General features: G+C 62.9%; 50 protein-coding genes, 1 tRNA gene and 1 pseudogene (1 of these 52 only partly in view). 23 read left to right on the top strand and 29 right to left on the bottom strand.

Features of this window, described 5'->3' with window-relative positions; all coding sequences use genetic code 11:
• The 6 genes from CQW31_RS24885 to CQW31_RS24860 form a co-directional block, all read right to left on the bottom strand.
• On the bottom strand, positions 1–1,046 hold the 5' portion of the coding sequence (locus CQW31_RS24885; RefSeq protein ID WP_054885026.1) for a SulP family inorganic anion transporter. It extends 655 nt beyond the left edge of the window; only the first 1,046 of its 1,701 coding nucleotides appear in the window; it begins with the start codon at positions 1,044–1,046; its stop codon lies beyond the left edge, outside the window.
• A 199-nt stretch (positions 1,047–1,245) separates the two neighbouring features.
• Positions 1,246–1,319, bottom strand: a tRNA-Gly gene (locus tag CQW31_RS24880).
• Positions 1,320–1,424: 105 nt separating this feature from the next.
• Positions 1,425–2,315, bottom strand: coding sequence for an alpha/beta fold hydrolase (locus CQW31_RS24875; protein WP_054885025.1), 891 nt, complete (start codon positions 2,313–2,315; stop codon positions 1,425–1,427).
• A 324-nt stretch (positions 2,316–2,639) separates the two neighbouring features.
• The gene (locus tag CQW31_RS24870) at positions 2,640–3,341 is read right to left on the bottom strand and encodes a pseudouridine synthase (RefSeq protein WP_099815638.1); all 702 of its coding nucleotides are present in this window, start codon (positions 3,339–3,341) and stop codon (positions 2,640–2,642) included.
• Between the two features lie 127 nt (positions 3,342–3,468).
• Positions 3,469–3,699, bottom strand: coding sequence for a cysteine-rich CWC family protein (locus CQW31_RS24865; protein ID WP_099815637.1), 231 nt, complete (start codon positions 3,697–3,699; stop codon positions 3,469–3,471).
• Positions 3,692–5,182, bottom strand: coding sequence for a sensor domain-containing diguanylate cyclase (locus CQW31_RS24860; protein ID WP_099815636.1), 1,491 nt, complete (start codon positions 5,180–5,182; stop codon positions 3,692–3,694). Before CQW31_RS24860 ends, CQW31_RS24865 begins: the two co-directional genes overlap by 8 nt.
• Positions 5,183–5,395: 213 nt before the next feature.
• Between CQW31_RS24860 and CQW31_RS24855 the strand changes: the two genes are divergently transcribed.
• Positions 5,396–5,836, top strand: a complete 441-nt coding sequence (locus tag CQW31_RS24855; protein WP_054885021.1) for a hypothetical protein — start codon at positions 5,396–5,398, stop codon at positions 5,834–5,836.
• Between the two features lie 5 nt (positions 5,837–5,841).
• Here the strand turns inward: CQW31_RS24855 and CQW31_RS24850 are convergent, their stop codons facing one another.
• The gene (locus tag CQW31_RS24850; protein ID WP_099815635.1) at positions 5,842–6,951 is read right to left on the bottom strand and encodes an enoyl-CoA hydratase/isomerase family protein; all 1,110 of its coding nucleotides are present in this window, start codon (positions 6,949–6,951) and stop codon (positions 5,842–5,844) included.
• A 126-nt stretch (positions 6,952–7,077) separates the two neighbouring features.
• Here CQW31_RS24850 and ung point away from each other — a divergent pair, with 126 nt between their 5' ends.
• Positions 7,078–7,770 carry a uracil-DNA glycosylase gene (gene ung / locus CQW31_RS24845; RefSeq protein ID WP_054885019.1) on the top strand — a complete coding sequence of 231 codons (693 nt, stop codon included), beginning with the start codon at positions 7,078–7,080 and terminating at the stop codon, positions 7,768–7,770.
• Positions 7,771–7,881: 111 nt separating this feature from the next.
• Here the strand turns inward: ung and CQW31_RS24840 are convergent, their stop codons facing one another.
• From CQW31_RS24840 to CQW31_RS24820, 5 genes are all read right to left on the bottom strand, one after another.
• On the bottom strand, positions 7,882–8,913 hold the full coding sequence (locus CQW31_RS24840) for an AbrB family transcriptional regulator (RefSeq protein ID WP_054885018.1): 1,032 nt from the start codon (positions 8,911–8,913) through the stop codon (positions 7,882–7,884).
• Positions 8,906–10,420, bottom strand: coding sequence for a tripartite tricarboxylate transporter permease (locus tag CQW31_RS24835; protein WP_099815634.1), 1,515 nt, complete (start codon positions 10,418–10,420; stop codon positions 8,906–8,908). Before CQW31_RS24835 ends, CQW31_RS24840 begins: the two co-directional genes overlap by 8 nt.
• A 3-nt stretch (positions 10,421–10,423) precedes the next feature.
• Entirely contained in the window at positions 10,424–10,882 is a 459-nt protein-coding gene (locus tag CQW31_RS24830) for a tripartite tricarboxylate transporter TctB family protein (protein WP_054885016.1), read from the bottom strand.
• A gap of 178 nt (positions 10,883–11,060) precedes the next feature.
• Positions 11,061–12,041 (bottom strand): tripartite tricarboxylate transporter substrate binding protein, encoded by a 981-nt coding sequence (locus CQW31_RS24825; RefSeq protein ID WP_054885015.1) that lies wholly within the window; start codon positions 12,039–12,041, stop codon positions 11,061–11,063.
• Positions 12,042–12,084: 43 nt separating this feature from the next.
• Positions 12,085–13,374, bottom strand: coding sequence for an OprD family porin (locus CQW31_RS24820; RefSeq protein WP_054885014.1), 1,290 nt, complete (start codon positions 13,372–13,374; stop codon positions 12,085–12,087).
• A 201-nt stretch (positions 13,375–13,575) separates the two neighbouring features.
• Here CQW31_RS24820 and CQW31_RS24815 point away from each other — a divergent pair, with 201 nt between their 5' ends.
• Positions 13,576–14,247 carry a response regulator gene (locus CQW31_RS24815; RefSeq protein WP_054885013.1) on the top strand — a complete coding sequence of 224 codons (672 nt, stop codon included), beginning with the start codon at positions 13,576–13,578 and terminating at the stop codon, positions 14,245–14,247.
• A complete protein-coding gene (locus CQW31_RS24810; RefSeq protein ID WP_099815633.1) occupies positions 14,240–15,619 on the top strand; it encodes a sensor histidine kinase in 1,380 nt (459 codons plus the stop codon). The genes CQW31_RS24815 and CQW31_RS24810 overlap by 8 nt, the downstream gene beginning before the upstream one ends.
• A gap of 64 nt (positions 15,620–15,683) precedes the next feature.
• Here CQW31_RS24810 and CQW31_RS24805 read toward each other — a convergent pair whose 3' ends face one another.
• Complete coding sequence (locus tag CQW31_RS24805) at positions 15,684–16,490, bottom strand: HDOD domain-containing protein (protein ID WP_099815632.1); 807 nt, start codon at positions 16,488–16,490, stop codon at positions 15,684–15,686.
• A gap of 31 nt (positions 16,491–16,521) precedes the next feature.
• Positions 16,522–17,463 carry a folate-binding protein YgfZ gene (locus CQW31_RS24800; RefSeq protein ID WP_054885010.1) on the bottom strand — a complete coding sequence of 314 codons (942 nt, stop codon included), beginning with the start codon at positions 17,461–17,463 and terminating at the stop codon, positions 16,522–16,524.
• Positions 17,464–17,596: 133 nt separating this feature from the next.
• Here CQW31_RS24800 and CQW31_RS24795 point away from each other — a divergent pair, with 133 nt between their 5' ends.
• Both CQW31_RS24795 and CQW31_RS24790 read left to right on the top strand, forming a co-directional pair.
• Positions 17,597–17,851 (top strand): succinate dehydrogenase assembly factor 2, encoded by a 255-nt coding sequence (locus CQW31_RS24795; protein WP_008094993.1) that lies wholly within the window; start codon positions 17,597–17,599, stop codon positions 17,849–17,851.
• Positions 17,835–18,296, top strand: a pseudogene (locus CQW31_RS24790) (protein YgfX). Before CQW31_RS24795 ends, CQW31_RS24790 begins: the two are co-directional and overlap by 17 nt.
• On the opposite strand, the gene nadB reads toward CQW31_RS24790, so the two are convergent.
• On the bottom strand, positions 18,283–19,887 hold the full coding sequence (nadB, locus tag CQW31_RS24785) for an L-aspartate oxidase (protein ID WP_099815631.1): 1,605 nt from the start codon (positions 19,885–19,887) through the stop codon (positions 18,283–18,285). The pseudogene CQW31_RS24790 and the gene nadB overlap by 14 nt on opposite strands.
• Before the next feature lie 434 nt (positions 19,888–20,321).
• Here nadB and rpoE point away from each other — a divergent pair, with 434 nt between their 5' ends.
• The 10 genes from rpoE to pdxJ all read left to right on the top strand — a co-directional run bounded on the left by rpoE (position 20,322) and on the right by pdxJ (position 30,346).
• The gene (rpoE, locus tag CQW31_RS24780) at positions 20,322–20,903 is read left to right on the top strand and encodes an RNA polymerase sigma factor RpoE (protein ID WP_003252049.1); all 582 of its coding nucleotides are present in this window, start codon (positions 20,322–20,324) and stop codon (positions 20,901–20,903) included.
• A gap of 31 nt (positions 20,904–20,934) precedes the next feature.
• Positions 20,935–21,525 carry a sigma-E factor negative regulatory protein gene (locus CQW31_RS24775; protein WP_054885007.1) on the top strand — a complete coding sequence of 197 codons (591 nt, stop codon included), beginning with the start codon at positions 20,935–20,937 and terminating at the stop codon, positions 21,523–21,525.
• A 12-nt stretch (positions 21,526–21,537) separates the two neighbouring features.
• On the top strand, positions 21,538–22,503 hold the full coding sequence (locus tag CQW31_RS24770; protein WP_099815630.1) for a MucB/RseB C-terminal domain-containing protein: 966 nt from the start codon (positions 21,538–21,540) through the stop codon (positions 22,501–22,503).
• Positions 22,504–22,690: 187 nt separating this feature from the next.
• Positions 22,691–24,127 (top strand): DegQ family serine endoprotease, encoded by a 1,437-nt coding sequence (locus CQW31_RS24765; RefSeq protein WP_099815629.1) that lies wholly within the window; start codon positions 22,691–22,693, stop codon positions 24,125–24,127.
• 182 nt (positions 24,128–24,309) lie between these two features.
• Entirely contained in the window at positions 24,310–26,109 is a 1,800-nt protein-coding gene (lepA, locus tag CQW31_RS24760) for a translation elongation factor 4 (protein ID WP_054885004.1), read from the top strand.
• Positions 26,110–26,114: 5 nt separating this feature from the next.
• Positions 26,115–26,969 carry a signal peptidase I gene (lepB, locus tag CQW31_RS24755; RefSeq protein ID WP_054885003.1) on the top strand — a complete coding sequence of 285 codons (855 nt, stop codon included), beginning with the start codon at positions 26,115–26,117 and terminating at the stop codon, positions 26,967–26,969.
• A 161-nt stretch (positions 26,970–27,130) separates the two neighbouring features.
• Positions 27,131–27,820: a ribonuclease III gene (gene rnc / locus CQW31_RS24750; protein WP_027917873.1), complete on the top strand. Its 690-nt coding sequence runs from the start codon at positions 27,131–27,133 to the stop codon at positions 27,818–27,820.
• Positions 27,813–28,715, top strand: a complete 903-nt coding sequence (era, locus tag CQW31_RS24745; RefSeq protein WP_099815628.1) for a GTPase Era — start codon at positions 27,813–27,815, stop codon at positions 28,713–28,715. Before rnc ends, era begins: the two co-directional genes overlap by 8 nt.
• Positions 28,716–28,878: 163 nt before the next feature.
• Positions 28,879–29,562 carry a DNA repair protein RecO gene (gene recO / locus CQW31_RS24740; RefSeq protein ID WP_099815627.1) on the top strand — a complete coding sequence of 228 codons (684 nt, stop codon included), beginning with the start codon at positions 28,879–28,881 and terminating at the stop codon, positions 29,560–29,562.
• Positions 29,563–29,623: 61 nt separating this feature from the next.
• Positions 29,624–30,346, top strand: a complete 723-nt coding sequence (gene pdxJ, locus CQW31_RS24735) for a pyridoxine 5'-phosphate synthase (RefSeq protein WP_189660492.1) — start codon at positions 29,624–29,626, stop codon at positions 30,344–30,346.
• Positions 30,347–30,469: 123 nt separating this feature from the next.
• On the opposite strand, the gene CQW31_RS24725 is transcribed toward pdxJ, so the two are convergent.
• Together CQW31_RS24725 and CQW31_RS24720 are read right to left on the bottom strand one after the other, a co-directional pair.
• The gene (locus CQW31_RS24725; RefSeq protein ID WP_099815626.1) at positions 30,470–31,852 is read right to left on the bottom strand and encodes a heavy metal sensor histidine kinase; all 1,383 of its coding nucleotides are present in this window, start codon (positions 31,850–31,852) and stop codon (positions 30,470–30,472) included.
• A complete protein-coding gene (locus CQW31_RS24720) occupies positions 31,849–32,523 on the bottom strand; it encodes a heavy metal response regulator transcription factor (RefSeq protein ID WP_054884998.1) in 675 nt (224 codons plus the stop codon). Before CQW31_RS24720 ends, CQW31_RS24725 begins: the two co-directional genes overlap by 4 nt.
• Before the next feature lie 243 nt (positions 32,524–32,766).
• Between CQW31_RS24720 and CQW31_RS24715 the strand changes: the two genes are divergently transcribed.
• Positions 32,767–32,970: a hypothetical protein gene (locus CQW31_RS24715; RefSeq protein ID WP_099815644.1), complete on the top strand. Its 204-nt coding sequence runs from the start codon at positions 32,767–32,769 to the stop codon at positions 32,968–32,970.
• Positions 32,971–33,040: 70 nt separating this feature from the next.
• Here CQW31_RS24715 and cmoB read toward each other — a convergent pair whose 3' ends face one another.
• The 7 genes from cmoB to CQW31_RS24680 form a co-directional block, all read right to left on the bottom strand.
• Positions 33,041–33,997, bottom strand: a complete 957-nt coding sequence (gene cmoB / locus CQW31_RS24710) for a tRNA 5-methoxyuridine(34)/uridine 5-oxyacetic acid(34) synthase CmoB (protein WP_099815625.1) — start codon at positions 33,995–33,997, stop codon at positions 33,041–33,043.
• Positions 33,994–34,737: a carboxy-S-adenosyl-L-methionine synthase CmoA gene (cmoA, locus tag CQW31_RS24705; RefSeq protein WP_099815624.1), complete on the bottom strand. Its 744-nt coding sequence runs from the start codon at positions 34,735–34,737 to the stop codon at positions 33,994–33,996. Before cmoA ends, cmoB begins: the two co-directional genes overlap by 4 nt.
• A gap of 89 nt (positions 34,738–34,826) precedes the next feature.
• Complete coding sequence (locus CQW31_RS24700) at positions 34,827–35,219, bottom strand: protease inhibitor I42 family protein (RefSeq protein WP_099815623.1); 393 nt, start codon at positions 35,217–35,219, stop codon at positions 34,827–34,829.
• Between the two features lie 171 nt (positions 35,220–35,390).
• Complete coding sequence (gene lon, locus CQW31_RS24695) at positions 35,391–37,811, bottom strand: endopeptidase La (RefSeq protein ID WP_099815622.1); 2,421 nt, start codon at positions 37,809–37,811, stop codon at positions 35,391–35,393.
• Between the two features lie 238 nt (positions 37,812–38,049).
• Positions 38,050–40,461 carry a glucose/quinate/shikimate family membrane-bound PQQ-dependent dehydrogenase gene (locus CQW31_RS24690; protein ID WP_099815621.1) on the bottom strand — a complete coding sequence of 804 codons (2,412 nt, stop codon included), beginning with the start codon at positions 40,459–40,461 and terminating at the stop codon, positions 38,050–38,052.
• Positions 40,462–40,488: 27 nt separating this feature from the next.
• The gene (locus tag CQW31_RS24685; protein WP_099815620.1) at positions 40,489–41,835 is read right to left on the bottom strand and encodes a carbohydrate porin; all 1,347 of its coding nucleotides are present in this window, start codon (positions 41,833–41,835) and stop codon (positions 40,489–40,491) included.
• Between the two features lie 298 nt (positions 41,836–42,133).
• Positions 42,134–44,179, bottom strand: coding sequence for a TonB-dependent receptor (locus CQW31_RS24680; RefSeq protein ID WP_099815619.1), 2,046 nt, complete (start codon positions 44,177–44,179; stop codon positions 42,134–42,136).
• 164 nt (positions 44,180–44,343) lie between these two features.
• Here CQW31_RS24680 and CQW31_RS24675 point away from each other — a divergent pair, with 164 nt between their 5' ends.
• Positions 44,344–44,565, top strand: coding sequence for a VF530 family DNA-binding protein (locus CQW31_RS24675; RefSeq protein WP_023378991.1), 222 nt, complete (start codon positions 44,344–44,346; stop codon positions 44,563–44,565).
• A 1-nt stretch (position 44,566) separates the two neighbouring features.
• Positions 44,567–45,202 (top strand): Pr6Pr family membrane protein, encoded by a 636-nt coding sequence (locus tag CQW31_RS24670; protein WP_099815618.1) that lies wholly within the window; start codon positions 44,567–44,569, stop codon positions 45,200–45,202.
• Positions 45,203–45,323: 121 nt separating this feature from the next.
• Here the strand turns inward: CQW31_RS24670 and CQW31_RS24665 are convergent, their stop codons facing one another.
• The 3 genes from CQW31_RS24665 to CQW31_RS24655 all read right to left on the bottom strand — a co-directional run bounded on the left by CQW31_RS24665 (position 45,324) and on the right by CQW31_RS24655 (position 49,844).
• Positions 45,324–46,082, bottom strand: coding sequence for a siderophore-interacting protein (locus CQW31_RS24665; RefSeq protein WP_099815617.1), 759 nt, complete (start codon positions 46,080–46,082; stop codon positions 45,324–45,326).
• Positions 46,075–46,620 (bottom strand): PadR family transcriptional regulator, encoded by a 546-nt coding sequence (locus CQW31_RS24660; protein WP_054884988.1) that lies wholly within the window; start codon positions 46,618–46,620, stop codon positions 46,075–46,077. Before CQW31_RS24660 ends, CQW31_RS24665 begins: the two co-directional genes overlap by 8 nt.
• Positions 46,621–46,706: 86 nt before the next feature.
• Positions 46,707–49,844 (bottom strand): biosynthetic peptidoglycan transglycosylase, encoded by a 3,138-nt coding sequence (locus CQW31_RS24655; protein WP_054884987.1) that lies wholly within the window; start codon positions 49,842–49,844, stop codon positions 46,707–46,709.
• A gap of 390 nt (positions 49,845–50,234) precedes the next feature.
• On the opposite strand from CQW31_RS24655, the gene CQW31_RS24650 reads away from it, so the two are divergent.
• A complete protein-coding gene (locus CQW31_RS24650) occupies positions 50,235–51,653 on the top strand; it encodes an amino acid permease (protein WP_054884986.1) in 1,419 nt (472 codons plus the stop codon).
• Between the two features lie 16 nt (positions 51,654–51,669).
• On the opposite strand, the gene CQW31_RS31015 is transcribed toward CQW31_RS24650, so the two are convergent.
• A complete protein-coding gene (locus tag CQW31_RS31015; RefSeq protein WP_143524254.1) occupies positions 51,670–51,903 on the bottom strand; it encodes a hypothetical protein in 234 nt (77 codons plus the stop codon).
• 94 nt (positions 51,904–51,997) lie between these two features.
• On the opposite strand from CQW31_RS31015, the gene CQW31_RS24645 reads away from it, so the two are divergent.
• From CQW31_RS24645 to CQW31_RS24635, 3 genes are read left to right on the top strand one after another with little or no spacing between them, the layout of a single operon-like run.
• A complete protein-coding gene (locus CQW31_RS24645) occupies positions 51,998–52,339 on the top strand; it encodes a GtrA family protein (RefSeq protein ID WP_256587435.1) in 342 nt (113 codons plus the stop codon).
• A complete protein-coding gene (locus tag CQW31_RS24640; RefSeq protein WP_099815615.1) occupies positions 52,324–53,286 on the top strand; it encodes a glycosyltransferase family 2 protein in 963 nt (320 codons plus the stop codon). Before CQW31_RS24645 ends, CQW31_RS24640 begins: the two co-directional genes overlap by 16 nt.
• Positions 53,286–54,794 (top strand): glycosyltransferase family 39 protein, encoded by a 1,509-nt coding sequence (locus CQW31_RS24635; RefSeq protein ID WP_099815614.1) that lies wholly within the window; start codon positions 53,286–53,288, stop codon positions 54,792–54,794. Before CQW31_RS24640 ends, CQW31_RS24635 begins: the two co-directional genes overlap by 1 nt.
• 6 nt (positions 54,795–54,800) lie before the next feature.
• On the opposite strand, the gene CQW31_RS24630 is transcribed toward CQW31_RS24635, so the two are convergent.
• Entirely contained in the window at positions 54,801–56,411 is a 1,611-nt protein-coding gene (locus CQW31_RS24630; protein ID WP_099815613.1) for an FMN-binding glutamate synthase family protein, read from the bottom strand.
• Between the last annotated feature and the right edge of the window lie 310 nt (positions 56,412–56,721).

The raw sequence follows: 56,721 nt of genomic DNA, 5'->3' as shown, positions 1-56,721 counted from the left end.
ATCCACGCCATGGGTGCGGTGAAGAACAGCAGGATCAAGGCGATGACCAGTGCAGCGATGATGCCGACCAGCTGGCTCTTGCCGCCGACCATGTCATTGACTGCCGTGCGCGAGTCGGCGCCGCTGATGGCAAACCCTTGGGAGATGCCGGCGGCCAGGTTGCTCACGCCAAGGGCGACGAACTCGTGGTTGGCGTTGATCGCATAGCCGTGGCGTGCGGCGAAGCTGCGCGCGGTGAGCATCGCGCTGCAGAAGCTTACGGTGGCGATGCCCAGGGCATCGCGCAGCAGGCTCTTGGTTTCACCGAGGTTGCTGTGCGGCCAGGCAAGCGTGGGGATGCCGGACGGCACGGGCCCGAGAATGGCGACGCCAAAACGGTCGAGGCCGAGCAGGCCGACCAGCAATGTAAAGATCGCCACGGTCACCAGGGCCGCTGGCAGGCGCGGGTAGCGGCGCGGCAGCCAGACCAGCAGCGCCAGCCCGGCCAGGCCGATGGCCAGGGTCATCCAGTGGATCTCGTTCAGGCGCTGGAAGAAATTCACCACGCTGAGGATGAAGCCGTCACCCTCGATCTTGAACCCCACGACCTTCGACAGTTGCCCGGCAATCAGGCTCAGGCCGATGCCGTTGAGGTAACCGATCAGAATCGGCCGCGAGAAGAAGCTGGCGATGAACCCGGCGCGCGCCAGGCCGGCGACAATCAGCATCACCCCAACCAGCACGGTGACGATCACCGACAGTTCGGCAATGCGATGCGGGTCGCCCATGGCCAGTGGCGCCACGGCGCCCGCGATCATGGCGCAGGTGGCGGCGTCCGGGCCGACCATCAACTGCCGCGAGCTGCCGATCAGGGCATAGACCATCATTGGCAGCACGCAGGCATACAGGCCGTATTGCGGCGGCAGGCCGACGATCTGCGCGTAGGCGATGGCGATGGGGATCTGGATCGCGGCCACCGACAGCCCGGCCTGGAGGTCGGGCTGGAACCATTCACGACGGTAGTGCAGGAGGTTGGCAAGGCCGGGTAGCCAGCGGGACAGAAACATGCGTCGTCCTTTCGAAATGTTTCACGGTTCCATGAAGCATATGCGCCCCACGCCGTTTCGCTTGCATGCGAATTGAAGCGGAAGGTATCGAACGCGGCCATGGGCCATATCAATGAAAGGGCAGAAACGAAAAAAGGAGCCTTGGGCTCCTTTTGACAGCGATGACGTTGCTGAACGCCATGCGGGGAAATGCACGATGTGGAGCGGGTAGAGGGAATCGAACCCTCAACTAAAGCTTGGGAAGCTTTCGTTTTGCCACTAAACTATACCCGCGTCTGCGCTGGACTTTTTACCAGAACCCTCTCCGAATTAGAAGCCCACGTTATAAAAAAGCTTGTCGGCGCCCCGTGACCTGCGGGTGTCGGGGCGCCGATGCGCTCAGATGGCCAATGCATGCTGCCCCTGCTGGATGTATGCGTGACTGCGTTGACGGGCCTCGCGCATGGTCGGCTTGAGGAACCCGAGCATGGCGTTACGGGTGTCATCACAGGCTGCCTTGTGTTCCATGTCGAGGAAGTGGCCAGCATCGCGGATCACGCTGAACTGGCTGTTGCCTATATGCTTGCCGAATTCCCGTGCATCTTCGACCGTGGTGTATTCGTCGCGCTCACCGTTGATGAAAAGCACCGGGATGTCGATGTTGCGCGCGCCGTTCAACGCCCGTTGCAAGTCACGCTGCAGCACTTCGTTGATGTGGAAGTGCATCTGCGCGTACTCATGGCTGTCCAGGCCGCTGACATGCCGGTAATTGAAGCGCTTGAACAGTGATGGCAGGTACTTGCCGATGGTGTCGTTGACCAGGTTGCCGACCTGGTAGCGATCACAGGCGGCCAGATACTGGCAACCACGCTCAAGGTAGTCGCGCATCGGCTCGTTGATGATCGGCGAGAACGAGCTGACCACCGCCTTCTTCACCCGCCGCGGCTGGTGCGCCAGCGCCAGCAGCGTGCAGGCCCCGCCCCAGGAGAAGGACATGACGTGATCGCACTGGAAGCGATCGATCAGTTCGAGAAGGATCTGCGCCTCGTCCTCCTTGCTGATCAGCCGTTCCTGGCGGTTGTGTGGCTTGGACTTGCCGGCATAGGGCTGGTCGTACAGCACAACATTGAAATGCGGGTGCAGGTTGCGCACCGTCTGGGCAAACGAGGCGGTGGTGGCCAGCGACCCATTGATCAGGATGATCGTCTTTTCGGCCGCATCCGCGCGATAGAACTCCGTGTAAACCCGATACTGACCTTGGATATCAAGTACAGCGATTTCTGGCCTCATGTCATCGACTCCTGGCGCAAAAAGGGTAATCGCGTCACCTAGGGTGCACGTTCTTTATGACAGGTAGGCATTCGCCTGAATAAATCGGGGGGCCCTGTGTCGATCCTTGGCACATTTGTCGACGATATTGTTGTGGCGGGCAATTTGCCGTGCCCCAAGGCATCTGGGCTTCGGGTGGCCGGCAAAAGGTGTCATGAACGGCAGGCGTGACTGAGTGGTCACTCGCGGACTGACAAGCTAGGAGTCAAGCAGTGGCACAGCGATCCCGCAAGTGCCGTTTGCGCAAATTTGTGACTCGGGCCGCTCAGCGGTCGTATGGCGGTATTACGGCATTCGGACCGAAGCGATTTCGTCCGCTGTCAGAGCCCTGAATTGGCCAGGTTGCAGGCCCGGATCGAGCTGGATCGTGCCCATGCTTTCGCGATGCAGGCCAACCACTTTGTTGTCGAAATGGCCGAACATGCGCTTGATCTGGTGGTAGCGTCCTTCGACGATGGCCAGCCGTGCCTGACGCGGGCCAAGGATGTCGAGTCGGGCGGGCAGGGTGGTCAGGTCTTCGAAGGCGAAATAGAACCCTTCGCTGAACTTGGCAACATAGTGCGCGCCGATCTCGTCTTCGGTTACCACCAGGTAGTGCTTGGGCAGCTTGGTGGCCGGTTGGGTCAAGCGCCGCGACCACTGGCCGTCGTTGGTCAGGATCATCAGGCCGGTGGTGTTGAAGTCCAGGCGCCCGGCGATGTGCAGGTCCTCGCGCAATTCGCCGGGCAGCAGGTCGAGCACGGTGCGGTGCTGCGGGTCTTGCGTGGCGCTGACGCAGCCCGCGGGCTTGTGCAGCATCAGGTAACGTGCGGGGCGGCCGGCCTGCAGCAGTTGCCCGTCCACCTCCACGCGGCTGAATGCCCGGACCTCTGCCTTGGGGTCGCTGACCACTTCATGGTCCAGGCGCACCCGGCGCTGCACCAGCAGCAGGCGCACTTGCTGACGGTTGTAGCAGGGCAGGTTGGCGAGGAAGCGGTCGAGGCGCATGTAAGTATCTGACTCAAGGAGAACGTTGTGGGAGCGGCTTCAGCCGCGAACATCGGCAAAGCCGGTGCCAGGCAGCGTGTCGCCTGCTTCGCGGCTAAAGCCGCTGCCACAGGGATCGCGGCAACTCTTAATATCGAGCAAAACAGTCGGGCCCACTTGCAGTTTCAAGCTGGTCTTGCACGGCGGCGCAGCGTGGGCACAGGCAGGCCTTGTCGCGCAGTTCGGCAGGCAGGGCCTGGAGTACGGCGGGGTCGATGGTCACGCCATAGCACCAACAGGCCTGGGTGGCGCTGCGAGGGTCGGCCAGGCTGCACTGGTTGAGGGCACCGCAGGCGGGGCAGTGCTGGTTGTCATTCATGTCCGGTTCCGGGTGTTTCACTGCAGACGCGGTTGCGGCCGGCCTGCTTGGCACGATAAAGCGCACGGTCGGCGCGGGTCAGCAGGGCGTGCAGCGTATCACCGGGCTGCAAGGCGCTCAGGCCGATACTGGTGGTGAGGGGCAAAGGTTGGCCTTCGTAACTGAACGTGAATTGCTCGGTACGACGGCGGATCTTCTCTGCCACGTCGATGGCCTGCCGGCCCTCGGCCTCGCGCAGCAGCACGATGAATTCCTCACCGCCCCAGCGGCAGAGTATATCCGACTGCCGAAGGCTGCCCTGCAGCACGTTGGCAAACTGGCGCAGCACTTCGTCGCCGGCCAGGTGGCCATGGGTATCGTTGAGCACCTTGAAGTGATCGAGATCGATCAGCAAGGCGGCCAGCGGCGCGCAATCGCGCTGGGCCTCCTGCAGGGCCTGGGCGGCCAGCAGGTCGAAGCTGCGCCGGTTGGGCAGCCCGGTCAGGCTGTCGAGGGCCGCCAGCGCCTCGGTACTGGCTTGGTGGCGCCTGAGCATGCCATTGAGCAGCAACAGAACGACCAGGGTGATCATCGCGCAGATCACCAGGTTCAGGTACAGCGAGTGGCGAATAGGGTCCAGGGCTCCGGTCTCGCGCTTGTCGACCAGCAGGTACCAGCCCAGTTCAGGCAATTGCCGCACATTGAGGAAGTGGCTGTGGCCTTTGCTGTCCTTGTACTCGTGGCTGCCTTCGGTGGGGGTCGCACGCTGCGCCAGCAAATCGTTCAGGTCGGCATTGTCGGTCAAGGGCTGCCCGATCTTCAGGCCATGAAGGCCTCCCTCCGAGCCGGTCAGGATGACCTTGCCCGTGGCGTCGGTGAACAACACCGAGCGCTGGTAACGGCGCTGGTACTTGTCGATCAGCTTGACCACCGCGTTGACACTCAGGCCCACCCCGGTGGCGCCAATGAAGCGCTGCTGGTAGTCCAGCACCCGATAGTTGATGAACACCGTCAGGTTGTCCTGGTTGGCCATGTCCAGGTCGACGTTGATCTCGTACGGCGCGTTCAGCTCGCGCAAGCGGAAGTACCACGCGTCGCGCCAGGTGTCCGGTACCACCTGCTTGAGTATGCCCTTGGCCTGGTAATAGGTCAGGGTGCGGTCGGAGACGAAGAAGGAGGTGAAGGTGTCCTGCTTGCCCATGACCTCGCCAAGAAAGCGAGTGATGCGCTGGGTGTCCTGCTCACCCGCCAGTACCCAGTCGCGCAGAAAGGTATCCTGGGCCATCATCGAGGCGATCAGCACCGGGCGGATCAAGTCTTTCTGGATTTCCGAATAGACGGTATCGGAGGTGAGCGGCAGCTCGGTATTGATGATGCCGTCGCGGATTGTGCTGCGCGAGGCGAAATAGCTGATCAGCGATGTGGCGAGAAAGCCGCAGGTCAGCAACGACAGCAAGGCGAGGATCAGCGAGCGCTGTGAAAACAGGGCGGAGCGTGCGGGCATGATCTTCCCATATTGTGTGCCGGGGGGCTCATTCTATTGGGATGACAGGTAAATGACTGCATGTTTTTAAGGGTTATTTACACCTGTATCAATTTGTTGCTGAAATGGCACTGCACCTGAGTGCCGTTGTCTGATTCATTGTCGATGAACGCATTTGCGTCGACGCTCGCCAGCGCCGCTGTTCGAGCACCGCCAGCGGTCCAGGAGGCCGCCATGTCCTATCGAATTCTGTTGATCGCCCTGCTGGGTCTGATGACGTCCGCCTGTGCGCCCTACTATGAGGGCGGTGGCTATTCCCGTTCCGAATACTATTCGACCGATCGTTATGTCGCGCCGGGGTATTACCGCTATGACCGTTACTATGTGACGCCGCAGCCGCGCTATTACTACCAGCCGGCGCCCCGTTACTACCGGCCCGCACCGGCTCCCTATTACCGGCCGGGCCCGACGCCGGGGATGAACCAGTGGCATGGCAATCCACGCTACGACTACGGCAATCGCCAGCGCTACGACTATGGCCGTGATCGCGACCGCCATGACTATCGCGATGGCAGCCAGCGCTACCAACATGATCGCTGGCATTCGAACAACCGCGGGGATGACGACCGTCAGTCGGATCGTGGGCGCGGAAGGGACCATGACTGGCGCCGCTGACCGCCTCATGCCCCGAGGTCGGCCAACGGATGCCGACCTTCCCACACCTTGGCGAAATGCGCCTCGACCACCGCCGCTGGCACCTGCGCCACATCGGGCCAGTGCCAGCGTGGCTGGTTGTCCTTGTCCAGCAGGCGCGCGCGCACGCCTTCACTGAATTCCGGGTGTCGGCAGCAGTTGAGGCTCATGCTGTACTCCATCTGGAACACCTGGGCCAGTGACAGGTGCCGGGCACGCCGGATCTGTTCCCAGACCAGGTGCGCCGTCAGCGGGCAGCCTTCATGCAGCCGTTGGCCGGCCTCGGCCAGCAATGGATCAGGGTGATGCTTGAGGCTTGCCAAGGCGCGCCAGGCGGCAGCCGGGTCGGCCACATCCAGCAGCTCGTCGATCACCTGGCGCCTCGGCAGCCATTGCGCCGCTGGCAGTTCGGCCCAGGCACGATGCTGTTCGGCCTTGAGCAGGCTGTTCAACTGCAGGTCGGTCTGCTCCTGCCAGTTCAATTGCAGCAGCTCCTCGAGCAATGCCTCCTGCTGTTCCTCGCCGAAGAACCGATCAGCCAGGCCCAGGTCGAGTGCATCTCGGGCGTTGATCGGTGCGCCGGTCAGCCCGAGGAACAAGCCGAGCTTGCCGGGCAGGCGGGCGAGAAACCAGCTGGCTCCCACATCCGGGTAAAGGCCGATGCTGATTTCCGGCATGGCCAGGCGGCTGCTTGGGGTGACGATGCGTACATTGGCGCCCTGCAGCAGCCCCATGCCGCCGCCCAGCACATGCCCGTGGCCCCAGCACAGCAGCGGTTTCGGGTAGGTATGCAGGCGGTAATCCAGGTGGTATTCAGCGGCAAAGAAGGTCGCAGCCAGCGCAGGAACGCTGCCGGGGCGGGCCAGGCAGGCCTGGGCCAGCGCCCGCACATCGCCGCCGGCGCAAAAAGCCTTGGCACCATTGCCACGCAACAGCACACAGACGACCCCAGGGTCGCTGGCCCAACTGTGCAGCTGTTCGCCAAGCACTTCGATCATCGGCAGGTTGAGGGCATTGAGCGCCTTGGGGGCATCGAGTGTGGCGATGCCGATTCGGGCGCCATCGGCGCCGGTGAGTACCTCGCAATGAATGGCCATGGACTACCTCGCACAAGTCATCCCCCAAGTATGGCCCGCGTGGCCGATCATGCCGGTCGTCGGTCGGATCGATTGACAAGGGCAAATGGCTTACCTAGTGTCGCGCCATTGTTTACGGATGGCCCCATGACTGAAGACGATCGAATCAAACTCGAACCCAGCTGGAAGGCTGCACTGCGCGCCGAGTTCGACCAGCCCTACATGCAACAGCTGCGGGAGTTCCTGCGCCAGGAGTACGCTGCCGGCAAGGAAATCTATCCGCCGGGGCCGCTGATCTTCAATGCGCTCAACTCCACGCCGCTGGATCAGGTCAAGGTGGTGATCCTCGGCCAGGACCCGTATCACGGCCCGGGCCAGGCCCATGGTCTGTGCTTCTCGGTGCAGCCGGGCGTGCCGGCGCCACCCTCGCTGGTCAACATCTATAAAGAGCTGCAACGTGACCTGAACATCCCGATTGCCAGCCATGGCTACCTGCAGAGCTGGGCCGAGCAGGGCGTGCTGCTGCTCAACACGACCATGACCGTAGAGCGCGCCAATGCAGCCTCGCATGCGAAGAAGGGCTGGGAGTTGTTTACCGACCGGATCATCCAGGTGGTCAGCGAGCAGTGCCCGAACGTGGTGTTCCTTTTGTGGGGCGCGCATGCCCAGAGCAAGCAGAAGCTGATCGATGGCACCAGGCACCTGGTGCTCAAGTCGGTGCACCCGTCGCCGCTGTCGGCCTATCGCGGGTTCCTCGGCTGCGGACACTTCAGCCGCACCAACAGCTTCCTCGAACAGCGTGGCATGGCGCCCATCAACTGGGCGTTGCCGCCACTCTGAAACCGCGTCGCCTTCTTCGCGGGCAAGCCCGCTCCCACAGGGATAGCGCGGACCTCAAGGACTGTGCAGTCCCTGTGGAAGCGGGCTTGCCCCGCGAAGCAGGCGACGCGATTACTGAGTGTTGGTGTTCCAAAGTCTGAACAACGGCTCGGCCAGAAACAGCACCAGGATCAACCGCACCACCTGCAGCGCCGTCACCAGCGGCACCGACAGCTGCAGGGTCTCGGCCGTCAGGCTCATCTCGGCGATGCCGCCCGGCATCATCCCCAGGGTCAGCGAACGCAGGTCCAGTTCGGTCAGCACGCTCAATCCCCACGCTGCGCTGCCGGCAATCGCCATGCACAGCGCCGTGGCCAGCAGTGTGCGGGCGAGGAAGGAGGGGGCGCGGCGGAAGAACGCACGGTTGAAATGGCAGGCCAGGCCGCTGCCGATCAGCCACTGGCCGATCTGGCTGGCACCGTTGGGCAAGCCGATCTGCAGGTTGCCTGCCAGGCTTACCGACGCGGCGACCAGCAACGGCCCGAACAGCCAAGGGTTGGGCTGGCGCAGGCGCTGCCAGGCGAAGCCCAGCGCCACGCCCAGTGGCACGATCAGCGCCAGCCAGCCCCAACTGACACTGCCAGCGTGATTCAGCGGCACACCGTCACCCAGCAGGTACTTGAACAGCGCCGGCACGCACAGCACCACGGCCAGCACGCGCAGGCTCTGCGCCGCCGCGACCTGGCTGAGCACCGCGCCATTGCGAGCGCCAAGATTGACCATCTCCCCCGAGCCACCGGGCATGCTGGCAAAGAACGCCGTGGCGCGGTCTTCACCGGTGCGCCGCAGCAGCCAAACGCTGATCACGCTGGAAAGCGTGGTAAACAGTGCGCCGAAGAAGATCAGCGCGAAGTGGCTGGCGACCTGCTCGATCACCGCCGGGGTGAAGTGCAGGCCGATCCCGATACCGATGATGCATTGCCCACACTTGCGGCCATTGGGGATTTCCGACAGCTGCCAGGGCGTCAGGCAGCGCACCAGGATGATCGCCAGCAACGCACCGACCATCCACGGCAAAGGCCAGCCGACCTTGCTGGCGGCAAAACCGCCAGCAAGGCCGACCAGCCCGGTTGCGACAAACAGCGGCAGTGAGCGATCAGGCATCCGCCATGGCCTGGCGCTGCAGGCTGCGCTTGCGCCAGATGCGCAGCAGCGGCAGGGTCAGCATGCAGATCGTCAGCACCCACACCGACAGGCTGATCGGGCTCGACCAGAGGATGCCCAGCTCACCGTTGGAAATCGACAGCGCCCGGCGCAGGTTCTGCTCCATGAGCCCGCCGAGGATGAAGCCGAGCAGGATCGGCGACAGCGGGAAGTCCAGCTTGCGCAGGATGTAGCCCATGATGCCGATGCCGACCATCAGGAACAGGTCGAAGGTGGTGGCATGCACGGCGTACACGCCGATCGCGGTGATGATCGCGATCACCGGCACCAGCGCCCAGTTCGGCACGGCAAGGATGCGGGTGAAGATGCGGATCATCGGGATGTTCAGGATCACCAGCATGATGTTGGCGATGAACAGCGAGGCGATCAGGCCCCAGACGATGTCTGGCTGCTGTTCGAACAGCAGCGGGCCCGGGGTGATGTTGTACAGGGTCAGCGCGCCGATCATCACCGCCGTCGTGCCCGAACCTGGAACGCCGAGGGTCAGCATCGGCACCAGGGCGCCGCAGCAGGATGCACCGATGGCGGTTTCCGGGGCTGCCAGGCCGCGGGCGTCGCCTTTGCCGAACTTGCCCTTTTCTCCGGCGATGCGTTTCTCGGTCATGTAGGCCACGGCGCTGGCCAGGGTCGCGCCGGCACCCGGCAGCACACCCATGATGAAGCCCAGCAGACCGCAACGGATGTTGACCACGAACACCGAGGCCGCTTCCTTGAAGTTGAACAGCATGCGCCCGGTGGCTTTCACCGCCTGGTGGCCATGGTGGGTCTTCTCCAGCAGCAAGAGGATCTCGCTGATGGAGAACAGGCCCAGCACCAGCACCACGAACTGGATACCGTCGGCCAGGTGTACGCTGTCACCCGTGAAGCGGTACACGCCGCTGTTGGCATCGATGCCGACCGCTGACAGGAACAGGCCGATCAGGGCGGCTATGAAGGTCTTCAGTGGCTTGTCACCGGCCATGCCGCCGAGGGCGACGATGGCGAACACCATCAGCACGAAGTATTCCGCAGGGCCGAAGGCAATCGCCCATTTCGCCAGCAGCGGGGCGAACAGCACCATGCCGCAGGTGGCGATCAGCGCACCGATGAACGAACTCCATGCCGACAGCGACAAGGCCACGCCAGCCAGGCCCTGGCGCGCCATCGGGTAACCATCGAGGGTGGTCATCACGGTCGAGGCTTCGCCTGGAATGTTCAGCAGGATCGAGCTGATCCGGCCGCCGTATTCGCAACCCAGGTACACCGCGGCCAGCAGGATCAGCGCCGACTCCGGCGGCAGGCCCAGGGCAAAGGCGATCGGGATCAGCAGGGCCACGCCATTGATCGGGCCCAGGCCCGGCAGCAGGCCGACCACGGTGCCAATCAGCGTGCCCGACAGGGCGGTGACCAGGTTGTAAGGGGACAGGGCGACGCCGAAGCCCTGGCCCAGGTAGCTCAAGGTATCCATGTGTCAGTTCTCCAGTACGCTCAGCAGGCCGAGGGGCAGGGGTACGTCCATGACGCGGTCGAACAGCCAGTAGAGGAACACGCTCATGCCCACCACCACGAGGGTGCTGTTCAACCAGCGGCCGCCATACAGGCGCGCCATGGGGATGCCGACCAGGATGGCGCTGAGGATGAAGCCCAGGGCTTCAAAGGTGGCGGCGAAGATGATCAGCAGGCCGACGCAGGCGGTGATCTTGATCAGGGTTTCGCGGTCGAGCGCCGGCTCGTCGTCCTTGCGCACGATAGGCGTGGGGCGGATGGCCAGGTACAGCAAGCCCAGGCTCATCAGGCCGAGCATCAGCAACGGGTAGGCGCGTGGCCCCACCGGTTCGTAGGAAAACGCGGCCTGGTAAGGCCAGGCCATCACGGCCAGGGCGGCGCACACCGCCAGCAGGGCCAGGGCGAAGATGCGTTGCAGGATCATGAAGGAATCCTCGTTGTTATCGACGAGACGCGGAGCCTTTGTGGCAGCGGCCTTGTGTCGCGAAAGGGCCGCGTAGCGGCCCCAGGATTTCAGCGGCGCTGCGCATATTGCCGGGGCTGCTGCGCAGCCCTTTCGCGACACAAGGCCGCTCCCACAAAGAGCGGACCGCGCATGGGGCTTACTGGATCAGGCCGAATTCCTTGGCCAGTGCCTTGTACTCAGTCACCTGCTTCTTCACATAGCCGTCCAGCTCCGCACCGGTCATGGCGAACGGGAACAGCTCGCGCTGGTCACGCAGCTTGGCGAAGTCTTCCGATGCCAGCATCTTGTCGAACGAGTCTTTCCACCAGGCGTAGTCTTCGTCGCTCACCTTCGGCCCCAGGTAGAAACCGCGCACCACCGGCCAGACGATGTCGTAGCCCTGTTCCTTGGCGGTGGGGATATCTTTCATCTCCGGCTCGTCCAGGCGATGTTCCGAGAACACCGCGAGGATGCGCATGTTGCCGCTCTGGATGTGCGGCATGGAGTCGGAGATGTCGGTAGAGCCGACCTGGATATGCCCACCCAGCAGCGCGGTGGCGATTTCGCCGCCGCCTTCCAGGGCCACGTAGCGCAGGTCGCGCGGGTTGATGCCAGCGGCCTTGGCGATGAGTGCGGTCTGCATCCAGTCCTGGCTGCCGACGGTGCCGCCGGAGCCGATCACCACCTTGCTCGGGTCCTTCTTCAGTGCCGCGACCAGGTCGTCGAGGGTCTTGTAGGGCGAATCACTCTTCACCGCGATGGCGCCATAGCTGGTGCCGACTGCGGCCAACCACTTCACCGCGTTCTCGTCGAAGCGGCCGAACTTGCCTTGGGCCAGGTTCAGCAGCGAACCACTGGACCAGGCCACCAGAGTGCCAGCGTCGGCCGGGCGCTGGGCAACCACGGCGTTGTAGGCGACTGCACCGACACCGCCAGGCATGTAGGTCACGCGCATCGGCTTGCTGAGGATCTTCTCCTCCACCAGGGCGCTCTGCACCAGTTTGCAGGTCAGGTCGAAGCCACCGCCGGGCGAGGCCGGGGCGATGCATTCAGGGCGTTTCGGTTCGGCGGCGAGGGCATTGCCGGCCAACAGCAGGCAGCCGGTGGCGAGGACGAGGCGGCGCAGTGAAAAGGTCATCGAATGTCTCCGTGAGCGTTTTTGTTTTGGGTTACCGCATGGGTTACCAGAGCGCTACGCTGTAGCTCACCAGCAGCCGCACTTCGTCCGCATCGCGAGCGAAGTTGGAGCGGAAGGTGGCGTTGCGCAGGCGCACGGCGACGTTCTTCAACGGGCCGCTTTGTACCACGTACTTCAGTTCGGTGTTGCGTTCCCACTCCTTGCCCTCGCCACCGGCGGCACGGCTGACGTTGTCGCCGTTGATGTAGCGGGTCATGAAGGTCAGGCCGGGGACGCCGAGGGCGGCGAAGTTGTAGTCGTAGCGCGCTTGCCACGAGCGCTCGTCGGCACCGGCAAAGTCGTTGATCTGGACGAAGTTGACCAGGTATGGATCGGCGCCATCGACGTAGGGGAAGGCGCTGTCGCCGGAAAGCTGCTGCCAGGCCGCGCTGACCTTGTGCCCGCCCAGGCTGTAGCTGAGCATGGTGTTGAAGGTGGTGTTGTCGATGCGCCCGGCCTTGGCCGCGCCGGCATCGTCGCTGATCGCCAGGCGCACGTCGGCGCCGAAGGTGCCCGGGCCCCACGGCTGGGTGGCAAGCATGCCGATGAAGTGCTGGCGATAGATGTCGTCGAGCTGGGCGAAGTGGTAGCTGCCGGTGATGCGATCGGTGAACTTGTAGTCCAGGCCGGCCAGGTCGAGGTTGTCGGCGCTGAACGTGCCACCGAAGCGGCCGTTCTTGTTGTTGAGGGCCAGGTCTTCCCAGTTGGTGTCGTTGCGGTCCTTGGCCTTGTCCAGGCGCCCGCCGGTGAAGGTCAGGCCCTTGATCTCCTGGGAGGTCAGCAGGCCGCCCTCGAAGGTCTGCGGCAGGATGCGCCCGTCGTTGGGCTGCAGGGTCGGCAGTTCCGGGATCAGGGTGCCGATCTTCAGTTCGGTCTTCGACACTTTGACCTTGCCGGTCAGGCCGAGCTTGGAATACTCGTCGGCAGCCTTGCCGTCATCGTGGGTCGGCAGCAGGCCGGTGCCGGTGCGGTCGGGGCTGGAGTCGAGCTTGATGCCCATCATGCCCAGCGCATCCAGGCCAAAGCCCACGGTGCCATCGGTATAGCCGGACTCGAAGTTGAGCATGAAGCCCTGGGCCCACTCGTCGCGCTTGGATTGCTGCGCGCTGGTGCCATCGCGGAAGTCGCGGTTGAAGTACATGTTGCGGGTTTCGAAGGTCGCCGTGCTGTCTTCGAAGAAGGCGGCCTGGCTCAGCGGGGCGACACCGGCAAGTGCAAGGGCGCAGGCGATGGCAGAAGGACGTGCGGACAGGTAACGGCTAGGCGCGAACGCCTGAGGCTGCGATGACAGCATCGGGATGACTCCGTTTTTTTGTTCTTATTCGTTGCACCTTGCTGGTGCTTTTTTTCGGCGCGTGGGGCGACCGTGGTGCGATGCTAGGTAATGAACCTTTCGCTAACCTTTCAGCGTGAAAGGTTTGTTCCGAGGGGCTTCACAGGCTTGCCGACAGCGGTACACTCCGCGCCACCGCCCCACCCGAGCAGGGAGAATCCGATGCGTGTGCTGTTGGTCGAAGACCATCTGCAACTGGCCGAAAGCGTGGCCCAGGCCCTGAAGAGCCAAGGCCTGACCGTGGATGTATTGCACGATGGCGTAGCTGCCGACCTGGCCTTGGCCAGCGAGGAATATGCCGTTGCCGTGCTCGACGTGGGCCTGCCGCGGATGGACGGTTTCGAGGTGCTGGCGCGCCTGCGCGGTCGTGGCAAGACCTTGCCGGTGCTGATGCTCACCGCGCGCAGCGATGTGAAGGACCGTGTGCATGGCCTGAACCTTGGCGCCGATGATTACCTGGCCAAGCCTTTTGAACTGACCGAACTTGAAGCCCGGGTAAAGGCGCTGCTCAGGCGCAGTGTGCTGGGCGGCGAACGCCAGCAGCGCTGCGGGCCGCTGGTCTATGACCTGGACACCCGGCGCTTCAGCCTCGGCGAGGACAACCTGACCCTGACCTCGCGCGAACAGAGCGTGCTGGAGGCTCTGATCGCCCGCCCGGGCCGGGTGATGAGCAAGGAACAGCTGGCCGCCCAGGTATTCGGCCTGGATGAAGAAGCAAGCCCTGATGCCATCGAAATCTACATCCATCGCCTGCGCAAGAAACTCGATGGCCACTCGGTCGCCATCGTCACCTTCCGTGGCCTGGGTTACCTGCTCGAGCACCGCGATGCGTGACAACGGCAGCTTGCGCGGGCGGCTGCTGGGCAACCTGGCACTGCTGCTGGTGGTACTGATGCTGGCCAGCGGCCTTAGCGCCTACTGGAACGGTCGCGAAGCAGCCGATACCGCGTATGACCGCACCTTGCTGGCTTCGGCGCGGACCATCGCTGCCGGGCTGTCCCAGCGGGACGGCAGCCTGAGCGCCGATGTGCCCTATGTGGCGCTGGACACCTTCGCCTACGACAGCGCCGGGCGTATCTACTATCAGGTTCTGGACATCAATCAGAAGCTGATTTCCGGTTATGAGCACTTGCCGCCACCGCCGCCCGGCACGCCGCGCACTGACGACTATCCGGCGCTGGCGCGCTTCTACGACGCCACCTATCTTGGCCAGGATGTGCGAGTGGTCAGCCTGCTGAAGGCGGTGAGCGAGCCGAACATGAACGGCATGGCGGAAATCCGCGTGGCCGAGACCGAAGAGGCGCGGGTGCGCATGGCCCGTGGGTTGATGGCCGATACCCTGCTGCGTCTGGGTATGCTGGCGCTGGGCGCGCTGGTCATGGTGGGGTTCGCGGTCAGCGCGGCACTTCGCCCGCTGGAGCGCCTGCGTACGGCGGTAGAGGAGCGTCAGCCGGATGACCTACGGGCGTTGCCGGTGGTCCAGGTGCAACGTGAACTCGGCCCACTGGTGCGCGCCTTGAATCACTTCACCGAACGATTGCGCGGGCAGTTCGAACGCCAGGCGCAATTCATTGCCGAGGCTGCCCACGAACTGCGCACACCGCTGGCGGCACTGAAGGCGCGAGTCGAGCTGGGGTTGCGTTCGCAGCAGCCCGAAGAATGGCGGCAGACCCTGGAGTCGGCTGCACAAGGCACTGATCGCCTGACTCATCTGGCCAATCAGTTACTGTCGCTGGCGCGGGTCGAGAACGGTGCCCGGGCGATTGCCGAAGGCGGTGCCCAGCGCCTGGATCTGAGCCAGCTGGCCCGTGAACTGGGCATGGCCATGGCGCCACTGGCCTACAACCGGGGCGTCGCCTTGGCCCTGGAGGCCGAGGCGCCGGTGTGGTTGAAGGGCGAGCCGACGCTGCTCAACGAGCTGCTCAGCAACCTGGTGGACAATGCGCTGGCGCATACCCCGACGGGCGGCAATGTGATCCTGCGGGTGCTGGCGCCGGCAGTGCTGGAGGTCGAGGATGATGGGCCGGGGATTCCCGAAGCAGAGCGTGAGCGGGTGTTCGAGCGTTTCTATCGCAGGGGCGTGCAGGGCAGTGGGCTGGGGTTGGCCATCGTCGGTGAAATCTGCAGGGCGCACCTGGCGCAGATCAGCCTGCATGATGGCGAGAAGGGCGGGTTGAAAGTGCGGGTGAGTTTTATTGCCGACTGATGGGTTGCCTGTGCCGGCCCCTTCGCGGGCATGCCCGCGAGGAGGCCGGCGCAGGCAAAACAAGTCAGCGCAACATGCTCCGCGCTTCCAGCAACTCGGCAACCTCCAGTTCGGTGCCAAACGGCAGCCCAAGATGGCGATAAGCAGGCAACGCCGCCAACGGCCGGCTGCGCGCGCGCTGGCTCAGGCACTTGGCGATCTGCACCACATCGATGTAGTCAACCTTGTCGGTGCGCCGGTCCAGGTCCTGGACCTGGCTCGGCAGGTTGACCAGCTGCTCGGGAAACTCCCACGAAGAGAGGATCTTGTCGCCCAGTACTGGCTGGATCTGCTCGATCACATAATTCAGGCAGACCGGGTCGGAAAGCAGCTCGTTGTGTTCTTCGGCGTAGATCAGCACTGGTAGTGCACCGATCTGGTTGACCAGCCCACCGAGTGTTGCCTGGTCGGGTTTCAGTTGGGTGAAACGGCGGCAAATTTCGTAGCTGATGCCGGCAACTTCAAGGCTGTTCGACCAGATATCGCGCAGCTTCTGTTCAACTGCCGGCGAGCGGGCATGGAAGATCTGTTCGATCACCAGGCCGATGGCCAGGTTGCAGCTGTAGTTGATGCCCATGCGGGTGATGGCCGTGTGCAAGTCGGTGACTTCGACCGCGGCACGCAACAGCGGGCTGTTGACCACCTTGATCAGGCGCGCCGACAGGGCGGCATCACGGCCGATCACCTTGCTCAGGGCTGCAACGCTGATCTCGCTGTCTTCGGCGGCCTCGCGAATGCTCAGGGCTACCTCGGGCAGGGTTGGCAGGACCAGGTCATCGTTATCGATGGCAGCCAGCAACTGCGCTTGAACCATCTCGGCCAGCTTGTTCATGAACGTCTCAACGGCAAGGGTGGTGCACTGTTCAGCGCTGGATTTCCTGATCGCGGTCCAGCTCGTACGGCAGGCTCAACACCTGCAGGCTGGGGCCTTCGAGGCTGCCCAGGTGCAGGTTGTCGTCCTCTACCGACTCGGCGCTGAGCACCGCTAGCAGCTCGCAACCCTGCCCTGTGCTGGCGGCCAGCACGACCTCGCCAACTGACGAGCCATGGGTCGGCGAGAAGATTTCCGTTCCCGGAGCGGGAATAGCCTGCTGCTCGAGTGCCAGCCGGTACTGGCGGCGCTTGAGCTTGCCCAGGTACTGCATGCGCGCGACGATTTCCTGGCCGGTGTAGCAGCCTTTCTTGAAACTCACGCCATCAACGGCCTGCAGGTTGATCATCTGCGGGATGAACAGCTCACGGGTCGGGCCCGTGACCTGGCCGATACCGGCGCGCACTTGCCCGAGCAGCCAGTCGTTGAGGCTGCCTTGCGGCAATGCGGCTGCCAGTTGTTGGCGAACGCTGTCGGCCTGGGCTACCGGTACCCAAAGTTCGGCACGGTCGGCGGAGACTGCAATAGCGATCAGGCCATCATGGCGAACGGTGCTGCCCGGCGCTGGCGGGAGGTCCAGGCCCAGTGCCTGCAGCGCGGCGCTGCCACCTTGCAGGCCGAAGCGTGCCCAGGCTGCGCTCTCATCAGTGAGCGTGGCCTTGGAAAAGACGGCGTACTTCTTCAGGTCTGCCAGTTGAGGCTCCAGCAACTCGCTGGCCATGGCCAGCAGGTAACCGTTGCCCTCGGGCAGGATGCGGAAGCTGGACTGCATGCGCCCCTTGACCATGCAGCGCGCGCCAAGGCTGGCGTGCTCCAGGCTGAGGTAGTTGATGTTGCAGGTCAGCTGGCCCTGCAGGAACTTGCCGGCGTCGGAGCCGCGGACGGCGAGGATGCCCTCGTGGGACAGGGGGCTGAAGAAAGCGGAATCGGCCATGGGTCATCGCGGTGGCTAAAGACTGGGGGCCATCATAGAACGCCAGTAACAAAATAGGTAGGTGACTAGACCAACGCCCTGTGCCGCTTCGTTCACTGCGCGGTATACTGCGCGACCATTCGAGGAGGGCCCCATGGTCGAACAAACTGAACTCAACCGGCTTTTCTGGCACAGCCGCCGCGGCATGCTGGAACTGGACGTACTGCTGGTGCCATTCACCCAGGAGGTCTACCCGACCCTGAGCGAAGCCGACCGCGAACTTTATGTCCGCCTGTTGAGCTGTGAAGATCAGGACATGTTCGGCTGGTTCATGGAGCGCACCGAGTCGGAAGACCCGGAGCTGCAGCGCATGGTCCGCATCATTCTGGATCGTGTCCAGCCCAAGTGAGTGTTTCCAGTGCCGTTGGCAGGGCTCACGCCTGCTGCTGGCGGCCTACCTGGGTTGCCAGGGGCTGGCGCTACTGGTCTTGTGGCTGAGCGCGCTGCCCTGGTGGCTCGGCTTTTGTATGCTTGCTGCTTGTATCGCCCACGCTCGCTAGGTGATTCCCCTGCGCATCCTGCTGACTGATCCCCGTGCCGTTACCGGTTTGCGCCGCGATGCGACGGGCTGGCAGGTCTTCAGCCGGGCGCTGGGCTGGCAGCCGGTGGCCTTGGCTCGGGACAGCGTGGCGCTGCCGGGGCTGGTGGTGTTGCGGTTCGTCAGGGCAGGGCACTGGCTTGGCGAGAGCCAGTGCGTGCCACGGGATGCCTTGGATGCTGACCAGCACCGACGTTTGCGAGTGAGGCTGAAGTTCAGCCGGCGCAGGTTCGCTGCCTTGTTCAGGCCGGGCTGAGGATGGTGTCCTTGGCCTCGGGCAGCATCCCCGGATAATCCAGGGTGTAATGCAGCCCGCGGCTTTCCTTGCGCTGCATTGCCGAGCGAATCATCAGCTCGGCTACCTGAGCCAGGTTGCGCAGTTCGATCAGGTCGCGGCTGACCTTGTAGTTGCTGTAGAACTCGTCGATCTCGTCGAGCAGCAGGCGAACCCGGTGCTCGGCGCGCTGCAGGCGTTTGCTGGTGCGCACGATACCCACGTAGTCCCACATGAAGCGCCGCAGCTCGTCCCAGTTGTGCGCGATGATCACGTCTTCGTCGGAGTCGGTGACCTGGCTGGCATCCCAGCAGGGCAGGGCTCTGGGCATGTCGATCTGATCCAGATGCGCCTCGATGTCCGCCGCTGCGGCACGGCCATAGACAAAGCACTCCAGCAACGAGTTGCTGGCCATGCGGTTGGCACCATGCAGGCCGGTGAAGCTGGTTTCGCCGATGGCGTACAGGCCAGGGACATCGGTGTGGCCACGATCATCGACCATGACTCCGCCACAGGTGTAATGGGCCGCAGGAACCACCGGGATCGGCTGACGGGTGATGTCGATGCCGAAGCCCAGGCAGCGCTCATATACGGTGGGGAAGTGGCCCTTGATGAAATCGGCCGGCTTGTGGGTGATGTCCAGGTAGACACAGTCGACGCCCAGCCGCTTCATTTCGTGGTCGATGGCGCGGGCGACGATATCGCGCGGTGCCAGTTCTTCACGCGGGTCGAAGCGCGGCATGAAACGCTCGCCATTGGGCAGGCGCAACAGCGCACCTTCGCCACGCAAGGCTTCGGTGATCAGAAAGCTCTTGGCCTGGGGGTGGTACAGGCAGGTCGGGTGGAACTGGTTGAACTCCAGGTTCGCCACCCGACAGCCGGCGCGCCAGGCCATGGCAATGCCATCGCCGCAGGCGCCGTCAGGGTTGCTGGTATAAAGGTAGACCTTGGCTGCGCCCCCCGTGGCAAGCACGGTGAAGCGCGCTCCGAAGGTGTCGACCTCTCCGTTGCTGCGGTTCAGTACGTAAGCCCCCAGGCATCGGTCACCCGCCAGCCCCAGGCGGCGCTCGGTGATCAGGTCGACCGCCACGCGTTGCTCCAGCAGCTCGATGTTCGGGCGCTTGCGGGCTTGCTCCAGCAGCGTGGTGAAAATCGCCGCGCCGGTGGCGTCGGCAGCATGGATGATGCGTCGGTGGCTGTGGCCGCCTTCACGGGTCAAGTGGAATTCGAAACCGCCATCATCGACGCTGTAGTGTTCGTCTCGGGTAAACGGTACACCTTGCTCGATCAGCCACTCGATGGCTTCGCGGCTGTGCTCGACGGTAAAGCGCACAGCCTCTTCGTGGCACAGACCACCACCGGCATTGAGTGTATCTTCGACATGCGACTGCACGGTGTCGGTGTCATCGAGTACGGCGGCGACCCCACCCTGGGCCCAGAAGGTCGAGCCGTTGGCCAGGTCGCCCTTGCTCAGCACGGCAATGCGCAGATGGCCGGGGAGGTTCAGTGCCAGGCTGAGACCGGCTGCGCCGCTGCCGATCACCAGGACATCATGTTGGAATTGTTGGCTCATGTCGGGACACTAGTAATCTTTGGAAAGGGCGCGGCACAATAGTCACGTGCAGATGGCAATGTGAAACTATCGTGAATGCTGGCCGGGGTGCCTTTATAGCAGCCTGCGGTAGCCAATTTCCATGCCACTACGGACGTTGCGTCAATCTTTGTGGGAACTTTCCGATACGGCCGGAAATCCTATGAAGGCTGCCCGCACGCCATAATTTGCCGCGGCGACGCGGGCGGCAGCTCTATACGGGCTGACACCTGCGTATTCGAATCCTGATTATCGACGCAGCGGGCCGTGACCGTGCCGCGTCTTCCGTGCGAGCCGACCAAGGGCCGCAGGAAACTTGCTTGGAGGGGAGAACTTTTGCGCAAAGCCCGAGTCTATGGTTGCAAGCCTGAACAAAGGCTGTGGCAACGCTCCTTCGAGTTCACTGAGGAGTGTTCATGCTAACCCAGGAAGAGGATCAGCAGCTTGTCGAGCGCGTGCAGCGCGGAGACAGGCGAGCGTTCGATCTGTTGGTGCTGAAGTATCAGCACAAGATTCTAGGGTTGATCGTGCGGTTCGTTCACGACACCCACGAGGCCCAGGATGTGGCGCAGGAAGCCTTTATCAAGGCCTACCGTGCGCTTGGCAATTTTCGCGGTGACAGTGCGTTTTATACCTGGCTGTACCGCATCGCCATCAACACGGCGAAGAACTACCTGGTGTCCCGTGGAAGACGGCCACCAGACAGCGATGTGAGCTCCGAGGATGCGGAGTTTTACGACGGCGATCATGGTCTCAAGGATCTCGAGTCCCCAGAGCGCTCGTTGTTGCGGGATGAAATCGAAGGCACTGTCCATCGCACCATCCAGCAACTGCCCGAAGATTTGCGCACGGCATTGACCCTGCGTGAATTCGACGGGTTGAGTTACGAAGACATTGCCAGCGTCATGCAATGTCCGGTGGGTACCGTGCGCTCTCGAATCTTCCGCGCTCGGGAGGCCATAGACAAAGCCCTGCAGCCGTTGTTGCAGGAAACCTGAGACAGCGGCGACAGCCAAGAGAGGAACCGCCATGAGTCGTGAAGCTTTGCAGGAATCGCTGTCCGCGGTTATGGATAACGAAGCGGACGAACTGGAATTACGCCGGGTGTTGAATGCCGTCGACGATTCCGAAACCCGTGCCACCTGGTCGCGTTACCAGGTAGCCCGCGCAGCGATGCACAAGGAGCTGTTGCTGCCAAACCTGGATATCGCCTCGGCGGTCTCCGCCGCGCTGGCTGACGAAGCCGTGCCGGCCAAGGTCAAGCAGGGCCCATGGCGTAGCATTGGCCGCCTGGCCGTCGCTGCGTCGGTCACCGTAGCGGTGCTGGCGGGTGTGCGCATGTACAACCAGGACGAGATCACCGGCGCCGAGCTGGCTGCCCAGCAGCCTGCGCAGCAAGGCCTGAGCATGCCACAAAGTCAGGGCCCGGCTGTTTTGGCAGGCTATAGTGAAAGCAGTGAGCAACCGACCGGGCCGATGGCCAACGGCGTGCTGCAGAACCAGGCCGGCTGGGATCAGCGTCTGCCAGGCTATCTGCGCCAGCATGCGCAGGAATCCGCGCTCAAGGGCACTGAAACCGCATTGCCGTACGCCCGCGCCGCCAGCCTGGAAAACCGCTAAGTAAGGAGGATCATGCGCGCGCTACCTCTCCTGTCGCTGCTGTTAGGCAGCTGCATGACGGTGCCAGCGTTGGCGGCCAACTCCTCGCCCGAGGCGAGCGAATGGTTGAACAAGCTGGCACAGGCCGAGCAAAACCAGAGCTACCAAGGCTCTTTCGTCTACGAACGTAACGGCAGCTTCTCTTCCCACGATATCTGGCATCGCGTTCAGGACGGCAAGGTCAGCGAGCGGCTTCTTCAGCTCGATGGCTCCGCCCAGGAAATCGTGCGCGTGGACGGTAAGGTGCAGTGCGTCAGTGGTGCCTTGGCAAGCGGGGTGGGCAACCCTCCCGATTCTGCACAGCGCTCGCTCGATCCTCTGAAACTGATGAGCTGGTATGACCTCACGGTGGCGGGCAAGTCTCGGGTTGCAGACCGTGACGCGGTGATTGTCACGCTGACACCGCGTGACCAGCACCGCTACGCATTCGAACTCCATCTGGACCGCCGTACCGGCTTGCCGCTGCGCTCATTGATGCTCAATGACAAAGGGCAACTGCTCGAGCGCTTCCAGATGACCCGCCTGGACACCGACGACTTGCCTACCGACCAGGAGCTGCAAGCCAGCGCCGCGTGCAAGCCTGTCGAGCATGTGGCCAACAACACCCGCGAGGCGGTTGGCGGTTGGCGCTCCGACTGGCTGCCGCCGGGCTTCGAACTGATCAACAGCACGGTACGCCGCGACCCGGAGCGGAACAGTTCGATCAGCAGCCTGATGTATGACGATGGCCTGGCCCGTTTCTCGGTGTTCCTCGAACCCGTGAAGGATGACGCCGGTGCCGATGTACGCACCCAGCTTGGCCCGACCTCGGCCGTTTCCCGGCGACTGAACACGCCCAAAGGCAAAGTTCAGGTCACCGTGGTGGGCGAAATACCGCTGGGTACGGCAGAACGTATCGCGCTGTCGATGCGGCCTCAGGATGCCCAGGCGCGCCAGTGACGGCGCGCTTTTGCGGGCCGGATCAAGGGCAATGCAAAGGCGAACGGACACGCGGCTGAAATGAAATTAAAGCATTGTCATTTGCAATCCTTCGGCAAATTTTTTATAGGTCAGGCTTCCAGGAGTCTGGCCTTTGCTGCTTTGTGCAGGGCTATTTCCAACTACCGCTCGTTGTGACGGGAGCCGTATGTCAATACCACGTTTGAAATCCTACCTAACGATGTTCGCCGCCGTGCTGATGCTCGGCCAGGTGCTCAGTGCCCAGGCCGATGAAGCCCTGCCGGACTTCACCACCCTGGTCGAGCAGGCCTCGCCGGCCGTGGTCAACATCAGCACCAAGCAGAAACTGCCGGACCGTGTCGCCTCCGGGCAGATGCCGGACCTCGAAGGCCTGCCGCCGATGTTCCGCGAGTTCTTCGAACGCAACATGCCACAGCAGCCGCGTTCGCCGCGCGGTGACCGCCAGCGCGAGGCCATGTCGCTGGGCTCGGGCTTCATCATCTCCAGCGATGGTTATGTACTGACCAACAACCATGTGGTCGCCGATGCCGACGAGATCATCGTCCGCCTGTCTGACCGCAGCGAGCTGCAAGCCAAGCTGATCGGCACCGATCCGCGCACCGACGTGGCCCTGCTGAAGGTCGAGGGCAAGAACCTGCCGACCGTCAAGCTCGGTGACTCCGAGAAGCTCAAGGTCGGTGAGTGGGTGCTGGCCATTGGTTCGCCGTTCGGCTTCGACCACTCGGTGACCAAAGGCATCGTCAGCGCCAAGGGCCGTACCCTGCCCAACGACACCTATGTACCGTTCATCCAGACCGACGTGGCCATCAACCCGGGTAACTCCGGTGGCCCGCTGTTCAACATGAAGGGCGAGGTGGTCGGTATCAACTCGCAGATCTTCACCCGTTCCGGTGGCTTCATGGGCTTGTCCTTTGCCATCCCGATCGACGTGGCCCTCGATGTGTCCAATCAGCTGAAGAAAGACGGCAAGGTCAGCCGTGGCTGGCTGGGCGTGGTGATCCAGGAGGTCAACAAGGACCTGGCTGAATCGTTCGGCCTCGACAAGCCGGCGGGCGCCCTGGTGGCGCAGGTGCTGGAAAACGGCCCGGCTGCCAAGGGCGGCCTGCAGGTGGGTGACGTGATCCTGAGCATGAACGGCCAGCCGATCGTCATGTCGGCCGATTTGCCGCACCTGGTCGGCAGCCTGAAGGATGGCGAGAAGGCCAAGCTCGAAATCATCCGCAACGGCAAGCGCCAGACCCTGGACGTCGCCGTCGGCCCGATGCCGGATGACGATGCTGACATCGGCGCCGGTACCGGCCCCGAAGGCGGCGCCGAGCGCAACAGCAACCGCCTGGGCGTGTCCGTGTCTGACCTCACCGCCGAACAGAAGAAGACCCTTCAGCTCAAGGGTGGCGTGGTCATCAAGGAAGTTCAGGACGGCCCGGCGGCGATGATCGGTCTGCGTCCGGGCGATGTCATCAGCCACCTGAACAACCAGGCGGTGGTGTCGGCCAAGCAGTTCACTGAAATTGCCAAGGACCTGCCGAAGAACCGTTCGGTGTCGATGCGCGTGCTGCGTCAGGGCCGTGCCAGCTTTATCACCTTCAAACTCGCTGAATAAGCGGGCTCGGGGGTAGCAGAGGGCAGCTTCGGCTGCCCTTTTTCATGAAAGTTCACAATTGCAGGCACGAATGCTGTGTACAGTCCGATAGAGGAATCTCCCATATCCCAGCAGCTTAAGGTACAATTCCCGGCTATTTTTCGGCGGGCGTCCGGCTCGCAGCCTTTTCCGAGTGTTGACCCGTGAGTGATTTGAGTCATATCCGCAATTTCTCCATCATCGCCCACATCGACCATGGCAAGTCGACGCTGGCCGACCGTTTCATTCAAATGTGCGGTGGCCTGTCGGCGCGCGAAATGGAGGCCCAGGTACTGGATTCCATGGACCTGGAGCGCGAGCGCGGTATCACCATCAAGGCCCACAGCGTCACGCTCAACTACAAGGCGCAGGACGGCAAGGTCTACCAGCTGAACTTCATCGATACCCCAGGCCACGTCGACTTCACCTATGAAGTTTCGCGTTCGCTGGCAGCCTGTGAAGGTGCGCTGCTGGTGGTCGACGCCGGCCAGGGCGTCGAAGCCCAGTCGGTGGCCAACTGCTACACCGCCATCGAGCAAGGCCTGGAAGTCATGCCGGTGCTGAACAAGATGGACCTGCCCCAGGCCGATCCGGACCGCGTCAAGGACGAGATCGAGAAGATCATCGGCATCGACGCCACCGACGCCGTAGCCTGCAGCGCCAAGAGCGGCATGGGCGTGGACGAGGTGCTGGAGCGTCTGGTACAGACCATCCCTGCGCCGGAAGGTGATATTGAAGCGCCACTCCAGGCGCTGATCATCGACTCCTGGTTCGACAACTACCTGGGCGTGGTCTCGCTGGTGCGTGTGCGCCACGGCCGCGTCAAGAAAGGTGACAAGATCCTGGTCAAGTCCACCGGCAAGGTGCACCTGGTCGACAGCGTCGGTGTGTTCACCCCGAAGCACACCCAGACCGCCGACCTGAAGGCCGGTGAAGTAGGCTTCATCATTGCCAGCATCAAGGACATTCACGGCGCGCCGGTCGGTGACACCCTGACCCTGTCCTCGACCCCTGAGGTCGAAGTGCTGCCAGGCTTCAAGAAGATCCAGCCGCAGGTGTATGCCGGTCTGTTCCCGGTCAGCTCCGACGATTTCGAGGACTTCCGCGACGCCCTGCAGAAGCTGACCCTCAACGACTCGTCGCTGCAGTACATGCCGGAAAGCTCCGACGCCCTGGGCTTCGGCTTCCGTTGCGGCTTCCTCGGCATGCTGCACATGGAGATCATCCAGGAGCGCCTGGAGCGCGAATACGACCTGGACCTGATCACCACCGCGCCAAGCGTGATCTACGAGCTCGAACTCAAGACCGGCGAAACCATCGTCGTCGACAACCCGTCGAAGCTGCCGGATGTCTCGTCCGTGGCCGATTTCCGCGAGCCGATCGTCACCGCGACCATCCTGGTGCCGCAGGAGCATCTGGGCAACGTCATCACCCTGTGCATCGAGAAGCGTGGCGTGCAGCGCGACATGCAGTTCCTCGGCAGCCAGGTGCAAGTGCGGTACGACATGCCGATGAACGAAGTGGTACTTGACTTCTTCGATCGCCTGAAGTCGACCAGCCGCGGCTATGCTTCGCTGGACTATCATTTCGATCGCTACCAGTCGGCCAACCTGGTCAAGCTGGATGTGTTGATCAACGGCGACAAGGTCGATGCACTGGCATTGATCGTGCACCGCGACAACGCGGCCTACAAGGGCCGTGCGTTGACCGAGAAGATGAAGGAGCTGATCCCTCGGCAGATGTTCGACGTAGCGATCCAGGCTGCCATTGGCGGCCAGATCATCGCGCGGACGACCGTCAAGGCGCTCCGAAAGAACGTACTGGCCAAGTGCTACGGTGGTGACGTCAGCCGTAAGAAGAAACTGCTGGAGAAGCAGAAGGCCGGTAAGAAACGCATGAAACAGGTGGGCAACGTGGAGATTCCACAGGAAGCCTTCCTCGCCGTGCTCAGGTTGGATAGCTAGGTCCTATGTCGCTAAATTTCCCGCTGTTGCTAGTCATCGCCGTCTTTGTCTGCGGTCTGCTGGGCTTGATCGATCTGCTGTTCCTGGCTCCGCGCCGGCGGGCAGCGATCGCCAACTACCAGGGCAGCGTCACCCAACCAGAAATGGCGGTGGTCGAGCGCCTGAGCAAAGAGCCGCTGCTGGTCGAATACGGCAAGTCGTTCTTCCCGGTGCTGTTCATCGTGCTGGTGCTGCGCTCGTTCCTGGTCGAACCGTTCCAGATCCCTTCAGGGTCGATGAAGCCGACCCTGGAAGTGGGCGATTTCATCCTGGTGAACAAGTTCTCCTATGGCATCCGCCTGCCGGTGATCGACAAGAAGGTCATCGAGGTGGGTGACCCGCAACGCGGCGATGTGATGGTGTTCCGCTACCCAAGCGACCCGAACGTCAACTACATCAAGCGTGTGGTCGGCCTGCCGGGCGACAAGATCAGCTACACCAGCGACAAGCGGCTGTTCGTCAACGGCCAGCCGATTGCCGAGCAGCTGGTCGGTGCCGAGCCAGGTACCCTGGGCAGTGCCGAGCTGTACAAGGAAAAGCTCGGCGAAGCCGAGCACCTGATCCGCAAGGAGATGACCCGTTATCGCATGCCGCCGGACCAGCAATGGACCGTGCCGGCCGGCCATTACTTCATGATGGGCGACAACCGCGACAACTCCAACGACAGCCGCTACTGGGATGATCCGAAAATCCCTAAAGAGCTGCACGGCATGGTTCCGGACCGGAACATCGTCGGCAAGGCCTTCGCGGTGTGGATGAGCTGGCCAGAGCCCAAGCTCAGCCACTTGCCCAACCTGTCGCGGGTCGGCCTGATCCATTGATACCCTTCGGCGCTGTCCTGCAGACAGCGCCGAATGCATTTCTGACATAGGCTGTGTTCTCAAGGAACGAGAGATTCGCCGCTCGCCGCGACGGACCACAGCCAAACAGTCTTTCAGGATGTTGATTTGAACAACGCGTTGAACAACCAACGGGTGGCTGCATGAGTGCTTCCCTTGCCCGTCTCGAGCGCAAGCTCGGCTACACCTTCAAGAACCAGGAGCAGATGCTGCTGGCCCTGACTCACCGCAGCTACGCCGGGCGCAACAACGAGCGCCTGGAGTTTCTCGGTGACGCCATTCTCAACTTCGTCGCTGGCGAGGCGCTGTTCGAGCGCTTCCCACAGGCCCGTGAAGGCCAGTTGTCGCGCCTTCGCGCCCGCCTGGTCAAGGGCGAGACCCTGGCCCGCCTGGCCCGTGGCTTCGACCTGGGTGATTACCTGCGCCTGGGCTCGGGTGAGCTCAAGAGCGGTGGCTTCCGCCGCGAGTCGATCCTGGCTGATGCCCTGGAGGCGCTGATCGGCGCCATCTACCTGGATGCGGACATGCAGACCGCGCGCGAGCGTGTTCTCGCCTGGCTGACCGACGAGTTCGAAGGCCTGACCCTGGTCGACACCAACAAGGACCCGAAAACCCGCCTGCAGGAGTTCCTGCAATCGCGCAGCTGCGAGCTGCCGCGTTACGAGGTGGTCGACATCCAGGGCGAACCGCACTGCCGCACCTTCTTCGTCGAATGCGAAGTGGTGCTGCTGAACAACAAGAGCCGTGGCCAGGGCGTCAGCCGGCGTATCGCCGAGCAGGTCGCCGCCGCTGCTGCACTGATCGCCCTGGGCGTGGAGAATGGCAATGACTGATAACAATCCGACCCGCTGCGGTTACGTGGCCATCGTCGGCCGCCCGAACGTGGGCAAGTCGACCTTGCTGAACCACATCCTCGGCCAGAAGCTGGCGATCACCTCGCGCAAGCCGCAGACCACACGCCACAACATGCTCGGTATCAAGACCGAGGGTGACGTGCAGGCGATCTATGTCGATACCCCGGGCATGCACAAGGCCAACGACAAGGCCTTGAACCGCTACATGAACCGCAACGCCTCGGCCGCCCTGAAGGACGTCGACGTGGTGATCTTCGTGGTCGACCGCACCAAGTGGACCGACGAGGACCAGCTGGTGCTTGAGCGCGTGCAGTACGTGACCGGCCCGCTGATCATCGCTGTCAACAAGACCGACCGCATGGAAGAGAAGGCCGAATTGATCCCGCACCTGCAGTGGCTGCAGGAACAACTGCCGAACGCCGAAGTGATGCCGATTTCCGCGCAGCAGGGCCACAACCTGGACGCGCTGGAAGCCCAGATCGCCAAGCACCTGCCGGAAAACGATCATTTCTTCCCGGAAGACCACATCACCGACCGCAGCAGCCGTTTCCTCGCCGCCGAACTGGTGCGCGAGAAGATCATGCGCCAGCTGGGCGCCGAGCTGCCGTACCAGATCACCGTGGAAATCGAAGAATTCAAGCAGCAGGGCCACGTGCTGCACATCCATGCACTGATCCTGGTCGAGCGCGATGGCCAGAAGAAAATCATCATTGGTGACAAGGGCGAACGGATCAAGCGCATCGGCTCCGAGGCGCGCAAGGACATGGAGGTGCTGTTCGACTCCAAGGTCATGCTCAACCTCTGGGTCAAGGTCAAAGGCGGCTGGTCCGACGACGAACGCGCCCTGCGTTCGCTGGGCTACGGCGACCTCTAAGCCTTAGCGCGCACACCTGTAGGAGCGGCCTTGTGTCGCGAAAGGGGCGCGGAGCGGCCCCAAGATCTCAACAAGCACACAGATTCTGGGGCTGCTGCGCAGCCCTTTCGCGACACAAGGCCGCTCCTACAGAGGTCGCGTCAAGCCCGCTCAGAGATCGTAAATGGACCAACCCACCCCGCAGCCGGCCTACGTCCTGCACAGCCGCGCCTACAAGGAAACCAGTGCTCTGGTGGACTTCTTCACGCCCCAGGGCCGCCTGCGTGCGGTGCTGCGCCGTGCACGCGGCAAGGGTGGCAGCCTGGTGCGGCCGTTCGTACCGCTGGAAGTGGAACTGTTCGGCAAAGGTGAGCTGAAGAACGTCAGGCGCCTGGACACGGTCGGTATTGCTGCGTGGCTGCATGGCGACGCGCTGTTCAGCGGCCTCTACCTCAATGAACTGCTGATGCGCCTGCTGCCCGCCGAGGCGCCGCAGCCTGAATTGTTCGAGCATTACGCGCTGACCCTGCAGGCCTTGGCCGAGGGAAGGTCGCTGGAACCCTTGCTGCGTTCCTTTGAGTGGCGGTTGCTGGAGGACTTGGGCTACGCCTTTTCGCTCCACCACGACGTCAACGACGACCTGATCGAAGCCGACGGCCTCTACCGGCTGCGGGTCGATGCCGGCCTTGAACGGGTGTACCTGGCCCAGCCCGGACTGTTCAACGGCACCGAGCTGCTGGCCCTGGCCCATGCCGACTGGGACGCCCCCGGCGCCCTGCTGGCGGCCAAGCGCCTGATGCGTCAGGCCCTGGCAGTGCATCTGGGGGCAAAACCGCTGGTCAGCCGGGAACTGTTTCGCAAGCGCTGAGCACGTCGTATGCTGTGTGGCTCAATCCTCAGGAGAGCCTTTCGTGACTCACAGCAACCGCATGCTTCTCGGCGTCAACATCGACCACGTGGCAACCCTGCGCCAGGCCCGCGGTACCCGCTATCCGGACCCGGTCAAGGCTGCGCTGGATGCCGAGGAAGCGGGCGCCGATGGCATTACCGTGCACCTGCGCGAAGACCGTCGGCATATCCAGGAGCGCGACGTGCTGCTGCTCAAGGACGTGCTGCAGACGCGCATGAACTTCGAAATGGGCGTCACTGAAGAGATGATGGCCTTTGCCGAGAAGATTCGCCCGGCGCATATCTGCCTGGTCCCAGAGACCCGTCAGGAGCTGACCACCGAAGGTGGCCTGGACGTGGCCGGCCAGGAGGCGCGGATCAAGGCGGCGGTCGAGCGCTTATCGCGTACCGGTGCTGAAGTGTCGCTGTTCATCGATGCCGACGAGCGGCAGATCGAGGCTTCGCGCCGTGTCGGTGCGCCGGCTATCGAGTTGCACACCGGGCGTTATGCCGATGCACAGACCCCGACCGAAGTGGCGGAGGAACTGCAACGCATCGTCGATGGCGTTGCGTTTGGCGTGGGCCAGGGGCTGATCGTCAATGCCGGGCATGGCCTGCATTACCATAACGTCGAGGCGGTGGCAGCGATCAAGGGCATCAATGAGCTGAACATCGGCCATGCCTTGGTTGCGCATGCGCTGTTCGTCGGCTTCAAGGCCGCTGTGGCCGAAATGAAGGCATTGATCGTCGCGGCTTCGCGCTGATCCCTCGGCTGCCTGTAATGGCATCGCCGGCAAGCCCGCTCCCACAGGTATTGCGCAAGCCTCAAGGCCTGTGGAGTACCTGTGTGTGGGCATGCCCGCGAAAGGGCCAGTGCAGGTAACCCCTTACTCAGCCCGAAACAGCAGGGTAAACCGCGTGGGTCCCTCAGGCCTGCTGCGGACCTCGACCCGCCCCCCATGCAACTGCATGATTGACTTCACGATCGCCAACCCCAATCCCGTCCCGCCCTCCAGCCGCGATCGCCCCGATCCCACGCGATAGAACCGCTCAAACAGCTGCGGCCAGTGTTCTTCGGCAATCCCCGGCCCCTGGTTCTCCACCCACACCCGTACCTCACTGCCTTGCCGCTCGATGCCCAGCTTCACCGCCTGTCCTTCAGGCCCATGGCGAATGGCATTGCTCAACAGGTTCGACAGCGCCCGCTGGAACATCAAACGGTCCCCCAGCGCCGTCCCCCAGCCCTGCAAGCGCAGCTCGATGTTCTTGAGTTCGGCACTGAAGGCAAACAGCTCGCTCACCTGCGCCGCTTCGTCCGCCAACGCCAGCGGCTTGAGCGCCACCTGCGCCTGGGGTTGGCTGACCTGGGCGAGGAACAGCATGTCGTTGATGATGCGGTTGAGCCGGGTCAGCTCTTCGACACTGTCTTCCAGCACTTCCCGGTAGTGTTCGCCATCGCGTTCACGGGCCAGGGTGACTTGGGCCTTGCCCATCAGGTTGCTCAGCGGGGTGCGCAGCTCGTGGGCAAGGTCATCGGAAAACTGCGAAAGCTGGCGCACCCCTTGGTCCAGGCGATCGAGCATCACATTGATGCTGCGCGCCAGCTCTGCCAGCTCCAGCGGTAAGCCGGTCGCGGGCAGGCGGTGTTGCAGGTCTTGGGCGGAGACCCTGCCGGCGATGCGACGGAAGTGGCGCAGCGGCTGCAAGCCGCGTTGCACGAGCCACCAGGCGCCAGCGCCGATCAGCAGCAGCAGCAGGGGCAGGGCCAGCAGCGTCGAGTGCAGGTAGGCTTGCAGCAGGGCATGGTCGTCGGCGCGGTTGAGTGACATCATCACCCGCACCGGGGTGTCGTCGCGCAGGCGCATCTGCCGGGTGGCGGTAAGGATCTGATTACCGCTGCTGTCACGCCATTCGTGGTAGTTCAGCCGTGCATCGGTATGCAATTCGCCCACCCGGGATTCAAGGGCCGGGCCGAGGCTGAGCAGGTGCGGGTGGCGCCCCTCAAGGGCCAGTATGCTGAGGCTGAGGTTGTCGTGGCCCATCACCAGGTCGAGCAACGGATGGGCGCGGCTGCCAAGGTCTTCGCTGCGCAGGTCGACCCGCAGGTTATGTTCCACCTGCAACATCTTGCGCGCGAGGTCCCTGCGGGCGCGGCTGTCCAGTTCGTGGTCGAGGGCGAACACCGCCAGGCAGGCGAGCAGCAATATCAGCGCGGCGCCCATCAGGGTCACACTCAGGCCCAGGCGCAGGGACAGGCTGGCGTACTTCACACACGGGCCTCCAGTACGTAGCCGACGCCGCGCAAGGTGTGGATCAGCTTGTCTTCGAACGGATCGTCGATCTTCGCCCGCAGGCGGCGGATCGAAACCTCGACCACATTGGTATCGCAGTCGAAATTCATGTCCCACACCAGCGAGATGATCTGCGTGCGCGACAGCACCTCGCCGCTCTGGCGCATCAGCAGGTGGAGCAGGGCGAACTCCTTGGCGGTCAGGTCGATGCGTTTGCCGGCGCGGTAGGCGCGGTGGCGGCCGGGGTCGAGCTCAAGGTCGGCGACGCGCAGTGTGCTCGGTTGCAGTTGTTGATCGTTACGCCGCAGCAGGCTGCGGATGCGCGCCAGCAACTCGGGAAACTCGAACGGTTTGAGCAGGTAGTCATCTGCGCCCAGGTCCAGGCCTTTGACCCGGTCCGACAGGCGGCCATGGGCCGTCAGCATCATGATTCGCGTGGCCGATTCGGCGCGCAGACGCTGCAGCACCGTCCAGCCATCGAGTTCGGGCAGGTTGACGTCGAGAATGATCAGCTCATAAGGCTGCTGGCGCGCCAGGTGCAGGCCGTCGGTGCCCGTGTGGGCGCAGTCGACCACGTAGCCGTTTTCACGCAGGCCTTGTTGCAGGTAGTCGGCGGTACGCAGTTCGTCCTCGATGATCAGCAGGCGCATGGGTGGGCTCGGTATGGCTGGAAAAGGGCAGGATTCTCAAGCCTGAAGGGGCTTCAGGGTCAAGCCGCAGGATGTTACGGCATGCAAATGGCCCATCGGCGTAGATAACGGATTTGTAATCCTGGTGTTATCTGCCTGTCTGCCAAGGCCACATTGCAAGACTGTAATGCGCGCCTCACCTTGCCGTTAGCTGCCCGAGGATACGATGGCCCAGTCTGATCGCTTATCAACGAGGCAAGCATGATGAACCTGACCCGATACCTGTTGCTGGCGACCCTCGCCCTGGGCGCTGCCAGCGCCTACGCCGAAGGCGGCGGCGAACGTTCCAAGCAGTTCTGGCAAGCATTCCGTCAGGACCAGGAGCGCCTGCACGGCGACTCGCAACAGGCGATCGCCGAGCGCGAGCGCAAGGCGCAGGAGAAGGCCCGCGAGGTGGCCAAGGACTAAGGCAACGGCAGCTGTGCCGGCACTGCTCCCCGGCACAGCTGTGATTCGGGCGTCCACATGGACGCCCTTTTTATTTGCGCGCCAACAGGGTGGCGCGGCGTGGGGCGGGCAGGCCTTCGATGGTCTTGCTGTGGTCGTTGGGGTCGAGGAAATCGCCCAGCGACTGGTAGCGCATCCATTCGGTGCTGCGCTGCTCCTCGATGCTGGTAACGCTCACGTCCACGCAGCGCACCTCGCTGAACCCGGCGCGGCGCAACCAGCGCTCCAAGGCCGGTACCGATGGCAGGTACCAGACATTGCGCATCTGCGCGTAACGGTCTTCGGGCACCAGTACCTGGTTTTCGTCGCCCTCGATCACCAGGGTTTCCAGCACCAGCTCGCCGCCTTTGACCAGGCAGTCCTTGAGCGCCAGCAGGTGCTCGATGGGCGAGCGGCGGTGGTAGAACACGCCCATGGAGAACACGGTGTCGAAGCCTTCGAGGTTGGCCGGCAGCTCTTCCAGGGCGAATGGCAGGTGCCAGGCGGGCAGGTCGGGCAGGTATCGCTGCACGGCCTGGAACTGGCAGAAGAACAGCCAGTTGGGGTCGACGCCGATGACCATGTCGGCACCAGCACCGAGCATGCGCCACTGGTAATAGCCGTTGCCGCAGCCAACGTCGAGCACGCGCTTGCCCTTGAGGTCGAGGTGCGGGCCGACCCGCGACCACTTCCAGTCCGAGCGCCACTCGGTGTCGACATGCACGCCGAACAGGTCGAACGGCCCCTTGCGCCAAGGTGACAGGCCCATCAGCGCCTGGCGCATCTGCGCACGGGTGGCGTCATCGCACTCGCAATCCAGGCGCAGGCCATCAGCCAGGTCGATTTCGCTGGGCTGCAGGGCCGGCAGCGCATCCAGCGCGCCGCGCCAGCGGTCGAGGTCGCCGTGGCCTTTTTCCAGCTTGGCTTGCAGTTGTGCTTGCAGGCCCTGGGACCAGGAAGCCAGGGGCGTGCCCGCCAGGCGGCGGACGAGGGGGGACAGATCGATCATGGCAGGGCTATCAGCGAGGCAAAATTGAGGCATTGGAACCACGGCACCACCTTGGTGAAGCCGGCCGCGTGCAGGCGTTCCTGATGGGCTTGCAGGGTGTCGGGCTTCATCACGTTCTCGATGGCGCTGCGCTTCTGGGCGATTTCCAGTTCGCTGTAGCCATTGGCCCGCTTGAAGTCCAGGTGCAGTTCGTTGAGCAGGGTCTGCTCGTTGTCATCGGCGAAGCGCAGTTTCTCCGAGAGGATCAGCGCACCGCCGGGCAGCAGCGCCTGGCGGATCCGGCTGAGCAGCGCCAGGCGTTGTTCAGGGGCGATGAACTGCAGGGTGAAGTTCATTGCCACCACCGAAGCCGGCTCGAAGGGCAGGGTGAGGATATCGGCTTCCAGCACGTCGACCGGCAGCAGTTCCTGGAACATCGAGTCCTGGGCGGTGAGGTACTGGCGGCAACGTTCGACCATGGCGGCGGAATTGTCCACCGCTATCACCCGGCAACCGTCGCTGCGCACATGGCGGCGCAGCGACTGGCTGACGGCGCCCAGCGAGGCGCCCAGATCGTAAAGTGCAGAGTTCGGCTGGGCGAAGCGCGCGGCCAGCACGCCGAGGTTTTCGACGATGGTCGGGTAACCGGGCACCGAGCGCTTGATCATGTCCGGGAACACACGCACCACATCTTCGTTGAACACGAAGTCGGGGACTTGCTCCAGAGGTTGGGCGAAAAGGCGGTCGGGTTGTTTGCTCACGGTGAATCCAGGCGGCTGGCGATATGCAGGGCCGGCATTCTAGCCAAACCGCGAGTTGGATGCATGGTTGGCTGACCAGCGCTTTGCGTTCAGTTGACCCGGATGGCGCAATCGAAGGTCTGTACCGGGCGTACTTCCGGCGCCCAGGGCTGCTGGTAGACCAGCACCAGGTGGCCTTCACCGGCGGCGCGGGCCTGGTAACGCCAGGTCGAAATGCCCGAGCTGCCGACGATACCGGCGTCCTCGGGGGCACTGTAGACCTCGGGGCCCAGGCTGTGCAGCACGTTGGAGGCCGGATTCTGTACCAGCCAGCGGTAGCCGGTGGTGGGGTTGCTGGGCAGCGTCAGGGTGAGGTTCTGGCCGACCTGCAGGCGCTTGGGGCATTCGCTTTCGGCGTCCAGTTCGACGGTTTGCTTCGGCTGTTGGGCGCAGGCGGCGAGCAGGGCGAGGCTCAGGGGAACGAGCAGGCGAGGTGCGGTCATGGTGGCTCCGAAGACTGGCGATGTCCTGAGGATACCCGATGATCGAGGAATTTTGTGCTGCCAGTGCCGGCCTCTTCGCGTCTAAAGCCGCTCCCACAAGTACGGCACAGCGCTGGAAAACTGTGATTTCCCTGTGGGAGCGGCTTTAGCCGCGAAGAGGCCGGTAAAGGTTCAGAACAGGACTTTGGCCACGTCAGCGAAGCGCTTGGCGAAATGCACGGTCAAGCCGTCGCGCAGGTAGTCCGGGAGCTCTTCGAAGTCCCCACGGTTCGGCTCCGGCAGGATCAGCTCGAAGATCTTCTGCCGCCGCGCCGCGATCACCTTCTCGCGCACGCCACCGATCGGCAGTACCTGGCCGGTGAGGGTGAGCTCGCCGGTCATGGCCACGCCTTTCTTCGGCGCCTGGTCGCGGGCCAGCGACAACAGCGCGCTGGCCATGGTGATGCCGGCGCTCGGGCCATCCTTGGGCGTCGCACCTTCGGGCACATGCAGGTGAATGAACGCTTCGTTGAAGAAGCCGGGGTCACCGCCAAACTGTTTAAGGTTGGAACTGACGTAGCTGTAGGCGATTTCAGCGGATTCTTTCATCACATCACCCAGCTTGCCGGTTAGCTTGAAGCCGCGATTCAGGGTGTGGATACGCGTCGCCTCGATCGGCAGGGTCGCACCGCCCATGCTGGTCCAGGCGAGGCCGGTGATCACACCTTTGCCTGCCAAAACCTGCTCGCTGCGGAACACCGGCATGCCCAGGGCGGCCTCGAGGTCCTTGTTGCCGATCTTGAGCTTGGCATCCGGGTCGTCCAGCAGCTTGACCACGGCCTTGCGCACCAGCTTGCCCAGCTGTTTCTCCAGCTGGCGCACGCCAGCTTCCCGGGCATAGCCCTCGATCACCGTGCGCAGGGCGCTGTCGCTGATGCTCAGGCTGGTCTTGGCCACACCGGCCTTTTCCAGCTGCTTGGGCCACAGGTGACGCTTGGCAATGGCCATTTTCTCTTCGGTGATGTAGCCGGACAGGCGGATCACTTCCATGCGATCGAGCAGCGGCCCGGGGATCGAGTCGAGGGTGTTGGCGGTGCACACGAACAGCACTTTGGACAGGTCCAGGCGCAGGTCCAGGTAATGGTCGAGGAAATCGACGTTCTGCTCCGGGTCGAGGGTTTCCAGCAACGCCGAGGCGGGGTCGCCCTGGTAGCTCTGGCCCATCTTGTCTATCTCGTCGAGCATGATCACCGGGTTCATCACCTCGACTTCCTTCAGCGCCTGCACCAGCTTGCCCGGCTGGGCGCCGATGTAGGTGCGGCGATGGCCCTTGATCTCGGCCTCGTCGCGCATGCCGCCGACGCTGAAGCGGTAGAACGGCCGGCCGAGGGATTCGGCGATGGACTTGCCGATGCTGGTCTTGCCCACCCCGGGCGGGCCCACCAGCAGCACGATCGAGCCGCTGATCTCGCCCTTCCAGGCGCCAACGGCGAGGAATTCGAGGATGCGCTCCTTGATATCGTCCAGGCCAGCATGGTGCTGGTCGAGCACTTTGCGCGCATGCTTGAGGTCGAGTTTGTCCTTGCCGTACAGCCCCCAGGGCAGGGCGGTGGCCCATTCCAGATAATTGCGGGTGACCGCGTATTCGGGCGAGCCGGTCTCGAGGATGGCCAGTTTGCCCATTTCTTCATCGATGCGCTTTTTCGCCTGCTCGGGCAGGGTCTTGCCGGCAAGCCGCTGCTCGAACTGCTCGAGGTCGGCGCTGCGATCGTCCTTGGTCAGGCCCAGCTCCTGCTGGATGACCTTGAGCTGTTCCTTGAGGAAGAACTCACGCTGGTGCTCGCCGATCTGCCGGTTGACCTCGGCGGAAATCTCGTTTTGCAGGCGCGCCACTTCCACTTCCTTGCGCAACATCGGCAAGACTTTTTCCATGCGCTTGAGCATGGGCACGCAGTCGAGCACTTCCTGCAGCTGGTTACCAGTGGCGGAGGTGAGTGCAGCGGCAAAGTCGGTGAGTGGCGACGGGTCGTTGGGGCTGAAGCGATTGAGGTAGTTCTTGAGCTCTTCGCTGTACAGCGGGTTGAGCGGCAGCAGCTCCTTGATCGCGTTGATCAGTGCCATGCCGTAGGCCTTGACCTCGTCGGTCGGTTCCGCTGGCTGGCGCGGGTATTCGAGCTCGACCAGGTACGGCGGGCGATGATGCTTGAGCCAGGTGCGGATGCGCACCCGGGTCAGCCCCTGGGCGACGAACTGCAGCTTGCCGTTTTCGCGGCTGGCGTGATGCACCTTGACCAGGGTGCCGTACTCCGGCAGGGCCGAGGTGTCGAAATGGCGGTGGTCTTCCGGCGGGGTGTCCATGAAGAACAGTGCCAGCGAATGGTGTTCGGTCTTGGCCACCAGGTCGAGGGTTTCGGCCCAGGGTTCTTCATTGACGATCACCGGCAGCACTTGTGCGGGGAAGAACGGGCGGTTGTGGATCGGGATCACGTAGACCTTGTCCGGCAACTGCTGGCCGGGCAGGGCGAGGGCGTGGCCGATATCGACCTTGGTGTCAGGCTGTTCGATTGCGTTGTGTTCGTCGGGTTGTTCCGGGAAATCCTGCTGGTCGCTCATGGGGCACCTGCGTGAATGACTATGGTGCTTAGATGGGGCGGGGGGGAATGGGTTTCAATGGTAGACGAAGGGCGCAGGGGGAGGGTTTCATCTTTGCCAGCGTATGCCGGCCTTGCTTGTGTAGGAGCGGCCTTGTGTCGCGAAAGGGCTGCAAAGCAGCCCCAGCTATTGCTCAATGCTGCTGAATGCTGGGGCCGCGTTGCGGCCCTTTCGCGACACAAGGCCGCTCCTACAAGCGTTAATCAGCCAATTTGTAAGCGATGATGTAATCGCCCATTTTCGTGCCCAGCGAGCCATGGCCGCCGGCGACGATCAGCACGTACTGCTTGCCGTTCTTGCCGGTATAGGTCATTGGTGTGGCCTGGCCACCCGCTGGCAGGCGGGCCTTCCACAGTTCCTTGCCGTTGTTCACGTCATAGGCGCGCAGGTACTGGTCGAGGGTGCCACTGAGGAAGCCGACGCCACCTGCGGTGACGATCGAGCCGCCCATGCTCGGTACGCCCACCGGCATGCCGATCGGCACCGGGGTGCTGTCACGGGTAGTGCCGTTCTTGCGCTTCCATACCACCTTGTTGGTGAACAGGTCGATGGCCGCCACGTAGCCCCAGGCAGGCGCCTGGCAAGGGATGCCGATTGGCGACATGAACGGGTGCATGGTCACTGCGTAGGGCGCGCCGGTATTCGGCTGCACGCCGCTGGTCTCGCTTTCGCGCTTGCTCCCGGCAGCCACCTGCTCACGCGGCACCATCTTCGACACGAAGGCCATGTAGTTAGGCGAGGTGAACAGCAGCTGGCGTACCGGGTCGACCGACACGCTGCCCCAGTTGAACACGCCGACGTTGCCTGGGTAGACCAGGCTGCCCTGTTCGGACGGCGGGGTGTACTGGCCCTCGTAGCGCAGCTCGCGGAACTGGATGCGGCACAGCATCTGGTCGAACGGGGTGGCGCCCCACATGGCCTGCTCGGTCAGCTCAGGGCCAAGCAGGTTGAGGTCAGAGCGGGCCTGGGTCGGTGCGGTGTGGTCACCCTTGACCGCGCCTTGCGGAACCGGGATCTCGCGAATCGGCACGATCGGCGTGCCGTCGCGGCGGTCGAGCACATACAGGCTGCCCTGCTTGGTCGGCACGATGATCGCTGGCTTGATCTCGTCCTTGGTCTTGAGGTGCACCAGGGTCGGCTGGCTGCCGACGTCCATGTCCCACAGGTCGTGGTGGGTGAACTGGTAGTTCCAGCGTGCCTTGCCGGTGGCAAGGTCCAGGGCAACCACGCCGGCACTGTACTTCTCGGCGCCTGGGGTGCGGTCGGCACCCCACTGGTCAGGGGTCTGGTTGCCCAGCGGCAGGTAGACCATGCCCAGGTCCTCGTCGACGCTGGCCAGCGACCACATGTTGGCCGAGTTGCGGCTGTACATCTTGCCGGGGGCCAGTGGCTTGGTGTCGTCCGGGTTGTTGCTGTCCCAGTTCCATACCAGGCGGCCATCGTGCACGTCATAGGCGCGGATCACGCCAGACGGTTCGTTGGTCGACTCGTTGTCGGTCACATGGCCACCGATGATCACCAGGCTGCGGGTGATCGCCACGGGCGAGGTGGAGTAATAGCCGCCTGCGGTGAACGGGCCGATACCGGTGGTCAGGTCGATCGCACCCTGGTTGGCGAAGCCTTCGCAGACCTTGCCGTTGTCGGCGTTGATGGCAATCAGGCGGGCGTCGGCGGTCGGCAGGTAGAGGCGGCGCGGGCAGGCCTGAGCCACGGCCTGGCCGGCGTCGGACACCTTAGGTGCCGGGCTGCCGTCGCGGCTGACGTAGCTGTTCTCGTCATAGTACGAGACGCCGCGGCAGGTCATGTGGGCGAAGCCCTTGAACGTGCCGACCGGGGTCTTGATCTGTGGGTCGTAGCGCCAGATTTCGGCGCCGGTGTCCGGGTCCAGGGCCAGCACCTTGCTGTGGGCGGTGCAGGCATAGAGCATGCCGTTGGCTTTCAGCGGGGTGTTTTCGTTGGTCAGTTCGACCGGGTCGTTGTCGGTCGGCAGGTCACCGGTGCGGATACGCCAGGCTTCTTCCAGGCGGTAGGCGTTCTGCGGGGTGATCTGGCGCAGCGGCGAATAGCGGTCGCCGTGCTCGGTACGGCCATAGGCCTGCCAGTCGCCATCCGGCATGGCCGGTGCGGCGCTGCCCATTTCGCTGTTGTCGCGGCCGAGTTCGCCAAACACTTCACCCGGGTGAGTGAACTGGCTGCCCAGGGCACAGGCGCCCGAAGCCAGCACGGCGACGCTCAGCAGCGCGGTGTTGGCCTTGGCCGCAGGGCCGGTCAGCGGACGGCGTGCCCACGGCAGCAGCAGCACTACGCCGATGGCGAACCAGATGGCCAGGCGCGGTACCAGTTGCCACCAGTCCAGGCCCACTTCCAGCATGGCCCACACCGTGCTGCCCAGCAGCACCAAGCCATAAAGGCCCAGGGCGAGGCGGCGCTTGGCCAGCAGCAGGGCACCCGACACGGCGAAGCCGATACCGGCAATCAGGTAGTACAGCGATCCGCCCAGCTGGCTCAGCTTGATGCCGCCGGCCAGCAGGGCCAGGCCCATCAGCAACAGCAGCACGCCCATCAGGCGTGGTAGCCAGCGGGTTCCTTGGTTGGCACTGTCAGTGCTCATTTTAGGTTCTCCGTTGTAGAAAGGTGGTCAGAAAGTGCTTTGGATCTTCAGGCCGCCGATCAGCGCGCTGTCGACCTGCGACACCCCGCCTGGATGGCGGATGTACTGCAGGTTCGGGCGCACCGTGAGCCAGTCGGCCAGGTGAATGCCGTAATAGAGTTCGGCGCTGTATTCGGTGTCTTGCACCGGCAGGTAGCCCGGGTTGTCATAGTCGTCGAGCCCGGCCACCTGATTGGCCAGGCGGGCGTTCTTGCGGTAGGCCGGGTTGGCGTGCACGCGGGCGACGGCGAAGCCGATGTCGTCCTTGGCGCGGGCGTCGAAGGGGCCTTTGTAAACCAGTCCTGCCTGAACATAGTTGTCGATGACATTGGTCTTCTTGTCGTGCACCGTGGCGTTGGCGAACAGGCTCAGGCCGCGCGACTGGTCGGACGCCAGCGAAGTGACCTGCTGCTGGGCGCCGAGCCACAAGCCGTGCTTGCTTGAGCTGCTGCGGTAGGCGGCGCCACTGATGGCAGCTGGCTGGCCGTTACCGTCCTTGAGAACATCCTGTGCCTTGGCATTACTGTAGTAGTAGCCGACGCGATATTCCCCTTTAAGGTCTTGGAAGCGTGGGCTCCACACCAGTTCAATCGGCATCACCGCGCCCTGGGTGCCACTGCCGCTGAGCTTGAAGCCGTTGCCCGATTCCAGGTTGGACGGGTTCTGCTCGTACACGCCGACTTGGGCGTACAGCTCAGGGGAAAGGTTGTAGCGCACGCGCATGGCCCACTGGCTGACCGGCCAGTTGTACCAGATGCCGCCAACCCAGTTGCCCACCTGCGAGCCGCAGAAAGCCAGGTTCTGGAAGTCGCAGGGGAAGCTGTTGAAATCCTCGCCTTCGCCGAAACGGCCGACTTTCACGTCCAGGGCACCGTCGAAATATTTCTGCTTGATCCACATTTGCGTCAGCCGCCAGGTTTCGCCGCGGCCCCAGACCTCCTGAGCCGAGGTGAAGCCGCCGACCCGCGGGTCGTTGATGCGGTCATTGCTGATGTTATCGCCGTGGCGTTCAGTGACCGTCAGCTGCAGCTCGGTGTCGTTCCAGCCGAGGATCTTCTCCAGGTCCAGGTGGCTGCCAAAGGTGAACTGGTCGCTGTAGCGGGCCGTGCGGTCGTGGTCGTAGCCGCCGTGCAGGTTGCTGCCCATCTCGCCGGTGTAGCCGAGGGTGAAGTCGTAGCCTTTGTCCAGCAGCTCGCTGCGGGTGCCGCCCCAGTCGCCAAACATCCAGGGAGAGTCCTTGGCGAAGGGTTCGCTGGCACTGGCCGTGCTCGGCAGGGCGGCGGTGAAAGCGATGAGGGCAAAGCCGGTGTAGCGGGTTTTGGGCAGTTGGAACATGAGATAGCGCTATCTTTTTGATTATTGAGCAAAGGGCAAGCGCACCGAAAAGCGTGCTCTTCGATGTATATGGCAATTGGGAATGCTGGATGAAGCGATTCAGCTTGCGGCCGGGAGGATATAGGGGAAGTTGTAAGAAAAAAAGACAAATTGTCGCAGTTGATTGTTGCCGATCTGGTAACAAACCCTGTGGCAGAGGTGTGATGCGGCACCTGTTGGAGCGGGTTCACCCGCGAATGCGATGCCAGCGCACATGCCGCATTCGCAGGTGAACCGCTCCCACAGGAACCGCGTCAGGTCAGAATGTGGTGCGCAACCCGACTTCCACACTGCGCCCCGGCGCGGGGGCAATATCGCGCAGGATCGAACTTGCATAGCGCACGGTCTGGTCGGTCAGGTTCTCCCCACGCACGAAGGCCAGCCACTGGCTCTGGCCGATATCGAAGCGGTAGCCGACGCTGGCGCCGAGCGTGGTGTAGCCATCGGTACTGGTCTCATTTTCAGGCTTGCGATGCTGCGACGCGGCATGCTGCACATCGACCCGCGCCTGCCAGCGGTCCAGTTCCCATACCAGCCCACTGTTCAGCCGCAAGGGGGCAATACGCGGCAAGGGCTCGCCACGGTCGAGGTTCTTGGCCCGGGTGTAGTCGCCGGACAGTTCCAGCGCGAAGCTGCCATAGCGGTTCTCGAGCAGCTTCCAGCGGTCTTGTGCCTCGATGCCGTAGAAGCGCGCACGCACGCCCTGGTACTGGTACTCAGGGAAGCCGCCATCGTCATGATCGTGGTCGTGATCATCCTCGTCATGGTCGTGATCATGGCCTTCACGCAGGTTACCCGTGCCGATCAGGCCGATGTAGTTACGGAAGTGGCTGTAGAACACCCCGACGCTGCCCTTGTGGGTGCCATTGTCGAAGCGCAGGGCCAGGTCGGCGGAAATAGCCTTTTCCTTGTTCAGGCTGGCATCACCGACTTCATACGCGCCGGTGGCCACGTGGGCGCCGTTGGCATAAAGCTCGTAGAACGTCGGGGCCCGCTCGGTGTAGCTGAGGTTGGCCGCCAGCGACCAGATCGGGTCGAGCTGGTACACCGCGCCCGAAGACAGGCTCAAAGCATTGAAACTGCTGGCGCTGTCGGCATCGACGAAGTTCTCGTTACCCTTGGCATCAGGTTCGACCCGAGTATGTTCCATGCGGGCGCCCAGGCTCAGGTTCAGGCGCTCGGTGGCCTGCCATTGTTCGAGCATGAACACCGCCAGGCTGTCGGTGTCGGTGTGCGGGACGAAGGCTTCCTCGCCCAATGCCGAGAATTCGTTGCGGCTGACCTGCGCACCGATCACTCCTTCAAGCGGGCCGAACGGCTGATGACGCGCTTCGATACGGGCTTCGTAGCCCTTGTTCCTGAAGGTGGTATGCACCTCGCCTTCTTCGATCTCGCTGTGCTCGTAGTCGGTGTAGCCGGCATCGGCCTTGACCGAACTGAAGGGGCCATCCAGGTCACGCAGTTCCGAGGCAAAGGCGTAGTGGTCTTGCTTCATGTCCAGACGCACGCCGGATTCGGCCACCGAACCGTAGTTGCTGTCGTAGCGGCTGTAGGACAGGCCGGCGTAGCCATGCTCCCAGTTGTAGGCACCGCCGATCGCGCCTCCATCCTGGCGGCCGTCGCTGTTTTCCAGGCGGTGGCGGCTGCCTGGTGCGTCGGCGTCACGGACCTTGGTGCTCTGCGCGTAGCCGGGGATGCGCAGGTCGTTGAACTGTCGACTGTTGGCGTCCAGGTGCAAGGCGAAGGTGCCGTCACCGGCTTCCAGCTTGCCGGCGCTGCTGCGGGTGGTGTCGGCGCCGCCGTAGCGCAGTTCGCCGGCACCGTGGATGCCCTCGATCGGTGAATCGGGGATGCGATTGTCGAAGGTGTTGACCACGCCGCCGATGGCATTGCCGCCGTAGAGCAGGGCGGCCGGGCCGCGGACGATCTCCACGCGGTCGACCGTGACCGGGTCCAGCGGCACCGCGTGGTCGTAGGACAGCGACGAGGCATCCAGAGCCCCCACGCCATTGCGCAGGATACGAATGCGGTCGCCATCCAGGCCACGAATCACCGGGCGGCTGGCGCCAGGGCCGAACCAGGTGGAGGCCACGCCGGGTTGCTTGTTCAGGGTTTCACCGAGGCTGCCGTGCTGCTGTTGCAGCAGGTCGTCACCCTCCAGGACGGTGCTGGGTGCAGCCAGTTGACGATTGCCTAACGGGTTGGCAGTGATGACCTGGGGTTCCAGTTCCACGGCCTGGCTGGGTGATGAGGCGAGCCACAGGGCGACAGCCAGGGGGGAGAGACGAAGCGGGATGTGCAGCATGGGGATGAGGCGTTCCTTGGCAGATATTTAGTATTGTTACAATATAACATTGCTATTTCAGCACAGAGGTTTTGCGCCTGGCCAGCGGTTTTTCCGCAAGCACCACACATCCCACCCGCCACTACACTCGTGTAAGGTGCGCATCTTTCCTACGGAGCACTGGCATGAGCACGGCCCAACACAACGCGCTGCACGGCAAGACCCTCGAACAGATCCTCACCGAACTGGTGGCGCACTACCAATGGCAGGGCCTGGCCGAACGCGTTGACGTGCGCTGCTTCAAGAGCAACCCGAGCATCAAGTCGAGCCTGACCTTCCTGCGCAAGACCCCTTGGGCGCGGGAGAAGGTCGAGCAGTTGTACGTGAAGCTGCAGCGTCAGGCCTGACATGCCACGGCGCCCCTGGCTGACGTCAATGGCGTTGCTTGGCTGGTTCGGCCTGGCGGTGCAGGTTTACCTGGTGCTGCTGGCGCGCTGGCAGGAGCAGGCCAGTCTGATTGGCGGACTGATCAATGTGTTCGGTTACTTCACGGTACTGACCAATACCCTGGTGGCGACGGTGCTCAGCTACGCGGCCTTTGGCCGCGAGTCCGCGGCAAAGCGCTTCTTTCTGTCGCCATCGGTGAGTTCGGCGGTGGCTGCCAGCATCGTGCTGGTGGCCCTTGCCTACAGCGTGATGCTGCGCCACCTGTGGCAGCCCGAGGGCTGGCAGTGGCTGGCGGATGAACTGCTGCACGATGTGATGCCGCTGCTGTTTGCCTTGTACTGGTGGTTCGAGGTGCCCAAGGGCAGCCTGCGGTTCCGGCACCTGATGGTGTGGGCGCTTTACCCAGCGGTGTATTTCGCCTATGCACTGTGGCGGGGGCGTGAGATTGGGGCGTATGCCTATCCGTTCATCGACGTGGCGAGCCTGGGCTACGGGCAGGTCATGCTCAATGCGCTGGGGGTGTTGGCGGGGTTCTGGGGGATTGGCCTGGTGTTGCTGGGGCTGGACCGGTGGCGGGGAAGGTACCGATTGGCTTGACTTGCACCGGCCTCTTCGCGGGCATGCCCGCTTCCCACAGGAACACTGCAGCCCTCAAGGTTTGCGCAGTACCTGTGGGAGCGGGCGTGCCCGCGAAGAGGCCGGTGCAGGAGAGAGCAGATCACTCGTCGTCCGCAGTCCCGTCGGCACGCCAGTAAGCGGCGGCCTTCAAGGCATCTTCTTTCACGCCTTTCTCCAGCAACAAGGCCTTGGCCAGCCGAGTCAGTGACTTCTCAAGCGCCACCCAGCTGTACAGCTTGCCTTCCGGCAACGCCAGATCCTTGAGCAACGCCAGCAGGTCCTCATCGCGCTTTACCCAGATGACTTCCACCTGCGCTGCGCTCGGCAACGGCTGGCGCTCCTGCTCATCCTCGATCTGGATCACCGCCAGCACCCGACGCCCCGCCGGGAGTTCTTCCAGTCGCCGGCCAATCGCCGGGATCGCCGTCTCATCACCCACCAGCAGGTAGCTGTCGAAGATATCCGGCACCACCATCGATGCCCGAGGCCCGGCGATGTTCAACGTCTGCCCAGGTTCTGCCTGTGCAGCCCAGGTCGAAGCAGGGCCGTCGCCGTGCAGCACGAAGTCGATGTCCAGTTCGTTGGCCGCCAGGTCGATACGGCGCGGCGTGTACTCGCGCATGGTTGGCCGAGCGCCGCCGTCACGGCCCAGGTTGCGGGCGTCGATGGCTTGCTGCTGCTCGGCAGTTTCCGCGAACAGCAACTTGATGTGGTCGTCACTGCCCAGGCTGGTGAAACCCTGCAGCTCGGTGCCACCCAGGGTGATGCGGCGCATGCGCGGGGTGAGGTCGGTCACCCGCAGTACCTGCAAGCGACGTTGGCGGATTTCGTGATTGACGCGGTGAATGGTGTCACTCATGAGGATTCTCCCTGACTGGATCGGTTGGCCCGCAGGCAATGGCCTTGGCAGTGTCGTTGAGCAGGTTGCGTACCCGTTCGATTTCTTCCGGTGTCCAGCGGCCGCTGTGCATGTGCAGGGCATGGCGCAAATTGCCGACCGCTTCGTGGATTTCCGGCGGGCGGTCATGGCCACGCAGGGCGCGCTTGCTGACTTCGATGCGCATGCGCACGCCATCCAGGGCGACGGCCTGATCGGCCAATGCGGTACGGCCGGCTGCGGTGATGGCGTACAGGCGTTTGCTGCCATGCACCTGGCCACTGATCAGTTCGGCTTCTTCGAGGAAATTGAGGGTGGGGTAGATCACCCCGGGGCTCGGCGTGTAGTTGCCGTCGAACAGGTTCTCGATCTGGCGGATCAGGTCATAGCCGTGGCCCGGTTGCTCGCAGAGCATCGACAGCATCAGCAGCTTGAGGTCACCCGGGGCGAACACCCGCGGGCCACGCTCGCCACGGGCGGGGCGGCGTTCAAAAGGGTCATGTGCGCCATGGTCACGCATTAGCAGGCTTCCGGTGTTTAGATATATCGCAAGATATTACTCAAGATATATCTAAACACAAGCCTCTAAATGCCGATGATTATCATCTACGTCTTGGATGAATCGTTGCCATGCATCGCAATCTGCGGTGGCTTGCATTCGTTCGGGTTGCCCGGTTGCAAGTACGGCATCAGGATCGGTGCCATGCCCTTGAGCACCTGGACGGGCAATGCCGACGTGAACTTGAACGCCTCAGCCGAGCGTCCAGGCACGAAGGCCGTCAGGGTGCCGAAGTGGTTGTCGCCGAGGAAGAACACGAAGGTGGCGGTACGGTTCAGCGAACGCGAGCCGATCAGCCGCCCGCCAGCACCGAAGCTTTCGATACGGTTGTCGCCGGTACCGGTCTTGCCGCCCATTACCAGCGGCGTGCCGTCATTGAGCTTGAAGCTGCCGGAGATGCGCCGTGCGGTCCCGGCGTCGACCACCTGTGACATGGCACCCTTCAGCGCCCGCGCCACTGCCACAGGCAGGATCCGCACACCACGGTCCGGGTCGCTGACCAGCTTGGTTTCATAGGGCGTATGGGCGGCGAAATGCAGGGTATCGATACGCAGCGTCGGCAGGCGCACGCCGTCATTCTGGATGATGCCGACCAGTTCCGACAGCGCGGCCGGGCGGTCGCCGGAGCTGCCGATGGCGGTTGCCAGCGACGGCACCAGATGATCGAACGGGTAGCCTACGCGTTTCCAGCGTTGATGGATGTCGAGGAACGCCTCGATCTCGACCATGGTGCGGATGCGGCTGTCACGCGCACCCTGGTGCCGGCTCTTGAACAGCCAGCTGTAGACCTCCTGGCGCTCGAAACGGCTGGCGTTGACCATTTCGGTGAGCGTGGAACTCGGGTTCTTCAACAGGTAGCCCAGCAGCCACAGGTCCAGCGGGTGGACCTTGGCGATGTAACCCTGGTCGGGCAGGTCGTACTTGCCTGGGCCATAGGCTTCGTACATCTCCGCCAGCTTGCCGTCGGTGAGTTTGCCCAGGGCGATCTTGTCATCCTTGCTGTGGGCACGGACGAAGGCATTGAAGGTTTCCTGGCCGGCTTCCGGGAACAGGTAGCGGTGCACCGCAGCCAGGCGCTGCGGGGTGGCGCGCATGCTGTCGAGGAAGGTGTCCAGGCGCTGTTGCGATGTCTTGCGCTGGTACTTCTTCCAGAAGCGCATCAAGTAACTGGTACCTTCCTTGTCGGCGAAGCGGGCCAGGTATTCCTGGCGACGTGGGTCGGAGTCGTCCTTGAGCAGCGGCACGCGGTTGAACGGCTGCTGGTAGGTGACGTAGCGCACCAGGTCGCGCATCAGGCGGATGAACGGCAGGTTGATCGACTCGCGCAAGGCATCCTTGAGGGTCGGGTTGCGGTTGTTGTCTTCCTTGCGGAAGTTGTTGAACACATGCATGCCGCCACCGGTGAAGAAGGCTTCGCCGGTATTGGCCGAGTACTTGCGCTCCAGCGCCGCATCGAGCATGGCGTCCAGGCTCTGGTTCTTGCTGTTCTGTGCCAGCCATTCCAGCGACCACTGGGTGATGCGGTCGAGCTCGGCGACTTCGACTTTCTTCAACTCGGCGGCAGGTTTGCCGGCGTACTTGTCGTGCAGCTCGGCGATGATCTCCAGATAGGTCGTGAGCACCCGCAGCTTGGCGGTCGAACCCAGTTCCAGTTTGCTGCCTTCGTTGATGTCGAACGGCTGGTTGGTACTGTCGGTTTGGACCCGCACCCGCGAACCATCGGCCGTGCGTTCGAACAAGGTGAAACTGTAGCTCACCTGGTCGGTGGTCTTGGCGGTGAGCAGGCGTTCGCCGATCAGGCCCATCTGCGCAGCGAACTCCGGGTCGGCAAGGTTTTTCAGGTACTGGCTGACCTGCAATTGCAGGTCGGCCTGCAGGGTACTGGTGGCTGACACGTCGAGGCGGTCGAGATCGTACAGCGGGCGGTTGAGCATGGCTGCCAGGCGGTTGCGCGCCAGGCTGATGCCTTTGTTGGTGATGATCGGCACGATGGTCGGCTGGGCAACCCAGTCGCGGTAGACCGCCTTGCTGGCCAGCGCCGCACTGGCCAGCGGTGGCTCGATGATGTTGGCGGCCGCCAGTACGCGGATATGCGCGTCGGTGAGTTCGGCCAGTTCGACCCGGCCCTTGGACAGGTAATGCGAAGGGCGGCGCTGGGCAATCATCAGCGACAGCACCTGGCGCAGGGCCAGGCCGCGTGCGGCCATGCTCTCCGGGTCCGTGGCGGTGGAGTTCAGCGCCTGGTTGACCTGGTCGAAATCGGCGCCGTACCACACCCGCAGGCCCTCGGCCATGCCGTGCACTTCGCCATGCCCGGGCACAGCCGACAGCGGCACGCTGTTGAGGTAGTCACGCACGATCCGGTGGCGCGCTTCGCTGGTGTCGGGGCCGCCCTGGTAGGCGCGTACGCTGGCCGAGATCATCTGGCGAATCTTCTCGGCACCATTGACCGTCAGGCCATCCGGTGAGTGGCGGTACTTCTCCAGCTGGGTGGCCAGGGTACTGCCACCCGCTGACTGGCCAGGCAGGGCCAGGTACTTGGCCACCTGGCTGTACGCGGCCTTGGCAAAGCGCGGCCAGTCCACGGCCGGGTTGTTCTTCACGTCCCTGGTATCGAGCAGGTCGCGGTTCTCGATGAACAGCAGGCTGTTGACCATCACCGGCGGAATGGAGGCGAAATCCGGGTACAGGTGTTGCGGGTAGTTGTACTGGTACAGCGTCTCGCCCCGGCAGTCGGTGATCGACAGGCCGGCCTGGATCTTTTCGATGTATGGCGCGAACAGGCCGTGTTCGACATAGCGCATCAGCGCCGGGGAAAACCGCACCTGCTCGCTGATCAGGTAGTCGCGCTTGAGCAGGCGTGGCAGGAACTCGCCCAGCCCGCTGTAGCCCAGGCGCTTGTCGAAGGGCCCTTCGCCCGGATAGATGATCGCATCGCTCGGCCCTGGCTGCAGCGAATAGGTGAGGGTGGTGGCCAGCTTGCTGAATTCGCGTGACTGCAGGTTGGAGGTGCGGAACTCGTCGTAGGCAGCAAAACCGATGGCGATCAGTGCCACCAGCAGGATCAGGAAAATCAGCCGCCACCAGAGCCTGCGCTGACGTGGGGGCTGCGGTTGTGGCGTCATGGCCGGAGGTGCTTCAGATGCTTCCGTTCTGCTTGGTTCCGATTGCCACAGTGCGCCCATAGTCTTCTATCCGGCCAGATATCTTCGTCTTGCTTGTCTGAAGCTTAGACGGTGGTGGGAACAGGTGAAAAATTTGTAGGAAGCCGAGAATAGTGGCGTAGGACTATGCGGCTTTGGTGTGGGTTTATTCCTATGACGTTGTTGGTAGGGTGGTAGTGGAATTGGGGGCTGGCGCGCCAGCTCCGAAAAACTCGCTGAATTTTCCTGGTTATACAGCGAAAACCCCTGTATCGGACTTCCTATACTGCTCGGCCCTTCGCCGTGCCGGCCGCTCTAGCCCGGCACACGAGCCGGCCCACGAGGCCAGCCTGGCAAGCCAACGTCCCGCCTATCGGCAGGGCTGGTGCTGCACGAAGGTCTACTCCAATAACAAAATGAGGTTGTATTGCTATGCCAGTCGGCAACCCTTCTGCCCCTGCCGAGCCCATCGAGGGCGGCCCGCTCAAGCGTGAGCTGGGCGAACGGCACATCCGTTTGATGGCGCTGGGCGCCTGTATCGGCGTCGGACTGTTCCTCGGTTCGGCCAAGGCCATCGAAATGGCCGGTCCCGCGATCATGCTTTCCTACATCATTGGTGGCCTGGCGATCCTGGTGATCATGCGTGCCCTCGGCGAGATGGCCGTGCACAACCCGGTCGCCGGTTCGTTCAGCCGCTATGCCCAGGACTACCTTGGCCCGCTGGCTGGCTTTCTCACCGGCTGGAACTACTGGTTCCTGTGGCTGGTGACCTGCGTCGCGGAAATCACTGCCGTGGCCATCTACATGGGCATCTGGTTCCCCGATGTGCCGCGCTGGATCTGGGCCTTGATGGCGCTGGGCAGCATGGGCGCAGTCAATCTCATCGCGGTCAAGGCGTTTGGTGAATTCGAGTTCTGGTTCGCCCTGATCAAGATCGTCACCATCATTGCCATGGTCCTCGGCGGCATTGGCGTGATCGCTTTTGGTTTCGGTAATGATGGCGTCGCCGTGGGCATCTCCAACCTGTGGAGCAACGGCGGCTTCATGCCCAACGGCGTGACGGGCGTGCTGATGTCGCTGCAGATGGTGATGTTCGCCTACCTGGGCGTGGAAATGATCGGCCTTACCGCCGGCGAAGCTCGCAACCCGCAGAAAACCATCCCCCAGGCGATCGGCTCGGTGTTCTGGCGCATCCTGCTGTTCTACGTCGGCGCCCTGTTCGTGATTCTGTCGATCTACCCATGGGACGGCATTGGCAGCCAGGGCAGCCCGTTCGTCATGACCTTCGAGCGTCTGGGTATCAAGACCGCTGCCGGGATCATCAACTTCGTGGTGATTACCGCTGCGCTGTCGTCGTGCAACGGCGGCATCTTCAGTACCGGGCGCATGCTCTACAGCCTGGCGCAGAACGGCCAGGCCCCGGCCGCCTTCGCCCGCACTTCGAAAAGCGGCGTGCCGCGCAATGCACTGCTGCTGTCGATCGGTGCGCTGCTGCTGGGCGTGCTGGCCAACTACCTGGTGCCGGAAAAGGTGTTCGTCTGGGTAACCTCGATTGCCACCTTCGGTGCGATCTGGACCTGGGTGATGATCCTGCTGGCGCAGATCAAGTTCCGCGCCGGCCTCTCGACCGCCGAGCAGAAGGCGTTGAAGTACCGCATGTGGCTGTGGCCGCTGAGCTCCTACCTGGCCCTGGCCTTCCTGGTGCTGGTGGTGGGCCTGATGGCGTACTTCGAGGATACCCGCGTGGCGCTGTACATTGGCCCGGCGTTCCTTGTGCTGCTGACGGTGCTGTATTACGCGTTCCGTCTTGCGCCAAAGCAGGAGCAGGGCATCGTCAGCCCGGCTTCCTGATGTGAAAGGGGGGCAGCTAGGCTGCCCCTTGCCCGATCACCGGGGTCGCTGCCACGCGTTGCCCCAACTGCTGGTTCCAGTCCAGCCCACCCGCCAGCAGCAGCATGGCCACCAGCCCGCCCAATGCGGTCAGCAACTGCACCGGCCTGCGATCCCCGCCCCATCCTGCAACTCTGCCGCGCCGTCCAACCTTGCAGCCACGGGCCGCTTCGCCATCACCGTCAACTGGCATTTCTGTCAGTAGTCCCATTGCCTGATTTCCCCTAGCTTGGCTTAAAGGCCAAGCAGGGAAGGCTCGAACACGCATGCATCGCAGAATGCCAGCATTCCTCAAGTATCTGATCGTGGGCACCTTCAACACCGCTATTCATGTCGCGGTGTTTGCGGCGATGCAACTGGCGGGCAACGACCAGGCCCTCAGCAACCTGGTAGCGTTCATGGTGGCGCTGTCCTTTTCATACATTGCCAATGCCCGGTTCACCTTCAGGGTGCCCGTTTCGTTCATGCGCTACTGCGTATTCGTGGCGGGGATGGGCAGCCTCAGTGTGTCACTGGGATGCCTCGCCGACAGCCAAGGCTGGCCACCGCCGTTGACCGTCGGGCTGTTCTGCCTGGTCAGCCTGTTGCTGGGCTTTGTATTTGCGCGATGGGTGTTCACGGAGAAGCGTAGATGGATATTTCGCTGATCGTGCCGGTTTTCAATGAGGAGCAGGCGATCAGGCCATTCTATGACGCAGTGCGCCAAGCGCTTGCCAACCAGGCAGATCAGGTCGAACTGATTTTTATCAATGACGGTAGTCTGGATGGGACCGAAAAACAGATCCGCCAACTGATCGCCGGTGATCCCGATGTTGCCCTCATCGACCTTTCACGCAACTTCGGCAAGGAAGCCGCGCTGTTCGCCGGGCTGGAACAGGCCTGTGGCGATGCTGTCATTCCAATAGACGTCGACCTGCAAGACCCGGTCGAAGTGATTCCCAAGCTGATCGAACAATGGCGGGCAGGCTTCGATGTCGTGCTCGCCAAACGTCGTGACCGCTCATGCGACAGTTACTTGAAACGCTGCACGGCAGCAGGGTTCTACTTACTGCTGAACCGCATTTCGCAGATTCGCATCGAGGAAAACGTCGGTGATTTCCGCCTGCTTGATCGCAAGGTCGTGGAGGTGATCAAGTCGATGCCTGAACAGCAACTGTTCATGAAAGGCATGCTGTCGTGGCCTGGCTTCAAGACTGCGGTGGTCGAGTATGACCGCGCTTCGCGCACGGCAGGGAAGAGCCGCTTCAATGGCTGGAAACTGTGGAATCTTGCCCTGGATGGGATTACCTCGTTCAGTACCATGCCGTTGCGACTCTGGACTTATGTAGGCGGTGTAATCGCATTGCTCGCGCTATTGAGTGCGGCCTGCCAGGTCATCGACAAATGGCTGTTTGGCAACCCGGTGCCGGGCTATCCCTCGTTGATGACTGCCATTCTGTTCATTGGCGGTGTACAGCTGATCGGCATCGGCGTGCTGGGTGAGTACATCGGGCGAATCTACATGGAGTCCAAGCATCGACCACGCTATGTAATTCGGGCCTTGGCAGGACGCCGGAGCAGTCGGAAGACACGCTCGACCTTCAAGGAGGAATAATGCGCATTCTAAATGATTGCCGGGCAGGTGTGACGGGGCCGATCGCTGTGGTAGGGATTCTGTTGCTGGCACTCGCTGTCCGGCTTTACCAACTTGACCTGCAAGTTGTCTGGTACGACGAAGCATTCAGCGTATGGCTGGCTCGAATGCCGATAGATCGGGCAATTTATTTCACAGCCCAGGACGTTCATCCGCCTCTGTACTATCTGCTCTTGCATGCGTGGATGACAGGCTTTGGCGATGGGGTCGTAGCTATCCGTAGTCTCAATGTCGTTCTAGGGGTAGTGACAGTTGCGGCGGGTATGCTATTGGCGCATCGCATGGCTTCGCGACGTATTGCCGTGATGGCAGGTCTGTTATTGGCGATGTTTCCGATTGCTGTTTATTACAGCCAGGAAGCCCGTATGTACGCGCTGCTCGGCTTGCTCATGCTTTCTGCCGCCTACATGTTGTTGTCATGGGCACAGCAGCAGTACAGCCGTTACTTGCTGGGTTATGCGTTATTGATGATTGCCGGCTTGTATACCCATTACTTTGCTGCCTTGGGGGCATTGGTCGGCTGGGTGTATGTTCTGTTTGCCCGAGCACCGGGCGGGCAGCGCCTGATCAGTATGCAGCGGTGGTGGTTGTGCAATCTGCTCATTGCGAGTGCTTACCTGCCTTGGCTTCCGACCTTGTATGGGCAGGTTCATGAAAATACCGGCATGGTGAGCTGGATCGCGCCTGTGACGCTGGTCACCCTACCGCAAAGCCTCTGGATTGCATTCATGCTAGGTGGCGACTCGTCGGTCATGGGCATCATGACGATGGTGCTGACGGTCCTGATCTTTGTCGCGGCCGCCCGTGCTGCTCGTCAAAGCAAAGAGCCTGATAAGGCTGGCGCATTGTTAGTCATCTATTGTTTTGTGCCCGTCTGTGTGACATGGCTGTTCTCCTTTGTTTTGCCGTTGTATATGGAGCGCTACCTCGTGTTTGCCTTTCTCGGGTTACCCATTCTGCTGGCGGTGGCAATGAATGGACTCCGATGGAAATGGCAGGTCACACTGCTCATCGCCTGCCTGTTCTTTGAGGGGGTGGGTCTGGCAAATCTGTATAATCGGGCGTTCAACTTGCGCGGTGGCAACGAATGGGTGAACAACCGGCTTGATTACGTCATGGCCCAGGTTGCCGCGCGCTGGCAGCCAGGTGATGCATTGTTGACGAGTGACAACGCTTTCTGGTCGCTTACGATTGATTTCTACAACAAGACGGGTTCGGCGCCACTGGTTTACAGCGTTGGTGAACTCGATGCGGACACCCTGCTTTATCCATCAAGTCTTGAACACGTCGTAACTGAACCGCGAACGTTGGCAAGCCAATACAAACGGGTCTGGTGGGTGACCAGTGGTGAAGTCACTGAGATCGAGAAGCGGATGGAACAGGATTGGCTCAAGTTGGAAGAGGTGGACAAGGGCGACTCTCGGGCACTGCTGTTTGCAATGCCCGAGCAATCGGCACGGATCAACTGAGCGCGCTCAGGCCGCCATCGGCTCGAAGCTGTCGGCCCGGGCCATCTGCCACATGCGCGAATAGAACTGCCCATCGACCTCGCCGGTCAGTAGTTCCCCAGGCTTGAGGAACACATGCATCTGCGAGAACAGCTTGATCTCGGTGGCCGACACGCGCCGCACCAGGTGCTTGGCCTCCAGCTGTGCCGGGTGTTCAAGGCCCGCTGCAGCCAGCATCTCGGCCAGCGCACGCAAGGTATTGTGGTGGAAATTCAGCACCCGCTGGGCCTTGTCTGGCACCACCAGGGCGCGCTGGCGCAGCAGGTCTTGCGTGGCCACGCCGGTCGGGCACTTGTTGGTGTGGCAGCTCTGCGACTGGATGCAGCCAATGGCGAACATGAACCCGCGCGCCGAGTTGGCCCAGTCCGCGCCGATGGCCAGCACGCTGGCGATGTCGAAGGCGCTGACGATCTTGCCGCTGGCGCCGAGCTTGATCTTGTCGCGCAGGTTCAGGCCGACCAGGGTGTTGTGCACGAACAGCAGGCCCTCGCGCAGCGGCACGCCGATGTGGTCGGTGAACTCCACCGGCGCGGCGCCGGTGCCGCCTTCCTTGCCATCGACCACGATGAAGTCGGGCAGGATGCCGGTTTCCAGCATGGCCTTGGCGATGCCCATGAATTCCCACGGGTGGCCCAGGCAGAACTTGAAGCCCACCGGTTTACCGCCAGACAGTTCACGCAGCTGGGCGATGAAGTGCATCATCTCGATCGGGGTGGAGAAGGCGCTGTGGCGCGATGGCGAGATACAGTCCTCGCCCATCAGCACTCCACGGGTTTCGGCAATTTCCTCGGTCACCTTGTGCTTGGGCAGGATGCCGCCGTGGCCGGGCTTGGCGCCCTGGCTCATCTTGATCTCGATCATCCGTACCTGCGGGGTGCGGGCCTGGGCGGCGAAGCGTTCCGGGTCGAAACGGCCGTCGGCGGTGCGGCAGCCGAAGTAGCCGCTGCCCAGCTCCCACACCAGGTCGCCACCGTGTTCGCGGTGATAGGGGCTGATGCTGCCTTCGCCGGTGTCGTGGTGGAAGTTGCCCAGCTTGGCGCCCTTGTTCAGGGCGCGGATGGCGTTGGCGCTGAGCGAACCGAAGCTCATGGCCGAGATGTTGAAGATCGACGCCGAATACGGCTGGCTGCACTGCGGCCCGCCGACGATGACCCGGAAGCTTGCCGGGTCGGTCAGTGGCGCCGGGCGCATGGAGTGGCCGATGAATTCGAAGCCCGACTCGTAGACGTCGATCAGGGTGCCGAAGGGTTTGTCCGAGGCTTCGTTCTTGGCTCGGGCGTATACCAGCGAGCGTTGGGCACGGGAGAAGGGCAGGGCGTCGCTGTCGGCCTCCAGCAGGTACTGGCGGATTTCCGGGCGGATGGCCTCGACCAGGTAGCGGATGTTGCCAAGGATCGGATAGTTGCGGCGCACCGCGTGGCGTTGTTGCAGCAGGTCGAACAGCCCGATCAGGCTGAGCACCCCGGTGACCAGGGTGAACGGCCACAGCCATTCGTGGTGGAGGAACGGCAGACTCGCCAGGGTGAACAGTACACAAGCGGTGAAGAAGGCATAGCGGCTGAGAAGTGACAGGCTCATACGGGGTCCTTGCGATGGCGCGGTCAGGCTCAGGGCCTGGGGCAAACCCCGACCATAGCCAACTTGGGTGGCAGTGCAAATCAAAATCGGGGTAGCAAAAATCATTCTCGCCTGGGGTGTTCGACGATAAGGTTGCAGTGCCTGTGAGATCGAGCGCCGCCCGCGCGGCGCATCGCGGGTAAACCCGCTTGTATGGTTAGACTTGAAGGGGTGGTGGGACTAAATGCCCGATTCTGACTGTTAGCAGCAGTACAGACCGTGGGAGACATCGCCCCACCCCTTCCACCAAAGCGCCGATAAAGAATGCATC

It is taken from the genome of Pseudomonas sp. 382 (assembly GCF_002759075.1).
Lineage (GTDB): Bacteria > Pseudomonadota > Gammaproteobacteria > Pseudomonadales > Pseudomonadaceae > Aquipseudomonas > Aquipseudomonas vlassakiae.
This window is presented reverse-complemented; position numbering and strand designations above follow the sequence as displayed.

Bases quoted from the DNA above. Each gene is read 5' to 3' on its own strand.
- CQW31_RS24875 (WP_054885025.1), bottom strand. From the start codon at position 2,315: ATGAGGCCAGAAATCGCTGTACTTGATATCCAAGGTCAGTATCGGGTT.
- CQW31_RS24870 (WP_099815638.1), bottom strand. From the start codon at position 3,341: ATGCGCCTCGACCGCTTCCTCGCCAACCTGCCCTGCTACAACCGTCAG.
- CQW31_RS24865 (WP_099815637.1), bottom strand. From the start codon at position 3,699: ATGAATGACAACCAGCACTGCCCCGCCTGCGGTGCCCTCAACCAGTGC.
- CQW31_RS24860 (WP_099815636.1), bottom strand. From the start codon at position 5,182: ATGCCCGCACGCTCCGCCCTGTTTTCACAGCGCTCGCTGATCCTCGCC.
- CQW31_RS24855 (WP_054885021.1), top strand. From the start codon at position 5,396: ATGTCCTATCGAATTCTGTTGATCGCCCTGCTGGGTCTGATGACGTCC.
- CQW31_RS24850 (WP_099815635.1), bottom strand. From the start codon at position 6,951: ATGGCCATTCATTGCGAGGTACTCACCGGCGCCGATGGCGCCCGAATC.
- ung (WP_054885019.1), top strand. From the start codon at position 7,078: ATGACTGAAGACGATCGAATCAAACTCGAACCCAGCTGGAAGGCTGCA.
- CQW31_RS24840 (WP_054885018.1), bottom strand. From the start codon at position 8,913: ATGCCTGATCGCTCACTGCCGCTGTTTGTCGCAACCGGGCTGGTCGGC.
- CQW31_RS24835 (WP_099815634.1), bottom strand. From the start codon at position 10,420: ATGGATACCTTGAGCTACCTGGGCCAGGGCTTCGGCGTCGCCCTGTCC.
- CQW31_RS24830 (WP_054885016.1), bottom strand. From the start codon at position 10,882: ATGATCCTGCAACGCATCTTCGCCCTGGCCCTGCTGGCGGTGTGCGCC.
- CQW31_RS24825 (WP_054885015.1), bottom strand. From the start codon at position 12,041: ATGACCTTTTCACTGCGCCGCCTCGTCCTCGCCACCGGCTGCCTGCTG.
- CQW31_RS24820 (WP_054885014.1), bottom strand. From the start codon at position 13,374: ATGCTGTCATCGCAGCCTCAGGCGTTCGCGCCTAGCCGTTACCTGTCC.
- CQW31_RS24815 (WP_054885013.1), top strand. From the start codon at position 13,576: ATGCGTGTGCTGTTGGTCGAAGACCATCTGCAACTGGCCGAAAGCGTG.
- CQW31_RS24810 (WP_099815633.1), top strand. From the start codon at position 14,240: ATGCGTGACAACGGCAGCTTGCGCGGGCGGCTGCTGGGCAACCTGGCA.
- CQW31_RS24805 (WP_099815632.1), bottom strand. From the start codon at position 16,490: ATGAACAAGCTGGCCGAGATGGTTCAAGCGCAGTTGCTGGCTGCCATC.
- CQW31_RS24800 (WP_054885010.1), bottom strand. From the start codon at position 17,463: ATGGCCGATTCCGCTTTCTTCAGCCCCCTGTCCCACGAGGGCATCCTC.
- CQW31_RS24795 (WP_008094993.1), top strand. From the start codon at position 17,597: ATGGTCGAACAAACTGAACTCAACCGGCTTTTCTGGCACAGCCGCCGC.
- nadB (WP_099815631.1), bottom strand. From the start codon at position 19,887: ATGAGCCAACAATTCCAACATGATGTCCTGGTGATCGGCAGCGGCGCA.
- rpoE (WP_003252049.1), top strand. From the start codon at position 20,322: ATGCTAACCCAGGAAGAGGATCAGCAGCTTGTCGAGCGCGTGCAGCGC.
- CQW31_RS24775 (WP_054885007.1), top strand. From the start codon at position 20,935: ATGAGTCGTGAAGCTTTGCAGGAATCGCTGTCCGCGGTTATGGATAAC.
- CQW31_RS24770 (WP_099815630.1), top strand. From the start codon at position 21,538: ATGCGCGCGCTACCTCTCCTGTCGCTGCTGTTAGGCAGCTGCATGACG.
- CQW31_RS24765 (WP_099815629.1), top strand. From the start codon at position 22,691: ATGTCAATACCACGTTTGAAATCCTACCTAACGATGTTCGCCGCCGTG.
- lepB (WP_054885003.1), top strand. From the start codon at position 26,115: ATGTCGCTAAATTTCCCGCTGTTGCTAGTCATCGCCGTCTTTGTCTGC.
- rnc (WP_027917873.1), top strand. From the start codon at position 27,131: ATGAGTGCTTCCCTTGCCCGTCTCGAGCGCAAGCTCGGCTACACCTTC.
- era (WP_099815628.1), top strand. From the start codon at position 27,813: ATGACTGATAACAATCCGACCCGCTGCGGTTACGTGGCCATCGTCGGC.
- recO (WP_099815627.1), top strand. From the start codon at position 28,879: ATGGACCAACCCACCCCGCAGCCGGCCTACGTCCTGCACAGCCGCGCC.
- pdxJ (WP_189660492.1), top strand. From the start codon at position 29,624: ATGCTTCTCGGCGTCAACATCGACCACGTGGCAACCCTGCGCCAGGCC.
- CQW31_RS24720 (WP_054884998.1), bottom strand. From the start codon at position 32,523: ATGCGCCTGCTGATCATCGAGGACGAACTGCGTACCGCCGACTACCTG.
- CQW31_RS24715 (WP_099815644.1), top strand. From the start codon at position 32,767: ATGAACCTGACCCGATACCTGTTGCTGGCGACCCTCGCCCTGGGCGCT.
- cmoB (WP_099815625.1), bottom strand. From the start codon at position 33,997: ATGATCGATCTGTCCCCCCTCGTCCGCCGCCTGGCGGGCACGCCCCTG.
- CQW31_RS24700 (WP_099815623.1), bottom strand. From the start codon at position 35,219: ATGACCGCACCTCGCCTGCTCGTTCCCCTGAGCCTCGCCCTGCTCGCC.
- lon (WP_099815622.1), bottom strand. From the start codon at position 37,811: ATGAGCGACCAGCAGGATTTCCCGGAACAACCCGACGAACACAACGCA.
- CQW31_RS24690 (WP_099815621.1), bottom strand. From the start codon at position 40,461: ATGAGCACTGACAGTGCCAACCAAGGAACCCGCTGGCTACCACGCCTG.
- CQW31_RS24685 (WP_099815620.1), bottom strand. From the start codon at position 41,835: ATGTTCCAACTGCCCAAAACCCGCTACACCGGCTTTGCCCTCATCGCT.
- CQW31_RS24680 (WP_099815619.1), bottom strand. From the start codon at position 44,179: ATGCTGCACATCCCGCTTCGTCTCTCCCCCCTGGCTGTCGCCCTGTGG.
- CQW31_RS24675 (WP_023378991.1), top strand. From the start codon at position 44,344: ATGAGCACGGCCCAACACAACGCGCTGCACGGCAAGACCCTCGAACAG.
- CQW31_RS24670 (WP_099815618.1), top strand. From the start codon at position 44,567: ATGCCACGGCGCCCCTGGCTGACGTCAATGGCGTTGCTTGGCTGGTTC.
- CQW31_RS24665 (WP_099815617.1), bottom strand. From the start codon at position 46,082: ATGAGTGACACCATTCACCGCGTCAATCACGAAATCCGCCAACGTCGC.
- CQW31_RS24660 (WP_054884988.1), bottom strand. From the start codon at position 46,620: ATGCGTGACCATGGCGCACATGACCCTTTTGAACGCCGCCCCGCCCGT.
- CQW31_RS24655 (WP_054884987.1), bottom strand. From the start codon at position 49,844: ATGGGCGCACTGTGGCAATCGGAACCAAGCAGAACGGAAGCATCTGAA.
- CQW31_RS24650 (WP_054884986.1), top strand. From the start codon at position 50,235: ATGCCAGTCGGCAACCCTTCTGCCCCTGCCGAGCCCATCGAGGGCGGC.
- CQW31_RS31015 (WP_143524254.1), bottom strand. From the start codon at position 51,903: ATGGGACTACTGACAGAAATGCCAGTTGACGGTGATGGCGAAGCGGCC.
- CQW31_RS24640 (WP_099815615.1), top strand. From the start codon at position 52,324: ATGGATATTTCGCTGATCGTGCCGGTTTTCAATGAGGAGCAGGCGATC.
- CQW31_RS24635 (WP_099815614.1), top strand. From the start codon at position 53,286: ATGCGCATTCTAAATGATTGCCGGGCAGGTGTGACGGGGCCGATCGCT.
- CQW31_RS24630 (WP_099815613.1), bottom strand. From the start codon at position 56,411: ATGAGCCTGTCACTTCTCAGCCGCTATGCCTTCTTCACCGCTTGTGTA.